The sequence below is a fragment of the Chromobacterium sp. ATCC 53434 genome (genome assembly GCF_002848345.1).
Classification (GTDB): domain Bacteria; phylum Pseudomonadota; class Gammaproteobacteria; order Burkholderiales; family Chromobacteriaceae; genus Chromobacterium.
Map to the genome: position 1 here is coordinate 2925459 of NZ_CP025429.1, position 55534 is coordinate 2980992.

Annotated in this window: 59 protein-coding genes and 1 tRNA gene (2 of these 60 only partly in view); 38 read left to right on the forward strand and 22 right to left on the reverse strand. The window is 66.5% G+C overall.

The features are described 5' to 3' along the window. Positions 1-287 carry the 5' end (the start) of a phosphonate metabolism transcriptional regulator PhnF gene (gene phnF, locus CXB49_RS13110; protein WP_101708815.1) on the reverse strand. It extends 436 nt beyond the left edge of the window, so the window shows 287 of its 723 coding nt (coding positions 1-287); its start codon is at positions 285-287; the stop codon falls past the left edge of the window. Positions 288-429: 142 nt separating this feature from the next. On the opposite strand from phnF, the gene phnG reads away from it, so the two are divergent. The 8 genes from phnG to CXB49_RS13150 are packed head-to-tail and all read left to right on the forward strand — an operon-like array spanning position 430 to position 6533. Further along, a complete protein-coding gene (gene phnG, locus CXB49_RS13115; protein WP_101708816.1) occupies positions 430-864 on the forward strand; it encodes a phosphonate C-P lyase system protein PhnG in 435 nt (144 codons plus the stop codon). Between the two features lie 2 nt (positions 865-866). Then, the gene (phnH, locus tag CXB49_RS13120) at positions 867-1439 is read left to right on the forward strand and encodes a phosphonate C-P lyase system protein PhnH (RefSeq protein WP_158300840.1); all 573 of its coding nucleotides are present in this window, start codon (positions 867-869) and stop codon (positions 1437-1439) included. 1 nt (position 1440) lies between these two features. Beyond that, on the forward strand, positions 1441-2523 hold the full coding sequence (locus tag CXB49_RS13125) for a carbon-phosphorus lyase complex subunit PhnI (protein WP_101708818.1): 1083 nt from the start codon (positions 1441-1443) through the stop codon (positions 2521-2523). Then, positions 2516-3358 (forward strand): alpha-D-ribose 1-methylphosphonate 5-phosphate C-P-lyase PhnJ, encoded by an 843-nt coding sequence (locus CXB49_RS13130; RefSeq protein WP_101708819.1) that lies wholly within the window; start codon positions 2516-2518, stop codon positions 3356-3358. The genes CXB49_RS13125 and CXB49_RS13130 overlap by 8 nt, the downstream gene beginning before the upstream one ends. Continuing rightward, positions 3355-4128: a phosphonate C-P lyase system protein PhnK gene (phnK, locus tag CXB49_RS13135; RefSeq protein ID WP_101708820.1), complete on the forward strand. Its 774-nt coding sequence runs from the start codon at positions 3355-3357 to the stop codon at positions 4126-4128. The genes CXB49_RS13130 and phnK overlap by 4 nt, the downstream gene beginning before the upstream one ends. Before the next feature lie 4 nt (positions 4129-4132). Continuing rightward, positions 4133-4840: a phosphonate C-P lyase system protein PhnL gene (gene phnL, locus CXB49_RS13140; protein WP_101708821.1), complete on the forward strand. Its 708-nt coding sequence runs from the start codon at positions 4133-4135 to the stop codon at positions 4838-4840. Further along, a complete protein-coding gene (locus tag CXB49_RS13145) occupies positions 4837-5973 on the forward strand; it encodes an alpha-D-ribose 1-methylphosphonate 5-triphosphate diphosphatase (RefSeq protein ID WP_101708822.1) in 1137 nt (378 codons plus the stop codon). The genes phnL and CXB49_RS13145 overlap by 4 nt, the downstream gene beginning before the upstream one ends. Next, positions 5973-6533 carry a phosphonate degradation HD-domain oxygenase gene (locus tag CXB49_RS13150; protein WP_158300841.1) on the forward strand — a complete coding sequence of 187 codons (561 nt, stop codon included), beginning with the start codon at positions 5973-5975 and terminating at the stop codon, positions 6531-6533. The genes CXB49_RS13145 and CXB49_RS13150 overlap by 1 nt, the downstream gene beginning before the upstream one ends. Before the next feature lie 5 nt (positions 6534-6538). Here CXB49_RS13150 and CXB49_RS13155 read toward each other — a convergent pair whose 3' ends face one another. Continuing rightward, positions 6539-7210 (reverse strand): DAPG hydrolase family protein, encoded by a 672-nt coding sequence (locus CXB49_RS13155; protein ID WP_101708824.1) that lies wholly within the window; start codon positions 7208-7210, stop codon positions 6539-6541. A 95-nt stretch (positions 7211-7305) separates the two neighbouring features. Between CXB49_RS13155 and CXB49_RS13160 the strand changes: the two genes are divergently transcribed. Beyond that, positions 7306-7965 (forward strand): TetR/AcrR family transcriptional regulator, encoded by a 660-nt coding sequence (locus CXB49_RS13160; protein ID WP_199406683.1) that lies wholly within the window; start codon positions 7306-7308, stop codon positions 7963-7965. Here the strand turns inward: CXB49_RS13160 and CXB49_RS13165 are convergent. Genes CXB49_RS13165 through CXB49_RS13180 form a run of 4 tightly spaced genes read right to left on the reverse strand, consistent with a single transcriptional unit; the run spans position 7962 to position 10610 of the window. Next, positions 7962-8459, reverse strand: coding sequence for an ATP-binding protein (locus CXB49_RS13165; protein ID WP_101708826.1), 498 nt, complete (start codon positions 8457-8459; stop codon positions 7962-7964). The genes CXB49_RS13160 and CXB49_RS13165 overlap by 4 nt on opposite strands. 44 nt (positions 8460-8503) lie before the next feature. Next, positions 8504-9481 (reverse strand): GNAT family N-acetyltransferase, encoded by a 978-nt coding sequence (locus tag CXB49_RS13170; protein WP_101708827.1) that lies wholly within the window; start codon positions 9479-9481, stop codon positions 8504-8506. Between the two features lies 1 nt (position 9482). Continuing rightward, entirely contained in the window at positions 9483-9683 is a 201-nt protein-coding gene (locus tag CXB49_RS13175) for a hypothetical protein (protein WP_158300842.1), read from the reverse strand. A gap of 51 nt (positions 9684-9734) precedes the next feature. Further along, the gene (locus CXB49_RS13180; RefSeq protein ID WP_158300843.1) at positions 9735-10610 is read right to left on the reverse strand and encodes an EAL domain-containing protein; all 876 of its coding nucleotides are present in this window, start codon (positions 10608-10610) and stop codon (positions 9735-9737) included. 202 nt (positions 10611-10812) lie between these two features. Between CXB49_RS13180 and CXB49_RS13185 the strand changes: the two genes are divergently transcribed. The 5 genes from CXB49_RS13185 (at position 10813) to CXB49_RS13205 (ending at position 16040) form a co-directional block, all read left to right on the forward strand. Then, positions 10813-11808, forward strand: coding sequence for a sulfate ABC transporter substrate-binding protein (locus tag CXB49_RS13185; protein ID WP_101708830.1), 996 nt, complete (start codon positions 10813-10815; stop codon positions 11806-11808). A gap of 491 nt (positions 11809-12299) precedes the next feature. After that, positions 12300-13160 (forward strand): sulfate ABC transporter permease subunit CysT, encoded by an 861-nt coding sequence (cysT, locus tag CXB49_RS13190; RefSeq protein ID WP_101708831.1) that lies wholly within the window; start codon positions 12300-12302, stop codon positions 13158-13160. Next, a complete protein-coding gene (cysW, locus tag CXB49_RS13195) occupies positions 13157-14041 on the forward strand; it encodes a sulfate ABC transporter permease subunit CysW (protein WP_101708832.1) in 885 nt (294 codons plus the stop codon). The genes cysT and cysW overlap by 4 nt, the downstream gene beginning before the upstream one ends. Then, a complete protein-coding gene (locus tag CXB49_RS13200; protein WP_101708833.1) occupies positions 14038-15114 on the forward strand; it encodes a sulfate/molybdate ABC transporter ATP-binding protein in 1077 nt (358 codons plus the stop codon). Before cysW ends, CXB49_RS13200 begins: the two co-directional genes overlap by 4 nt. Then, positions 15111-16040, forward strand: a complete 930-nt coding sequence (locus tag CXB49_RS13205; protein WP_101708834.1) for a CysB family HTH-type transcriptional regulator — start codon at positions 15111-15113, stop codon at positions 16038-16040. Before CXB49_RS13200 ends, CXB49_RS13205 begins: the two co-directional genes overlap by 4 nt. Here the strand turns inward: CXB49_RS13205 and CXB49_RS13210 are convergent. Then, positions 15967-17199 (reverse strand): NAD(P)/FAD-dependent oxidoreductase, encoded by a 1233-nt coding sequence (locus CXB49_RS13210; RefSeq protein WP_158300844.1) that lies wholly within the window; start codon positions 17197-17199, stop codon positions 15967-15969. The two genes, CXB49_RS13205 and CXB49_RS13210, sit on opposite strands and share 74 nt — an antisense overlap. A 125-nt stretch (positions 17200-17324) precedes the next feature. Between CXB49_RS13210 and CXB49_RS13215 the strand changes: the two genes are divergently transcribed. Further along, on the forward strand, positions 17325-18125 hold the full coding sequence (locus tag CXB49_RS13215; protein ID WP_233492803.1) for a helix-turn-helix domain-containing protein: 801 nt from the start codon (positions 17325-17327) through the stop codon (positions 18123-18125). A 66-nt stretch (positions 18126-18191) separates the two neighbouring features. On the opposite strand, the gene CXB49_RS13220 is transcribed toward CXB49_RS13215, so the two are convergent. From CXB49_RS13220 to CXB49_RS13230, 3 genes are all read right to left on the reverse strand, one after another. Further along, positions 18192-19484 (reverse strand): serine dehydratase subunit alpha family protein, encoded by a 1293-nt coding sequence (locus CXB49_RS13220; protein ID WP_101708837.1) that lies wholly within the window; start codon positions 19482-19484, stop codon positions 18192-18194. Positions 19485-19604: 120 nt separating this feature from the next. Beyond that, positions 19605-20816 carry an MFS transporter gene (locus tag CXB49_RS13225; RefSeq protein ID WP_101708838.1) on the reverse strand — a complete coding sequence of 404 codons (1212 nt, stop codon included), beginning with the start codon at positions 20814-20816 and terminating at the stop codon, positions 19605-19607. 44 nt (positions 20817-20860) lie between these two features. Then, on the reverse strand, positions 20861-21463 hold the full coding sequence (locus tag CXB49_RS13230; RefSeq protein ID WP_101708839.1) for a phosphatase PAP2 family protein: 603 nt from the start codon (positions 21461-21463) through the stop codon (positions 20861-20863). Positions 21464-21730: 267 nt separating this feature from the next. Between CXB49_RS13230 and CXB49_RS13235 the strand changes: the two genes are divergently transcribed. From CXB49_RS13235 to CXB49_RS13270, 8 genes are read left to right on the forward strand one after another with little or no spacing between them, the layout of a single operon-like run. Beyond that, a complete protein-coding gene (locus CXB49_RS13235; RefSeq protein ID WP_101708840.1) occupies positions 21731-23773 on the forward strand; it encodes a hypothetical protein in 2043 nt (680 codons plus the stop codon). A gap of 9 nt (positions 23774-23782) precedes the next feature. Further along, the gene (locus CXB49_RS13240) at positions 23783-24880 is read left to right on the forward strand and encodes a ferritin-like protein (RefSeq protein ID WP_101708841.1); all 1098 of its coding nucleotides are present in this window, start codon (positions 23783-23785) and stop codon (positions 24878-24880) included. Between the two features lie 21 nt (positions 24881-24901). Beyond that, a complete protein-coding gene (locus CXB49_RS13245; RefSeq protein ID WP_199406684.1) occupies positions 24902-26101 on the forward strand; it encodes a 3-dehydroquinate synthase in 1200 nt (399 codons plus the stop codon). Continuing rightward, positions 26098-27306: a metabolite traffic protein EboE gene (gene eboE / locus CXB49_RS13250; RefSeq protein ID WP_199406685.1), complete on the forward strand. Its 1209-nt coding sequence runs from the start codon at positions 26098-26100 to the stop codon at positions 27304-27306. The genes CXB49_RS13245 and eboE overlap by 4 nt, the downstream gene beginning before the upstream one ends. Beyond that, positions 27303-28151 carry a UbiA family prenyltransferase gene (locus CXB49_RS13255; RefSeq protein ID WP_101708842.1) on the forward strand — a complete coding sequence of 283 codons (849 nt, stop codon included), beginning with the start codon at positions 27303-27305 and terminating at the stop codon, positions 28149-28151. Before eboE ends, CXB49_RS13255 begins: the two co-directional genes overlap by 4 nt. A gap of 2 nt (positions 28152-28153) precedes the next feature. Then, on the forward strand, positions 28154-28837 hold the full coding sequence (locus CXB49_RS13260; RefSeq protein WP_101708843.1) for an EboA domain-containing protein: 684 nt from the start codon (positions 28154-28156) through the stop codon (positions 28835-28837). After that, positions 28824-29717: a TatD family hydrolase gene (locus tag CXB49_RS13265; protein ID WP_101708844.1), complete on the forward strand. Its 894-nt coding sequence runs from the start codon at positions 28824-28826 to the stop codon at positions 29715-29717. Before CXB49_RS13260 ends, CXB49_RS13265 begins: the two co-directional genes overlap by 14 nt. Before the next feature lie 2 nt (positions 29718-29719). Further along, a complete protein-coding gene (locus CXB49_RS13270) occupies positions 29720-31138 on the forward strand; it encodes an alkaline phosphatase family protein (RefSeq protein ID WP_101708845.1) in 1419 nt (472 codons plus the stop codon). 50 nt (positions 31139-31188) lie between these two features. Here CXB49_RS13270 and CXB49_RS13275 read toward each other — a convergent pair. Then, positions 31189-31264: transfer RNA gene (locus tag CXB49_RS13275), tRNA-Asn, on the reverse strand. 94 nt (positions 31265-31358) lie between these two features. Then, positions 31359-34337, reverse strand: a complete 2979-nt coding sequence (locus tag CXB49_RS13280; protein ID WP_101708846.1) for an Rne/Rng family ribonuclease — start codon at positions 34335-34337, stop codon at positions 31359-31361. Positions 34338-34864: 527 nt separating this feature from the next. Here CXB49_RS13280 and CXB49_RS13285 point away from each other — a divergent pair. The 7 genes from CXB49_RS13285 (at position 34865) to CXB49_RS13315 (ending at position 39935) form a co-directional block, all read left to right on the forward strand. Further along, complete coding sequence (locus tag CXB49_RS13285) at positions 34865-35803, forward strand: RluA family pseudouridine synthase (protein ID WP_101708847.1); 939 nt, start codon at positions 34865-34867, stop codon at positions 35801-35803. After that, a complete protein-coding gene (locus tag CXB49_RS13290; protein ID WP_101708848.1) occupies positions 35803-36459 on the forward strand; it encodes an HAD family hydrolase in 657 nt (218 codons plus the stop codon). Before CXB49_RS13285 ends, CXB49_RS13290 begins: the two co-directional genes overlap by 1 nt. Further along, complete coding sequence (locus tag CXB49_RS13295; RefSeq protein WP_101708849.1) at positions 36435-36803, forward strand: Rieske 2Fe-2S domain-containing protein; 369 nt, start codon at positions 36435-36437, stop codon at positions 36801-36803. Before CXB49_RS13290 ends, CXB49_RS13295 begins: the two co-directional genes overlap by 25 nt. Before the next feature lie 31 nt (positions 36804-36834). Beyond that, positions 36835-37773 (forward strand): S49 family peptidase, encoded by a 939-nt coding sequence (locus tag CXB49_RS13300; protein WP_101708850.1) that lies wholly within the window; start codon positions 36835-36837, stop codon positions 37771-37773. A 19-nt stretch (positions 37774-37792) separates the two neighbouring features. After that, complete coding sequence (gene motD, locus CXB49_RS13305) at positions 37793-38590, forward strand: flagellar motor protein MotD (RefSeq protein WP_101708851.1); 798 nt, start codon at positions 37793-37795, stop codon at positions 38588-38590. Beyond that, entirely contained in the window at positions 38587-39177 is a 591-nt protein-coding gene (locus tag CXB49_RS13310; protein WP_101708852.1) for a malonic semialdehyde reductase, read from the forward strand. The genes motD and CXB49_RS13310 overlap by 4 nt, the downstream gene beginning before the upstream one ends. Before the next feature lie 263 nt (positions 39178-39440). Further along, on the forward strand, positions 39441-39935 hold the full coding sequence (locus CXB49_RS13315) for an Lrp/AsnC family transcriptional regulator (RefSeq protein WP_101708853.1): 495 nt from the start codon (positions 39441-39443) through the stop codon (positions 39933-39935). Positions 39936-40106: 171 nt separating this feature from the next. Here CXB49_RS13315 and CXB49_RS13320 read toward each other — a convergent pair whose 3' ends face one another. The 7 genes from CXB49_RS13320 to CXB49_RS13350 form a co-directional block, all read right to left on the reverse strand. Further along, positions 40107-41360, reverse strand: a complete 1254-nt coding sequence (locus CXB49_RS13320) for an acetyl-CoA carboxylase biotin carboxylase subunit family protein (protein ID WP_158300845.1) — start codon at positions 41358-41360, stop codon at positions 40107-40109. Between the two features lie 100 nt (positions 41361-41460). Further along, complete coding sequence (locus tag CXB49_RS13325; RefSeq protein WP_101708855.1) at positions 41461-42693, reverse strand: ATP-grasp domain-containing protein; 1233 nt, start codon at positions 42691-42693, stop codon at positions 41461-41463. Positions 42694-42735: 42 nt separating this feature from the next. Then, positions 42736-43692, reverse strand: a complete 957-nt coding sequence (locus CXB49_RS13330; RefSeq protein ID WP_158300846.1) for an NAD(P)-dependent oxidoreductase — start codon at positions 43690-43692, stop codon at positions 42736-42738. A 4-nt stretch (positions 43693-43696) separates the two neighbouring features. Then, the gene (locus CXB49_RS13335; RefSeq protein WP_101708857.1) at positions 43697-44965 is read right to left on the reverse strand and encodes an MFS transporter; all 1269 of its coding nucleotides are present in this window, start codon (positions 44963-44965) and stop codon (positions 43697-43699) included. Between the two features lie 17 nt (positions 44966-44982). Next, positions 44983-46305, reverse strand: a complete 1323-nt coding sequence (locus CXB49_RS13340; protein WP_199406686.1) for an FAD-binding oxidoreductase — start codon at positions 46303-46305, stop codon at positions 44983-44985. Between the two features lie 131 nt (positions 46306-46436). Next, the gene (locus tag CXB49_RS13345; protein ID WP_101708859.1) at positions 46437-47111 is read right to left on the reverse strand and encodes a fumarylacetoacetate hydrolase family protein; all 675 of its coding nucleotides are present in this window, start codon (positions 47109-47111) and stop codon (positions 46437-46439) included. Positions 47112-47156: 45 nt separating this feature from the next. Then, positions 47157-47801: a 2OG-Fe dioxygenase family protein gene (locus CXB49_RS13350; RefSeq protein WP_158300847.1), complete on the reverse strand. Its 645-nt coding sequence runs from the start codon at positions 47799-47801 to the stop codon at positions 47157-47159. A 344-nt stretch (positions 47802-48145) separates the two neighbouring features. Between CXB49_RS13350 and CXB49_RS13355 the strand changes: the two genes are divergently transcribed. The 3 genes from CXB49_RS13355 (at position 48146) to CXB49_RS13365 (ending at position 50239) form a co-directional block, all read left to right on the forward strand. Beyond that, on the forward strand, positions 48146-49180 hold the full coding sequence (locus tag CXB49_RS13355) for a quinone-dependent dihydroorotate dehydrogenase (RefSeq protein ID WP_101708861.1): 1035 nt from the start codon (positions 48146-48148) through the stop codon (positions 49178-49180). 21 nt (positions 49181-49201) lie between these two features. Next, complete coding sequence (locus tag CXB49_RS13360; protein WP_101708862.1) at positions 49202-49663, forward strand: glycine zipper 2TM domain-containing protein; 462 nt, start codon at positions 49202-49204, stop codon at positions 49661-49663. 123 nt (positions 49664-49786) lie between these two features. Further along, the gene (locus CXB49_RS13365) at positions 49787-50239 is read left to right on the forward strand and encodes a MarR family winged helix-turn-helix transcriptional regulator (protein WP_101708863.1); all 453 of its coding nucleotides are present in this window, start codon (positions 49787-49789) and stop codon (positions 50237-50239) included. A gap of 30 nt (positions 50240-50269) precedes the next feature. Here CXB49_RS13365 and CXB49_RS13370 read toward each other — a convergent pair whose 3' ends face one another. The 3 genes from CXB49_RS13370 to fur are packed head-to-tail and all read right to left on the reverse strand — an operon-like array spanning position 50270 to position 52132. Beyond that, positions 50270-51016, reverse strand: a complete 747-nt coding sequence (locus CXB49_RS13370) for an arginyltransferase (RefSeq protein ID WP_101708864.1) — start codon at positions 51014-51016, stop codon at positions 50270-50272. Next, positions 51003-51653, reverse strand: a complete 651-nt coding sequence (aat, locus tag CXB49_RS13375; RefSeq protein ID WP_233492804.1) for a leucyl/phenylalanyl-tRNA--protein transferase — start codon at positions 51651-51653, stop codon at positions 51003-51005. The genes CXB49_RS13370 and aat overlap by 14 nt, the downstream gene beginning before the upstream one ends. A gap of 47 nt (positions 51654-51700) precedes the next feature. After that, entirely contained in the window at positions 51701-52132 is a 432-nt protein-coding gene (gene fur, locus CXB49_RS13380; RefSeq protein ID WP_101708866.1) for a ferric iron uptake transcriptional regulator, read from the reverse strand. A gap of 96 nt (positions 52133-52228) precedes the next feature. On the opposite strand from fur, the gene CXB49_RS13385 reads away from it, so the two are divergent. The 5 genes from CXB49_RS13385 to CXB49_RS13405 all read left to right on the forward strand — a co-directional run. Further along, positions 52229-52612 (forward strand): outer membrane protein assembly factor BamE, encoded by a 384-nt coding sequence (locus CXB49_RS13385; protein WP_101708867.1) that lies wholly within the window; start codon positions 52229-52231, stop codon positions 52610-52612. Next, complete coding sequence (dapB, locus tag CXB49_RS13390; protein ID WP_101708868.1) at positions 52609-53415, forward strand: 4-hydroxy-tetrahydrodipicolinate reductase; 807 nt, start codon at positions 52609-52611, stop codon at positions 53413-53415. The genes CXB49_RS13385 and dapB overlap by 4 nt, the downstream gene beginning before the upstream one ends. Before the next feature lie 39 nt (positions 53416-53454). Continuing rightward, complete coding sequence (locus CXB49_RS13395) at positions 53455-54420, forward strand: iron ABC transporter permease (RefSeq protein WP_101708869.1); 966 nt, start codon at positions 53455-53457, stop codon at positions 54418-54420. Then, positions 54413-55213, forward strand: a complete 801-nt coding sequence (locus tag CXB49_RS13400; RefSeq protein WP_101708870.1) for an ATP-binding cassette domain-containing protein — start codon at positions 54413-54415, stop codon at positions 55211-55213. Before CXB49_RS13395 ends, CXB49_RS13400 begins: the two co-directional genes overlap by 8 nt. A gap of 68 nt (positions 55214-55281) precedes the next feature. Next, positions 55282-55534, forward strand: partial view of a hypothetical protein gene (locus CXB49_RS13405; RefSeq protein ID WP_101708871.1) — the 5' portion only. It continues 215 nt past the right edge of the window; only the first 253 of its 468 coding nucleotides appear in the window; the start codon lies at positions 55282-55284; its stop codon lies beyond the right edge, outside the window.

Here is a 55534-nt window from a genome sequence, read left to right on the forward strand (position 1 = left end):
TTCTGCCGCGCCATATTTTGCGAGAAACGGGTGCGCTTGCTGATCGCGTAGTCGATCGCATTGTCCTGGACGAAGGTGCCGCGCCCCTGCTCCACCCGCAACAGGCCTCGCTCCACCAGCGTCGCCACCGCGCGCCGTATCGTGTGGCGGTTGACGGAGAATCGCGCCGCCAGCTGCAGTTCGGTCGGCAGTTGCTGTCCCGCCCGCAGCACGCCGCCGGCGATGTCGGCCGCCAAGCTGTCCTCTATCTGCCGCCACACGGCGACGCCGGAACCTCTCTCTATCATCCCATTTCCCCCAAGGTCTGTGCCCGCCTTGAAAACGTCACAAAAACTTCATCGCCGCATGCTGTTTGTCGGTGCCTGGTCGCCATTATCATGGATACGTCTATACGTTTATATGAATTTTTCTTGAACCATGAGGCACACGATGGACACCTCCACCCGACAGCGCTGCTTATCGGTGCTGGCCAACAGCCCGATTGAACGGCTGCTGGAACTGCTGCCGCCGGCCCTGCCCCCGGCCCCGCGCTGGCTGCGCCGCGCCGAAACCGGCCTGATGATGCTGCAGGGCCGCAGCGGCGGAACCGGCGCCCGCTTCAACCTGGGAGAGATCAGCGTCAGCCGGGCCAGCTGCCAGATCGGCGATCACATCGGCCACGGTTGGGTTCGCGGCGGCGACGGCCGCCATGCCGAGCTGATCGCCCAGGCCGACGCGTTGCTGCAGGACCCTGCGCGCCGCGACGTGCTGATCCGCGAATGGATCTCTCCGCTGGAAACCGAATTGGCCGAGCGCCGCGCGGCCCGTTCGCGGGAAGCCGCCGCCAGCAAGGTCGAGTTTTTCACCATGGTCCGGGGGGAATGAATATGCTGACAGGTCTCTCCCAACCGGTCGATGACGCCCAGCAAACGTTCCGCGCGGTCTTGGCCGCGATGGCGGAACCGCTGCTGCCGCGCGCGCTGCCGACTCTGCCGCCTGCCCTGCCCGGCCTGAAGGCCGCCACCGCCGCGCTGCTGTACACCTTGGCCGACCAGGACGTGCGCGTCTGGCTGCCGCCCCTGCCCGACGACACCGTCGCCAGCCTGCGCTTCCACACCGGCATGCGGCTGGCCGATCTGCCCGAGCACGCCGACTTCATCGTCATCGTCGCAGGCATGCCGCTGCCGAACCTGATCAGCCTGAAAGCCGGCAGCGCCGAATATCCGGATCGCTCGGCCACGCTGCTGATCGAGGCGGACGGCTTCGGCGCGGACCAGGTGGAAGGCCGCGGTCCCGGCTTCGCCGCGCCGCGCCGCTTCGGCGCCGCCGGCCTGCCGCAAGCTTTCTGGCGCGAATGGCAAGTCAACCACGCCCGCTTCCCGCTGGGCGTCGATGCCCTGCTGATTTCCGACACCCACATCGCCGGCCTGCCGCGCAGCGTCCGCATCCGGGAGGGTTGAGATGTATGTAGCCGTCAAAGGCGGGGAAACCGCCATCGCCCGCTCCTGGGACCTGCTGGCCGCCGCGCGCCGCGGCGACGAGGCGGTGCCGGAGCTGACGCTTGATCAAATCCGCCAGCAGTTGCGCCTGGCCGTGGCCCGCGTGATGCAGGAAGGCTCGCTGTACGACGAGGAGCTGGCCGCGCTGGCGCTGAAGCAGGCCGGCGGCGACAGCATGGAGGCGGTGTTCCTGCTGCGCGCCTTCCGCACCACCTTGCCGCGCTTTGGCCAGACGCTGCCGCTGGACACCGCCGCGATGCGGGTGCGCCGCCGCGTGTCCGGCACCTTCAAGGACGTGCCGGGCGGCCAGATACTCGGCCCGACCGCCGACTATACCCAGCGCCTGCTGGACTTCGGCCTGATGGGCGCCGCGGAAAGAGTCGAGCTCGAACAGGCCGCCGCGCCGCTGCCGGACGCGCTGCCCGGCGTATTGCAGCTGCTGGACCGCGAGGGCCTGATCGAGGCCGATCTGCCGCCGGCGGGCGACCCGGAACCGACGGACCTGACGCGCGAGCCGCTGATGTTCCCGGCCTCCCGCCCGGCGCGGCTGCAAAACCTGGCCCGCGGCGACGAGGGCTGGCTGTTGGGCCTCGCCTATTCCACCCAGCGCGGCTATGCCGAGAGCCACCCGTTCGCCGGTGAGATCCGCATGGGCGAAGTCGGCGTGATGGTCTGCCCGGAGGAACTGGGCTTCGAGATCGACATCGGCGAGATCACGCTGACCGAATGCCAGATGATCAACCAGTTCGCCGGCAGCAAGACCGCGCCGCCGCAATTCACCCGCGGCTACGGCCTGAGCTTCGGCGAGGCCGAGCGCAAGGCGATGGCGATGGCGCTGGTGGACCGCAGCCTGCGCGCCGAGGAATTGGGCGAAACCGCCCACGCGCCGGCGCAGCAGGCGGAATTCGTGCTCTACCACAGCGACAACGTCGAGGCCTCCGGCTTCGTCCAGCACCTGAAGCTGCCGCATTACGTGGACTTCCAGGCCGAGTTGGCGCTGATACGCCAGCTGCGCGCCGCCGACCAGGAGAAGGCCGATGACTGATCCCCGCAACGACCGCTACAACTTCGGCTTCCTCGACGAAAACACCAAACGCATGCTGCGCCGCGGCCTGCTGAAGGCGGTGGCGATTCCCGGCTACCAGGTGCCGTTCGGCAGCCGCGAAATGCCGCTGCCCTACGGCTGGGGCACCGGCGGCATCCAGGTAACGGCCAGCGTCATCGGCCGCGACGATGTGTTGAAGGTCATCGACCAGGGCGCCGACGACACCACCAACGCGGTCAACATCCGCCGCTTCTTCGGCCGCGTGACCGGCGTCGCCACCACGACGGCCACCGGCGACGCCACGCTGATCCAGACCCGCCACCGCATTCCTGAAACACCGCTGAAACCCGGACAGATCATGATCTTCCAGGTGCCGGAACCGGAACCGCTGCGGACGCTGGAGGCCAGCGAGGTGGAGACCCGCAAGCTGCACGCCCACCAGGAGTACGGCCTGATGCACGTCAAGCTATACGAGGACATCGCCCGCTTCGGCCACATCGCCACCAGCTACGACTACCCGGTGATGGTGAACGACAGGTATCTGACCTCGCCGTCGCCGATTCCAAAATTCGACAATCCCAAGCTGGACATGAACCCAGCGCTGCTATTGTTCGGCGCCGGCCGCGAAAAGCGGCTGTACGCGATCCCGCCGTACACCAGGGTGGAAAGCCTGGCCTTCGACGATCATCCGTTCGAGGCCCAGAGCTGGCAGCAAGGCTGCGCCATCTGCGGCTCGCATGACAGCTATCTGGACGAGATCGTCACCGACGACGCCGGCAGCCGGCTCTTCGTCTGCTCGGACACCGATTATTGCCAGCGGGAGAAACAAGCATGATGGCGCCCATCCTTACCGTGAACGGGCTTTGCAAGGACTACGGCAACGGCCAGGGCTGCTTCGACGTCAATTTCGAGCTGTATCCGGGCGAAGTGCTGTGCATCGTCGGCGAATCCGGCTCCGGCAAATCGACGCTGCTGTCCACCTTGGCCGGCCGCCTGGCCGCCGACGCCGGCAGCGTGCGCTTCGCCGACCGCGACGGCGCGACGCACGAGCTGACCTGCCTGCCGGAGGCCGAGCGGCGCCGGCTGGCGCGCAGCGAATGGGGCTTCGTCACCCAGCACGCCCGCGACGGCCTGCGCATGGGCGTGTCCGCCGGCGCCAACGTCAGCGAGCGGCTGATGGCGCTGGGCCAACACCACTACGGCCGGCTGCGGCAGACCGCCGGCGACTGGCTGGAAAAGGTCGAGATAGACCGCGAGCGGCTGGACGACAGGCCGACCGCCTTCTCCGGCGGCATGCAGCAGCGGCTGCAGATCGCCCGCAATCTGGTGACGCAGCCGCGGCTGGTCTTCATGGACGAGCCCACCGGCGGCCTGGACGTGTCGGTGCAGGCGCGCTTCCTCGACCTGACCCGCCGTCTGGTGCGCGACGCCGGCATCGCCGTCATCATGGTGACGCACGATCTGGGCGTCGCGCGGCTGCTGGCGCAGCGCACGCTGGTGATGCAGAAGGGCCGCGTGGTCGAAGCCGGCCTGACCGACCAGATACTCGACGACCCGCAACACCCGTACAGCCAGTTGCTGGTGTCCTCCATCCTGCAGGCCTGAAATCATGAATCTACTGATCAACGCGGAAAACCTGAGCAAGACCTTCACCCTGCACCAGCAGGGCGGGCTGCGGCTGCCGGTGCTGACCGACGTCTCGCTGCAAGCGGCCGCCGGCGAATGCGTGGCGCTGGCCGGCCCGTCCGGCGCCGGCAAGAGCACGCTGCTGAAGGCGCTGTACGCCAACTATCTGGTGGAAAGCGGCCGCATCGGCGTGTTCCACCAGGGCGCATGGCTGGACATGGCCCGCGCGCTGCCGCACGAGATCGCCGCCGTGCGCCGCCACACGCTGGGCTATGTCAGCCAGTTCCTGCGGGTGATCCCGCGGGTGTCGGCGCTGGACATCGTCGCCGAGCCGCTGCGCGAATGGGGCTCGACCGACGCCGAGGCGCGGCTGGCCGCCGGCGAGTGGCTGGCGCGGCTGAACATCGCCGAGCGGCTGTGGAGCCTGCCGCCGGCCACCTTCTCCGGCGGCGAGCAGCAACGCGTCAACATCGCGCGCGGCATGATCGCGCCGCGGCCGATACTGCTGCTGGACGAGCCGACCGCGTCGCTGGACGCGGCCAACCGCGACGTGGTGGTCCAGCTGATGCGCGAGGCGCTGGCCCGCGGCGCGGCGCTGATCGGCATCTTCCACGACGCGCCCACCCGCGACGCCATCGCCACCCGCGTCTTCCAGGTCCCGCTGGCGCAACAAACGGAAATCGCAGCATGAAACAGATTCTGAACCACGCCCGCATCGTGCTGGCCGACCGCGTGATCGAAAACGGCGCGCTGGAAATCAACGATGGCCTGATCGCCGCGATACACCAGCAGCCGCTGCCCGAGGGCGAGGACCTGGCCGGCGCGCTCTTGCTGCCCGGCCTGGTAGAGATCCATACCGACAATCTGGAAAAACACCTGATGCCGCGCAACGGCGTGCTGTGGCCCGCGCTGCCGGCGGTGATCACCCACGACGCCCAATGCGTGGCCGCCGGCATCACCACGGTGCTGGACGCGCTGGCGGTCGGCGACCTGGAGGGCGACAGCGTGCGGCTGGACACGCTGCACAGCGCCTTCGACGCGATCAACCAGGGCATGCGCGAGGACGCGCTGCGCGCCGACCACTTCTTCCACCTGCGCTGCGAGCTGGCCTATCCGGGCCTGCTGGACGAATTGGCGCCGCTGATCTCCCACCCGGCTGTCAGGCTGCTGTCGGTGATGGATCATACGCCGGGCCAGCGCCAGTACCGCGATCTGGAGCAGTACAAGAAGTACTACGGCAAGAAGAAGGTGGGCTGGAACGAGGACACCTTCCTCGCCGCCGTCGAAGAACGCAAGGCCAGGCAGGCGGAGTTCGCCGGCCGCCACAAGCAGGCGGCGGTGGAAATGGCCCGGGCGCGCGGCATCGCGCTGGCCAGCCACGACGACACCGACGAGGCGCACATAGCGGAAGCGCTGCGCGACGGCGTGGCGATCTCGGAATTCCCGACGACGCGGGAGGCGGCGGCGGCGGCCAGGCGGCACGGCCTCGCCACCGTGATGGGCGCGCCCAATGTGGTGCGCGGCGGCTCCCACTCCGGCAATGTGGCGGCGCTGGAGCTGGCGCGGCACGATCTGCTGGACATCCTGTCGTCCGACTACGTGCCGGCCAGCCTGCTGCACGGCGCCTGGCTGCTGCACACGCAAGGGGGCTGGGCATTGCCGCGCGCCGTCGCCGCCGTCAGCCTGAATCCGGCGCGCGCGGTGGGTCTGGCCGACCGCGGCGACATCGCCGTCGGCCAGCGCGCCGACCTGGTGGCGATGACGGCGCGCGGCGACGTGCCGCTGGTGCGAAACGTATGGAACCAGGGCAGGAGGGTATTCTGATGTTCGACGCCATCGCCGCGCTGCGGCAGCTGTACCGCGAACACGGCGCGCGCCATTACGGCGAGGCGGTCAGCCAGTTCGACCACGCGATCCAGGCCGCCACGCTGGCGCGCGACGCCGGCTGCGACGACGAGCTGACGCTGGCGGCCTTCCTGCACGACGTCGGCCACCTGCTGGAGCACGACGGCGCGGAAACGATGGGCGACTACGGCGTGATGGCCCACGACAAGCTGGCCCGCGACTATCTGCTGCAGCTGGGCTTCTCCTCCCGGCTCGCGCGGCTGGTCGGCATGCATGTCGAGGCCAAGCGTTATCTGTGCGCCGTCGATCCGGCCTACCTGGCGGCGCTGTCGCCGGCCAGCGCCGCCACGCTGGCCTACCAGGGCGGACCGATGGGCGCCGGCGAGGCCGAGGCCTTCGCCAGCCTGCCGGAGCTGGCCGACATCCTGGCGCTCAGACGGCTGGACGAAGCGGCCAAGGACGGCGGCTGGAGCCCTGACGCGGCCGACTGGGTGTGGCCGCTGTTGGCCGCCCACCTGGCCGGCCAGACCGGCGGCTGAGCGCGTCACCACGCCAGCGGCCCCTTCTCGCCGTTGGCGTGCTCGCCGTAATACAGCGAAGGCAGGAAGCGCGCCAGACTGCTGAACTCGTCGTAGCAGTGCTGCATCAGGCCCAGGCCCAATTCGTCCGGCACCGGCGACTCGCCGCCCAGCACGAAACGGCTGCGCAGCACCGCGCCTTGCGGCTTGTCGCGCGCCAGGTGAATCATCTCGCCGTCCAGCGGATCGCCGTCGGCCGCCAGCCTGGGTTCGTCGCCGAAGGCGATGCGCGCGCACACCAGCCCGGACACCGCCAGCTCCCGCCTCGCCTGCGCCAGCGCGTCGGCCGAGAAGAAATCCGCCGGCTCGTGAAACTTCAGCACCGCCGCCACCGGCGGGAAATCGCCCAGCGACTCCTCGGCGCGCACGCAGGCGCCGACATAGCGCTCGCCCCGCCGCCAGTTCCGGTCCCAGCCGTGCATCCGGTGATGGTCGTGCGGGTGCCACCAGCGGATGTGCTGAGTGGTCTCGAAAAACTTGAACCACCACTCCAGCATCCGGCCGGCGCAGCCCGGCAACTCGGTCCTGACCGCCACCAGCAAGCGGCCGTCGTCCAGCCGGCGGATGCCGGTTTCCAGCGTCAAGGGACGCGGCGACAGCAGTTCGTCATGGTTCGATATCCGATTCTGAGCATTCACAGTACACTCCTTGTCGTTTGGCCGTCCGGGCCTGCCCGATGCGCCAACATTTAAGAAACGGTTTACGTTTCCATATTCAAACAAGTCGAGAAACCATGTCAAGCGCAATGGATATTTCATCGTCCCCCGCTCCCCGGCCGCGAGGCCGCCCGGCCTCGCCGGAGGAGGCGCTGCGCAGCCAGGTGCTGCGGGCCGCGACCGAGCTGCTGCTTGGCGATGGCTACCGGGCCTTGAGCATAGAAGCGGTGGCCAAGCGCGCCGGCGTGGCCAAGAAGACGGTGTATCGTTTCGCCGACAACCGGGAACAGCTGCTGGCGGCCATCGTCGACGACTGGACCGCCGGACTCGCCCGCGCGGTCGAAGCGCCGCTGGATCAGGAGAGCGATGTGGCGCAGGCGCTGGAGGCGCTGCTGCTGTCGCTCGCCGAACGGGTGCTGTCGGCGGAAGCCGTGGGAATGTTCAAGCTGCTGATCAACGATTTTCCCGGCCGCGAGCAGGCGCTGGCGGCGTATACCGGGCACGGCATCCGCCACAGCGCGTCGCTGCTGGCGGACTGGCTGGCCGAACGCCGGCGCCGCGGTCTGCTGAGAATGGACGACCCGGCGAGCTGCGCCGAGCTGCTGCTGGCGATGGCCATCGCCGAACCGCTGCGGCGGATGGCGCTGGGCCTGGCCGCGCCCGGCGTCGACGCGGCGCTGCGCGAACGGGTGCGGGCCGCCGCGCGCCTGTGTTACGAGGGAATGCGGCCAGGCTAGCCGGTGGCGATCACCGCCGAGCGGGCCAGCTCCTCGTCCGTGGCCGGCTCGAACTGCGTCTCCATCGCGTCGAACATCGCCGGCGTCACTTCGAAGGAGAAGGTATCGCCGCGCGCGGCGTTCCGCTGCTGCACGCGCTGACGGCGCACATCGGGCGCCGCCGTCACGTAATGCAGCTTGGCGCTCAAACCGTGCTCATCCGCCAGCGCAAGAAAACGGCTGCGGCTGGCCGCCTTCATGAAGCCGAGGTCCAGCACCGCGCGGCCGCCGCCGCGGACGATGGCCAGCGCCGTCAGCCAGATTCGCCGCTCGCAACGCGCCGCCCTTTCCATCACCCAGCCGAAATCCAGCGGCTGCGGCAGATCCGGACCGTACAGCTGCCCCATCCAGTCGTCTATCGCCAGGTGCACCGCCCGCTCCGCTTCGGCCAGCTTGCGCGCGTGGGTGGATTTGCCGGCCCCTTGCGGGCCGAACACCAGATGCAATTGAGTCATCGAAGCTGCCTTTGCAAAAACAATGCCGCCCGCAGGCGGCTGGATCAGCGCTTGAACAGCGCCATGCCCACCGAGCGCGGCGCGGTCGGCTCGAAGCCGAACTGGGCGTACAGATGCCTGGCGTCGCCGTCGGCGATCAGGCTGATGTAGGCGCTGACCGGCAATTCGCGGTCGATATGGCCGCGTATCGCCGCCATGATGCGCTTGCCCAGCCCGCGTCCCTGGTGCGCCGGCAACACCGCGATGTCGACCACCTGGTAGAAGCCGCCGCCGTCGCCTATCAGCCGCCCCATGCCGACGGTTTCGCCGCCGTGGCGCAGCAGCACCGCGAACAGCGTGCCGGCCAGGCCGCGGCGGGCGGCCTCCTCGGTCTTCGGGCTGAGGCCGGATTCGGCGCGCAGGCGGCGATAGGTGTCGACATCCGGCGTCGCCTCGACCAAGGCGTAATCGTCGTCGCCCGGCACGCCGGCCGGCGCGGCGGCGGCTGATGAGAAGACCAGCGGACGCTGCATCTGCACCTCGTCCAGACAGCGGCCGTCCAACATCACCGCGCCGGGAATCAGGCCGACGCGACGAAAACCGAAAGCCTGGTAAAGCGCCTTGGCCGGCGCGTTTTCGGCATGGACGGCCAGCTCCAGCGACGCCAGCCCCGGCAGCTTGGCAGCCTCGTCCAGCACCGCCTGCATCAGGCCGCGCGCCACGCCCCTGCCGCGGCATTCCGGCCGGGTGAACACGCCCTGCACCGTCGCGCGATGGCGGGTTCTGGCCAGGACGTTGCGTCGCAGCGCGGCGACGCCGACCAGTTCACCGGCGATGAAGGCGCCCAATACCCGTTGCGCGTCGCCGGGTGAGATCTGCCGCTGGATGGCCTCGCTGTCCAGCGCGGCGATTTCGGCGGCGTCGGCGTGGATGGACGCCGGATCGTGGATGGCGGCCGCCACGCGGATCGCCTGGTAGGCGTCGGCGTCGGCGGCGTCCAGCAGGCGGATGGTCCATTCGCCGTTCGCGTCGAAAGTCGTCATGCTACTTCGCCGCCGTCGCGTCGGCGGTCGCGCAGGTAAAGCTGCCGTAGCTGACCGACTTGACCTTGCCCTGGCCGCAGGTCTTCACCGCCTGCTCGGTCATTCTCTGCAATTGCGCCGCGTCGCGGTAACCGTCGGTATTGCCGATCACGCAGGCGGACAAGCCCCACGCGCACACCATTGCCAATGCCAGCTGTTTCATTTCGCCTCTTCCGGACATGCATTCGACCGCATGGTCAAAAATGCAAATATCCTAACAGGCGATTTTGGACAAATCCAGCTCGCGCGCCGCCCGCTGCCGCTTCAGTCGCTCCGACAACAGCGGCCCGGAACAGTGCTCGGCCCCCATTCGCAGCGCCAGCTCCAGCATGTTGTCGCAGACGATGTCCTCGACCGCCAGCGCGAAGCCCTGCTCCACCAATTGCGGCACCAGCGCCAGCAGTTGCTCGCGCACCGTCGGGTACATGATGGCGCGGCCCATGAAGCTGGGCGCCAGCGCCAGCCCGTCCGGCTCCAGCCGCCACAGCCGCAGCAGATCCTGATGGCCGGCGCCGAAATCGCCCAGCCCCACGCCATGCCCGTTCTGACGATAGCGTCGCAGCAGCGACAGGCCGAGCTCGCCGGTGCGCGAATCCAGCAACAGCAGCATCGGCGCCTGGGCGGCCGGAAATTCCAGCACGTCCAGCAGGCGGGCGGTGAAATCGACGATGCGGTCGCTGTAGGCGTGGCAGATGCGCGGATCGACGTCTATCCGCAACGGCAGGTGGCGGCCGTTGCGGCCCAGATGGTTCAGCACGTGCAGCACGCGGATCAGCTTCAGCAGCGCCACCGCCTTGGCCTCGCCGTAATTCATCGCGAACAGCCAGTTGGCCGGCAGCGTCTGGCCGAACTGGCCGAAAATGCGCAGCCGCGCCGCGTATTGCAATAGCTGGCACTGGCCGTCGCGCACGCGGGCCTGGGCGATGAAGCCGCTGCTCAGCCACCAGCCGTCGAAGCTGGCGAACACCTCCTGCTCGTTCCATTGCAGCCGCGCGGCCACGCCCTCCCGCTGCAGAAACTGCTGGCAGGCGGCCAGCATCGCGGGGGTGAAACCGGCGGGCAGCGCCTTGGCGGGCTTGAATCGTTTCATGACCGGGACCGGAAAAGTGGAATTGGCGCCAATATAGTCCCGGACGTGACACTGGAATATATTATTTCCCGATAAGGCTAGCTGTTTTTCGGCAATGCCGTCTTTTGCACGATTTTGCATTTCTATTGCAGATTTTCTTGCTTCCGGCGCCGAGGCCGGGCCGCCTACAGTGCTGAAATCATCCGAAAAGACAGGAAGCACCATGCGCCCGCTGCACCGCCTCGCCATCGCCCTGCTGTTCGCCGGCAGCGCCTCGGCCTTCGCCGACGTCACGCTGCTGAACGTGTCCTACGACCCGACGCGCGAACTCTACCAGGACTACAACGCCGCCTTCGCCAAGTACTGGAAGGCCAAGACCGGCGAGGCCGTCACCGTCCGGCAGTCGCACGGCGGCTCCGGCAAGCAGGCGCGCTCGGTGATAGACGGCCTGGACGCCGACGTGGTGACGCTGGCGCTGGCCTACGATATCGACGAAATCTCCAGCCAGGCCAAATCGATCGCGCCGAACTGGCAGCAACGGCTGCCGAACAACGCCTCACCGTACTCGTCCACCATCGTCTTCCTGGTGCGCAAGGGCAATCCCAAGCACATCAAGGACTGGAACGATCTGGTCAAGTCCGGCGTCGAGGTGGTGACGCCGAATCCCAAGACCGGCGGCGGCGCGCGCTGGAACTATCTGGCAGCCTGGGGCTACGCCTTGAAGCAGCCCGGCGGCAACGACGCCAAGGCCAAGGATTTCGTCAAGAAGCTGTACGGCAACGTCAAGGTGCTGGACTCCGGCGCGCGCGGTTCCTTGATCACCTTCACCCAGCGCGGCATAGGCGACGTGCTGCTGTCGTGGGAAAACGAGGCCTTCCTCGCCACCAAGGAGCTGGGACCGGACAAGTTCGACATCGTCACGCCATCGATCTCCATCCTGGCCGAGCCGCCGGTCAGCGTCGTCGACAAAGTCGCCGACAAGCGCGGCACCCGCAAGGTCGCCGAGGCCTACCTGAAGTACCTGTACAGTCCCGAGGGCCAGGCGCTGGCCGCCAAGCACTACTACCGGCCGCGCGATCCGCAAGTGGCGGCCAAGTACGCCGGCCAGTTCAGCAAGGTGAAGCTGTTCACCATCGACCAGACCTTCGGCGGCTGGCAGAAGGCGCAGAAGACTCATTTCGCCGACGGCGGCGTGTTCGACCAGATCGTGGCGCGCTGAGATATGACGGTAACTTCTGGGCTTACGATAAGCAGCCACGTATTCGATGCGCCCGAGGCCCTTCCAGCCTGCCGACGGGTGGCAGGCCCGAGGTTTTAAGCGGCTGCTTGTTCGAGCCCCGCGACGTTAGCGCGGGGCGAGTTCAGCCGCGCCTCGGGCCTGACGGGGCCCGGCGGGAAGCCGAAGGCCAGGCTTGAGGGTGGCCTTTAGGGGTGGAGGGGATATTTGGCCAAGCAAATATCCCCTCCCTGCCCGCCGGGCAGCCCCGGCAATCAAAATCATCATCCGCGCAGCGGATTCAAAACCAGCCAGATCGTGAACAAACATCTGGACGTCTAACACTCTCCAACCGCCCGCCCCCTCTGCCGGGCGGGTTTATTTCGCCCACCGCCCGCTTTGCATAATATCGAATAAGCATTGAAGAAATACTTATTTTCAGAATAACAATCGCACAGATATCGTTTATTCGGTTATATGAATTGGAATCCACGATGTCAGCGACACTCGCCCCGCCACCCCGCCCTCCCCGCGTCCTGCCCGGCTTCGGCCTGTCGCTGGGCTTCACCATCAGCTATCTGTCGCTGTTGGTGCTGATTCCGCTGGCCTCGGTGGCGCTGCGCGCCGCCGGCCAGCCGCTGGAAAGCTTCTGGCAGGCCGCCGCCTCGCCGCGGGTGCTGGCGTCCTACCGGCTCAGCTTCGGCATGGCGCTGGCCGCCGCCGCCGTCAACACCGTCTTCGGCCTGCTGCTGGCCTGGTCGCTGGCGCGCTACCGCTTCCCCGGCAAGCGGCTGGTCGACGCGCTGGTGGACCTGCCGTTCGCGCTGCCGACGGCGGTGGCCGGCATCGCGCTGACGGCGCTGTACGCCGGCAACGGCTGGCTGGGACAGTACCTGGAGCCCTTGGGCCTCAAGGTGGCCTTCGGCCCGCTGGGCGTGCTGGTGGCGCTGATCTTCATCGGCCTGCCCTTCGTCGTGCGCACCGTGCAGCCGGTGCTGCAGGACCTGGAGACCGAGCTGGAGGAAGCCGCCGCCAGTCTCGGCGCCCGTCGCTGGCAGACCTTCCGCCACGTGATCCTGCCGGCGCTGCAGCCGGCGCTGCTGACCGGCTTCGCGCTGGCCTTCGCCCGCGCCGTCGGCGAATACGGCTCGGTGATCTTCATCGCCGGCAATGTGCCGATGGTGTCGGAAATCACGCCGCTGATGATCATCAGCAAGCTGGAACAGTTCGACTACGCCGGCGCCACCGCCATCGCCTCGGTGATGCTGGGCGCGTCCTTCCTACTGCTGTTGGCGATCAACGGCCTGCAATTCTGGAGCGCGCGCCGCCACGGCCGCGCCGGGAGCGCCCGATGAGCGCCGCCGCCGTCCGCCTGCCCGTCTCCGGCGACAAGGCCGCGTTGCTGGAGGTCCGCGCCGCCACCCGCGAATCGCGCGCCGTCAAATGGACGATACTGGCGCTGGCGCTGGGTTTCTTCGCCGTCTTCCTGCTGCTGCCGCTAACCGTCGTGTTCGTCGAGGCCTTGGCCAAGGGCTGGGACACCTATCTGACGGCGCTGGCCGAACCGGACGCGCTGGCGGCGGTGAAGCTGACGCTGCTGGCCGCCGCGGTGTCGGTGCCGCTGAATCTGGCCTTCGGCGTCGCCGCCGCCTGGGCAGTCACCCGTTTCGATTTCCGCGGCAAGGGCCTGCTGGTCACGCTGATAGACCTGCCGTTCTCGGTATCGCCGGTCGTCGCCGGCCTGATCTTCGTGCTGGTCTTCGGCAGCCACGGCTGGTTCGGCCCCTGGCTGGCCGAACACGGCCTGAGAGTGATCTTCTCGGTGCCCGGCATCGTGCTGGCCACTTTGTTCGTCACCGTGCCCTTCGTCGCCCGCGAGCTGATTCCGCTGCTGGAGGCGCAGGGGCGCGAGGAGGAGGAAGCGGCGGTGGTGCTGGGCGCGCGCGGCTGGCAGGTGCTGTGGCATGTGACGCTGCCCAATGTGCGCTGGGCGCTGCTCTACGGCGTGATCCTCAGCAACGCGCGGGCGATGGGCGAATTCGGCGCGGTGTCGGTGGTGTCCGGCCACATCCGCGGCGAGACCAATACCCTGCCTTTGCACGTGGAAATCCTCTACAACGAGTACAATTTCGCGGCGGCCTTCGCCGTGGCCTCGCTGCTGGCGATGCTGGCGCTGCTGACGCTGGCGCTGAAGAGCTGGGTGGAATGGCGCGGCATCAAGGAAAACCGATCATGAGCATACAAGTAGCAAACATCCGCAAGGCCTTCGGCGGCTTCGTCGCGCTGGACGACGTCAGCCTCAACTTCCCCGGCGGCGAGCTGGTGGCGCTGCTGGGCCCGTCCGGCTGCGGCAAGACCACGCTGCTGCGCATCATCGCCGGCCTGGAGCAGGCCGACGCCGGCCGCGTGCTGCTGGACGGCGCCGACGCCTCCGCCACCGATGTGCGCGAGCGTCAGGTGGGCTTCGTCTTCCAGCACTACGCCCTGTTCCGCCACATGAGCGTGTTCGACAACGTCGCCTTCGGCCTCAGAATGAAGCCGCGCCGCCAGCGGCCGTCGGAGGCCGAGATCGCCCGCAAGGTTCACGAATTGCTGGACCTGGTGCAGTTGGACTGGCTGGCCGACCGCTTCCCGGCCCAGCTGTCCGGTGGCCAGCGCCAGCGCATCGCGCTGGCCCGCGCGCTGGCGGTGGAGCCGCGCGTGCTGCTGCTGGACGAGCCGTTCGGCGCGCTGGACGCCAAGGTGCGCAAGGAATTGCGCCGCTGGCTGCGCAAGCTGCACGACGAACTGCACATCACCTCCATCTTCGTCACCCACGACCAGGAGGAAGCGCTGGAAGTGGCCGACCGGGTGGTGCTGATGAACCACGGCCGCGTCGAACAGATCGGCGCGCCGGACGAGGTCTACCGCTCGCCGGCCAGCGCCTTCGTCTACGGCTTCCTCGGCAGCGCCAACCGCATCCGCGGCCTCAGCGCGGCCGGCGCCGTCGCCGTCGGCGGCCAGACGCTGGCGGCCGATCACCCGCTGCCTGCCGGCCAGCCGGTCGAGGCCTTCGTCCGCCCGCACGAGCTGGCCATCGTGCCCGCCCACGGCGACGGCCTGCCGGCGCGGGTGCAACGGGTGCTGACGCTGGGCGGCCTGTCCCGCATCGAGCTGGAGGGCATGGACGAGCTGGCCGGCCAGCTGTTCGACGCCGAGTTGCCGGCCGGCGACCCGCTGCTGGCGGGGCTGGCGGCCGGTCAGCCGGTGCGGCTGCAAGCGCGCGCCGCGCGCGTGTTCGCGGCGGATGCCCAGGGAGGCGGCGCATGAACTTCCAGCAACTGCGCATCATCCGCGAAACCGTCCGCCAGGGCTTCAACCTGACCGAGGTGGCCAATGCGCTGTTCACCTCGCAATCGGGCGTCAGCAAGCATATCAAGGACCTGGAGGACGAGCTGGGCGTCGAGCTCTTCGTCCGCAAGGGCAAGCGCTTCCTCGGCCTGACCGATCCGGGCAAGGAGTTGCTGACCATCGTCGAACGGATGCTGCTGGACGCCGGCAACATCAAACGGCTGGCCGAGCAGTTCAGCCTGCGCGACGAGGGCCAGCTGACCATCGCCACCACCCACACCCAGGCGCGCTACGCGCTGCCGCCGGTGGTGACGGCGTTCAAGCGCGCCTTTCCGCGCGTGCACCTGGTGCTGCACCAGGCCAGCCCCGACGAGCTGGCGCGGCTGCTGCTGGCCGGCGAGGCCGACATCGGCATCGCCACCGAGGCGGTGGCCGAGGTGCCGGAACTGGTGTCCTTCCCTTACTACAGCTGGCACCACTGCGTGATCGCGCCGCCCGAACACCCGCTGCACGATCAGCCGCTGTCGCTGGAGACGCTGGCCGAGCATCCCATCGTCACCTACCACCGCGGCTTCACCGGCCGGGCCAGGATAGACAACACCTTCGCCGAGGCCGGCCTGGCGCCCGACATCGTGATGGCGGCGCTGGACGCCGACGTGATCAAGACCTATGTCGAGCTGGAGCTGGGCGTCGGCATCGTCGCCTCGATGGCGGTGGACCCGCAGCGCGACGCCGGCCTCAAGGTGGTGGCCGGACCGCCGCTGTTCGGCCAGCAGACCAGCCGCATCGCGATACGCCGCGGCCACTACCTGCGCAGCTACGCCTACCGCTTCATCGAGTTGTGCGCGCCGGCGCTGGACGAGACCCGCGTGCGCCAGGCGCTGAGCCCGGCGACGCAGGAATAGCGTCCGGCTGCCGCCGCAGCAGGCGTTCGGCGCCGGCCCGCGTCTGCGCCAGCGCCCGCTCGGCCCGGACGCGCATATCGGCCTCGTAGCGGGCCACCGCCCGGTCGATGTCGCCGTCGGCCAGGCAGACCGCCAGCATCGCCGCGTCGGCCAGCGCGGTGTTGGCGCCGACGCCGCCGGCCGGACTCATCGCGTGAATCGCGTCCCCCAGCAGCGTCAGCCGCCCGGACGGCCACGCCGGCACGCCGCCGGCCATCCTGACCGAACGTCCCTTGATCGCGTCCACGTCGGTTCCCGCCAGCAAGGCCGCCAGGCTGGCATGCAGGCCGCGCGACGCGTCGGCCACTCTCCGGCGCAAGCCATCGGCCGGCTCGTCGCCGGACAGCGGGCCGCCCAGGCAGGCCTCCCGGCCGAACAAGGCCCAGTAGACATAATCGTCGACCGGGCTCAGGCGGCCGCCCGGGGCGGGTCCGCCCCCCTGCACTGTCGTCGCCGCGGCAAAGCGCATAGGCTCGACCACCAGCGTGAAGCCGTCGGCGAACACCACGGTCGGTCCGTTCAATAGGGCCGGATCGACGCCCGCCAGCGCCGCCTTGCCGTAAAGATTCAGCGCGCCTATCGCTTCCGGCTCCGCCCGCGGCAGCCATTGCCGGCGCAACGGCGAATGCAGGCCGTCGGCAGCCACGAGCAGATCCGCCCGATGTTCAGCGCCATCGGCGCAATGGACGACGATGCCATCGCCGTCGCGCTCGAAGCGCTGCGCCCGCCGCCCCCAGCGGATGCGCGGCCCCAGGCCGTGGCTCAGGATGTCCCGCAATACCTGCCGGTCGGCGCTCAGATCGCCGTCGGCCCGGCCCGCGCCGGCGTTCTCCCGCCAGTTTTCCGGTCGCCGCTCCGGCAGCGGATTCAGCCCCGGATCGACAAAGCGCGCCGGTCCGCTGAGCGCGCAACTGGCGCGGAAGCGCTCGAACAGCGCCGGCGGCAGGCACTGGCTCAGCGCCCGCTGTCCCATCGCGTCTATCCGCAGGCGATAGCCCTGGTTTCGGATCAGCGGACCGGCGTCCGCCTCCAGCACCTCGAATTCGATGCCGGCCCGCGCCAGCCCCTGCGCCAGACACAGGCCGCCGATGCCGGCGCCGACGATGATCACTCGACTCATGATGACTCTCCGTTTCAAATGAAGGCCGCGGCCGGCCACCGCTGACCGCGCGCAAACCATTGTCGGGCGACACGGCCTCGTCGCTATAACGCTGTTTGGACGGAAAATAGTGAATAATGGCCATCATGGAATCGACACCCGCACCCACCGACTTCAGCGAATGGCTGGCAGGCCCGGATCTGATCGCGCTCGGCGGCGGCGACGAGGCCGGCCGCGAGTACCGGTTGGGCACCCGCGAATACGACTGGCACCGGCATGCGCGCGCCCAGCTGTTCTGCGTGAACAACGGGCTGATCCACGTCCAAACGCCGCACGGCGCCTGGCTGTTGCCGCCGCATCGCGCCGGCTACCTGCCGCCGGAGACGCCGCACCGGGTGCGCGTCAGCGGCGCGCTCGACGGCTGGAGCGTCTTTCTGCTGCCGACCCGCTGCGGCCTGCTGCCTGCCCGGCCCTGCGTGCTGGCCATCACGCCGCTGCTGCAGGCGCTGGTGCGACGGGCGGCCTCATGGCGGCCCGACGCGCCGCATCAGCCGGAGCAGCGGCGCGTCGTCGCCGTCATCATCGACGAAATCCGGCTGGCGCCGCGCGAGGCGCTGCACCTGCCGATGCCGGCCGATCCGCGGCTGCGACGCATCGCCGACGCGATGCTGGCCGACCCGGCGGCGGACCGCTCGGCCGACGAATGGGCCGCGCTGGGCGCGCTGTCCGGCCGCAATCTGCGCCGGCTGATCCAGGCGGACACCGGCATGAGCTTCTCGCGTTGGCGGCAGCAGGCGCAGCTGGTCTGGGCGATGGAGCGGCTGGCCTCCGGCCTGGCCGTCGCCCAGGTGTCCGACGCGCTGGGCTACGCGTCGCCCAGCAACTTCATCGCCATGTTCCGGCGCGCGCTGGGCGCGCCGCCGGCGCAATATCTGGCTTCCCGCTGAAACGCGCGGCCCGGCAAGAAAAAAGCCCGGCATGGCCGGGCTTTCCGTATCGTCGACGGACCGCGCTCAGCGCTTGTCCATCATGATCTGCAGGATCTGGGTGTCGGTCTGCGCCATGCCCTGGGTGGCCAGCTTGCCCAGATTGGCGATGGACACGTCGACATCATGGGCGACGATGCCCTCGTTGCCGGTGACGCGGGTGCCGTCCAGCGCCATCAGCACCGCCTTGTAGCCGGAGCCGGCCGATGTCGACACCTTCATCGCGCAGCTGTTGGACGCGCCGTCGCAGATCATGCCGGCCAGGTCGCCTATCATGCTGGAGATCGCCATGCTGACCGCCGGGTAGCCGCCGTTCAACAGCTGCGCCATGCCGGCCGCCGCGCCCATCGACGCGGTGGTGACGGCGCACAGCGCCGACAGCTTCGGCAAACGGGTATGGATGTATACGGCGATCAGGTGCGACAGCGCCAGCGCGCGGATCAGCGTTTCCCGGTCCGCCTTGACGTGCTCGGCCACCGCCACCACCGGCATCGTCGCGGCGATGCCCTGGTTGCCGGAGCCGGAATTGCTCATCGCCGGCAGCGTGGCGCCGCCCATCCGCGCGTCGGACGCCGCGGTGGTGCGGGTCAGGATATTGGACAGCAGGCCTTCGGACAGCAGGCCGGCCTCGATCTGCCGCTGCAGCGTCGCGCCGATGTGCAGGCCGTACTTGCCGCTCATGCCCTCGTCGGCCAGCGCGCTGTTCAGCACCGCCGCCTCGTGGATGAAGGCGATGCTGTCCAGCGGCGCGCGCATCGCGAACTCGTAGACGTCGCGCGCGGTGGCGTCGCCCAGCTCATAGCTTTCCAGCGGCTTGGCGTCGGCGGCCTCGCGCTTCAGCTTCACCTCGCCGTTGCGCTCTATCCTGATCACATTGGTGTGGGCATCGGCGATGGCGACGCGCGCGCACTCGTCGCCATGCCAGACACAGGCCTCGGCGTACAGGATGTTGGGCACGGCGGCCACGCCCAGCTTGACCTTGCCGTCGGCCAGCATCTGCTTGCCGGCGGCGACCTGCTCGACGGTCAGATTCTTCAGCACTTCCAGCCGGGCGTCCGGGTCGCCGCCCAGCGCGCCGACGGCGGCCGCGATCGGCAGGCCGACGGTGCCGGTGCCCGGCACGGTCACGCCCATGCCGTTCTTCATCAGGTTGGCCGACACCAGCGCGTCGATGCGCTCCGGCGTCTTGCCCAGCTCGCGCGTCGCCAGCGCCGCCGCCAACGCCAGCGAGATCGGCTCGGTACAGCCCAGCGCCGGCACCACTTCCTGTTTCAGAGCCTTGACGAACTCCGGCCACAAGCTAACTTCACGTTCAGACATGCTCACTCCGCCCACACATAACAAATGAATATAAGCAAATAACTTTTATACACTTTACCACCATCCGACCGCCGCGCGCTTAAAAAACAGGCAACCGAGTCGCGATAAGGACAGTATCGATCACAAACGACTCTTCCACCGCAGGCGCGCGCTCAACAGCAGCGCCGCCGCCGCGAACAGCGCGCCGCCATGGAAGGTGGCGGCCGCCCCCCAGCGCTGCCACAAGGCGCCGGCGGCCACGCTGGCCAGCAAGGCGGCCGCGCCGCAGATCAAATTGAACAGGCCGAAGGCCGAACCGCTCAGTCCCGGCGGCGCGCGCTCGGCCACCCAGGCCGAAAGCAAGCCCTGGCTGCATCCCAGATGCAGGCCCCACAACAGCGCCCCGACCAGCAACAGCGGCGCGCCGCGCGCCCAGCCCAGCGCCAGATCGGCCGCGATCAACAAGAGCAGCGAGCACTGCAGCAGGCTCGCTCGGCTGACGCGGTCGGACAGGCGGCCGAGCGGATAGGCGCTCAGCGCGTAGCTGGCCGACATCGCCGCCATCGTCAGCGGCGCCCAGGCCGGCGACGGCCCGAGCTGCGCGCCGCGCAGCACCAGGAAGGCCTCGCTGAAGCGCGCCAGCGTGAACAGCCCGCCCAGCGCGGCCACAGCCCAGAAGCCGGCGGAGAATCGGCAAAGAATGGCCCGGTTGAACAAGGACGGGCGCGGCGCCTCCCGCGCCGGCGCGGCCGGCTCCCGCACCCACAGCCAGATCGCCGCCACCGCCAGCAGCGCCGGCGGCACCGACCACCACAACGCGCCGCGGATGTCGTCGCGGTAGACCAGCATCAGTCCCATGGCCAGCAGCGGCCCGAGCACCGCGCCGACCGTGTCCATGCTCTGGCGCAGGCCGAAGGCGGCGCCGCGGATCTCGGCCGGCGTAATGTCGGCGATCAGGGCGTCGCGCGGCGCGCCGCGCACGCCCTTGCCGACGCGATCGACAAAGCGCGCCAGCAAGACGGTGGAGACGGAATGCGCGAGCGGAAACAGCGGCTTGGACGCGGCGGCCAGGCCATAGCCCAGCAACAGCAGCGGCTTGCGCCGGCCCAGCCAGTCGCTGAGCGGGCCGGAAAACACCTTGCAGATCAGCGCGGTGGCCTCGGCAACGCCTTCGATCAGGCCGATCACCAGCGCCGGCGCGCCCAGCGTGCCGGCGAGAAACAGCGGCAACAGGCTGTGGGCCAGTTCGGACGAGACGTCCATCAGCAGGCTGACGACGCCGAGCGCCCAGACGCCGCGCGGCATCGCCGGGCGGCCGGGGGAAGAGGACGGCGGTGCGGACGGTGGCGGCATCAGGACTCCCGGCAAGGCGAGACGCCGGCCGGGAGCCCGAAAGCTCAGTGCCTGATCAGCCCGGCGGCGATGGGTTTGGCCAGCAGGCGGCGGTACAGCGATTCCAGGCCGGCGGTCAACGCCGTCCCCTGCCGCGCCCACAACGGCGACAGGCTAGCGTACCAGAAGACGGACACCAGCAAGGCGCCCAGCATGTCCAGCGGGAAATGCACGCCGAGAAACACCCGGGACCAGGCGACGGCCAGGCCGGCGATCGCCAGCAGCCAGCCCCAGCCGCGCGCCGGGCTGAAACACCAGCACAGCGCCATCACCGCGAAGATGGTGCCATGGTTGCTGGGGAAGGACGGCGTCGCGTCGTGCAGCAGGAAGGTATGGCCCAGCGGCATCGCGAACGGGCGCGGATGCGGCCAGGCGAGACCGATCAGCCAGTTGCCCAGCAAGGCGACGCCGGTCAGCAGCGCCGACTTCAGCACGGTATCGCGCAGGGCCGGCCGGCCCCACAGCCATAGCGAGGCCAGCAGCAGCGGCAACAGCATCAGCACATCCTTGGCGATGAAGGTGGCCAGCTTGATGGAGAACGGGGAGGTTTCGGGCGTGGCATTGATCAGCAGGAACAGCGTTTGATTCAGGGATTCGAGTGCGTGCATCGTCGTGGCGTCTGGCGCCGGCCGCGGCCGGCAAAATCCGGAAGTCGAAACTGGCAATCTTAGGACGATTTGCCCTCCGCTGGCTGCCCTTTCGCAAAAAAATACCGTAGGCATGCCCGGCCGGGCGGCGGCGCTTACAAGCGCCAGGCCCTTATTACACCTGATATAAAGGACAGCCATAGAGATTTGCCTGTCATTAATCGCCCTTCCTATGCTGGCTAAGGCCCCTCCCGCAATGAATGCCACACGCCCTCCGGAGAGACAGGCATGAGCTATCTCGACACGCCCCGCATCAACTTCACCGGCGTCTTCCAGGCCGACCCCTCCACCGTCAACAACGACGTCCGCTATTACGACAACGCCGCCTTCCGCCCCGAATACCAACGCCAGCGCTACCCCGGCAACGGCCCCGAGGGCGCCGAAGGCTACTGGAATCCGGAAGGCACCGGCATCTTCCGCTTCATCGAATGCAAGATCACCGGCGGCCAACTCGGCGACCAGATACTGGACTCGCCGAAACAAGACCCGGTCATAGGCCTGAGGCTGGAAAACGCCGACCGGCGCCCGCCGGGCAAGATCGTCGACCTCGATCCGCAGATGCAGTACGTGTCGCAGCTGTGGGGCGTGCAGCTGCGGCTGGCCGCCCCTGGCCATAGCGCGCTGTTCTGCGGCGACTTGCTGCCGGTGGCGCTGATGAATCTGTGGCAGCGACAAATCAATGCGCAGACTGCGGAGCAGCCGATGGCCGCCAACTATCAGTCGATACTGCACAACGTCGACTGGCACGGCGGCATAGACTCGCCGCTGCTCGACGCCTTGCGCCAGGCTACCGCCGAGGGCCTGCTGGCCGTCAATTTCAATCTGTACGGCTACACCCGCAACAACCAGAGCAACCGCTTCACGATGGGCCTGGTCAGCGGCAGCATAGCTCCCTACCACGTCCGCGAGCCCAAGCACTTCGTCATGGGCCGCCACCTGACGACGCCGCTGCAGCCGACAGGCCCCAACGGCGCGCCCTTCCCCACCCAGCCGCTCGGCGGCGTCTACGGCTTCCAGTGCCTGAACCGGCCGAAGCAGCAGACGCTGTACGCCGACTTCGGCCTGGCGCTGCCCATCGTCGACTCCACCGGCGAACTGCACAATATCGGCACGCTGACGCTGGCCCTACTGAAGGACAGCACCGATCTGATACCGACCAGCGTCGATGTCGAGCAGTTCGCCGCACTGGGTACCGTCGACTATCAGCAGCGCGGCTGGTACGCCAGCACGGCCGGCATCCAGGGCTTTAACTACGCCGTCGGCGACGCCGAGCTGCCGGCCGCCGGCGACAGCCCGGAACAACTGCAACGCAAGCTGAAGACGCGCGAGCACAAGGACTTCGTCGCCACCCATCTGGAACAGCGGCCGCTGCTGCTGCTGGGACCGCAGAAGATAGACGGCAGCTACCCGGTGCTGAGCTACGAGGCCGCCGACGGCCGCTACGTCCGCGCCGACGGCCATGTGTTCCGGCTGAACCCGGACAAGCCGCAGCCGGTGGACTTCTACGCCAGCCACTTCGGCCTGCCGCTGTCGACCCGGCTCTACGCCTGGCAGCTGCCGCCCGGCAATCCCAACAGCAATCCGATGGGCGGCACCGGCATGGGCGACAATGCGCTGACGCCGCCGGTGCCGACGCCCGAGGTCGGCTTCCCAGAAACCAGCCTGGGCCTGCCGCCCTGTCTGGACACCAACGCCGACGGCAAGGGAACGCTGGCCGTCGCCGCCCATCCGCCGCTGGGCGACGCGCCGCGCGGCTATATCGACGGCCAGCTGTACGCGCTGAGCTATGGCTTCCAGCCGCCACCGGACACCCGCGCCGGCCGAATGGCCACCGCGCCCGGCGGCCCCTACTGCGAATACTGGAACTTCGTCAGCCTGCTGGCCTTCAACCGGGTCGCCGTTCCGCTGCAACCGACCTGGGAACGCGACATCCAGCCGATCCTGAAGCAGTACGGCAATCTGTATCCGATCATGAGCCGCCACCTGGTCGATCTGGGCGACTACGCCTCGGTCAGCGCGCACCGCCGCGCGCTGCGACTGGCCTTTTCCTTGCCGCCCAGCGATCCGAACTACATGCCGGTATCGCGCGACCTGTCCGACGCCAAGCGCGAAATGCTGCTGGAGTGGCTGGACGCGCTGCCGCCGGACAATCAGCCGCAGGCCCAGCCGGCGGAACCGGAAATCATCGAGATCGAACTCAGCCCGGACGAGGCGCTGCGCAAGAAGCCCGCCCGCGTCGCCAAACCGTCGCGCCAGCAAACGATCAAGTAAGGAGCCGCCATGCTCAAGATCGATCCGAAATTCGTCCGCGAGCTGCTCGCGGCCACCACGCCGGAACAGCTGCATTTCTTCCTGCAGAAGGCGGTGGAACTGGAGCACAGCACCATCCCGCCGTATCTGACGGCACAACTGTCGCTGAAGCCGGGCCAGAACCGCGAAATCGGCGCGCTGATACACGGCATCGTGATGGAGGAGATGCTGCACATGACCATCGCCGCCAACATCCTGATCGCCATCGGCGGCCATCCGCGCATCAACACCCCGGACTTCATTCCGCGCTATCCCGGGCCGCTGCCGATGGGCATAGGCGGCGATCTGATCGTCGGCATAGAAGCGTTCAGCCTGGAGTTGACGCGCGACGTCTTCATGGAGATAGAGGAGCCGGCCGATCCGGTGCCGATACACCAGCTCAAGCAGCTGTACGCCGCCAATCAGCCGGCGCCGACCTTCCACACCATCGGCGAGTTCTACGACAGCATCAAGCTTAAGCTGACCGAGCTGTCCGGCCAGATCCGCTTCGGCCACCGCGACAAGCAGGTGCTGCACTATTTCCCCGAGGCGGTGCTATTTCCCATCGTCGACCTGGACAGCGCCCTCGCCGCCATCGACGTCATCATCACCCAGGGCGAGGGCGTTCGCGGTTCGCCATACCAGGATCCCGACGCGCCGGAAAAGCTGCAGGACCTCGCCCACTACTACAAATTCGACTCCATCTACCACCAGCGCGAGATCACCCCCTGTCCGGACGGCGACGGCTTTTGTTTCGATGGCCGTCCGATACCGTTCGACCCCCAGGGGGTCTGGCCGATGCCGCCGACGCCCAAACCCGAGGACTATCCGCAAAACACCCAGGAGCGGACGCTGATCGAGCGCTTCGCCTACAGCTACAGCAGCCTGCTGAACGCGCTGCACCGCGCCTTCAACGGCGAGCCGGCCCAGATGGACACCGCCATCGGCCTGATGTTCGACCTGAAGGTGCTGGCCGCCAGCCTGATGGACCCGGCCATGCTGCTCGGCTACAAGGAGAGTCCGGCCAGGCGGCCGATAGGCCTGAGCTTCGTCTACCGCGATGTGCAGAACGGCATGAGCTACGACTGACGCGCCCCCATGGAGACAGCGATGTCCGAATCCGATCCGATGCCGCCTTTCGAAACCGTCATGCAGCGCTTCAGCGTGTCTTTCGCGTATCCGGTGCTGTTCACCCGGGCGCTGCTGCAGGCGGACAACGCGACGCTGCGCCACGCCATCGCCCGCGACGACGCCGGCGTCCGCCACCGCTTCGTCGCCGTGATAGACCAGGGCGTGGCCCAGCACAGGCCGGGCCTGGCCGCCCAGCTGGAACGCTACGCCGAACACCACGCCAACGCCCTGCTGCTGGCCGCCGCGCCGCGGCTGCTGCCGGGCGGCGAGGCGGTGAAGAACGATCCGGCGATGCTGGAGGCGCTGCAGCAATGGCTGCACGAACAGCACATAGACCGGCATAGCGCCGTCGTCGTCATCGGCGGCGGCGCGCTGCTGGACATGGCCGGCTTCGCCGCCGCCACCGTCCATCGCGGCGTCCGCGTCGTCCGCGTGCCGACGACGGTGCTGGCGCAAAACGACTCCGGCGTCGGCGTCAAAACCGCCGTCAACGCCTTCGGCAGCAAGAACTTGCTCGGCAGCTTCGCCCCGCCGTACGCGGTGGTCAACGACTACGACTTCATCGCCACGCTGCCGACCCGCGCCCGCATCGCCGGCATGGCCGAAGCGGTCAAGGTGGCCGCGATACGCGACCTCGATTTCTTCTGCTGGCTGGAAGAACACGCCTCGCGGCTGGGCCGCGGCGACGACGAGGCCTGCCGCTACCTGATCCGGCGCTGCGCCGAACTGCATCTGCGCCACATCGGCACCGCCGGCGACCCGTTCGAGTTCGGCAGCGCCCGCCCGCTGGACTTCGGCCACTGGGCGGCGCACAAGCTGGAGGCGATGAGCGGCTACCAGCTCAGCCACGGCGAGGCGGTGGCGATAGGCATGGCGCTGGACACCTGCTACGCGGTGCTCAGCGGCCTCTTGCACGTCGACGCCGCCAGCCGGCTGTGCCGGCTGCTGGAAAAACTGGGCTTCACGCTGTGGACCCCGCTGCTGGAATGGCGCGACGGCAGCGGCCGGCATCAGGTGCTGGCCGGCCTGGACGAATTCCGCGAACACCTGGGCGGCGAGCTGACCGTCACGCTGCTGCAGGCGCTGGGGCAAGGCGTCGAAGTCCACAAAATGGACCGGGCCATGCTGGAGGACAGCATAGGCTGGCTGCGCCACGGCATCCCCGAGGCCTGCTCGTGAGGCTGGACGGCGGCGATGCCGCCCTCGGCCATCTATGCTATTGCAGCAACATCCATCCGGGCGAAAGCTGGGACCAGACCCGGTCGGCGCTCGGGCGCTATCTGCCGGCGGTCAAGGCCAGGGTGTCGCCGGACGCGCCGTTCGGCGTCGGCCTGCGGCTGTCGGCGCTGGCCGCCCAGCAGCTGGAGCGGCAGGCCGATCTGCTGGCCGAGTTCCGCCAGTTCCTGACCCGCCATGGCCTGTATGTCTTCACCATCAACGGTTTTCCCTACGGCCGCTTCCACGGCGCCGGCGTCAAGCAGCAGGTCTATCAGCCGGACTGGCGCCGGACCGAGCGGCTGGAATACAGCAACCGGCTAGCCGTCCTGCTGGCCGGGCTGATGCCGCCCGAGCTGTCCTGGGGCAGCGTCAGCACCGTGCCCGGCGCCTTCGCCGCCGACGCCCGCGCCGACGCCGACTCGGCCCGGGCGATACTCGACAATCTGCTGCACCACGTCGCCTTTCTACAGCGGCTGCACCTGGAAAGCGGGCGCTGCATCCGCCTGGCGCTGGAGCCGGAACCGGCCTGCCTGCTGGAAACCAGCGCCGACGCCGTCGCCTTCTTCGAAGACCGGTTGCTGTCGCCGGTGGCGATGGAGCAGCTGGGACGGCTGTGCCGTTGCCCGCCGCGCCACGCCGAGACGCTGCTGCGCCGCCATCTGGGCCTGTGCCTGGACTGTTGCCACGCCGCGGTGGAATTCGAAGACCCCGACGACAGCCTGAACCGGCTGGAGGCCGCCGGCATAGACATCGTCAAACTGCAACTGAGCGCCGGCCTCAGGCTGCCGGCCGTCGGCCCGGAGCACCGCGCGCTGCTGCGGGACTTCGCCGAGGACAGCTATCTGCACCAGGTGGTGCAGCGCGGCGCCGGCGGCCTGCGCCGTTTCGACGATCTGCCGGCGGCGCTCGACTGCCTGGACGAGGCGGCCGGCGCCGAATGGCGCATCCATTTCCATGTGCCGCTGTGGGCCGGGCAACTGGGCGCGATGGCCGGCACCGGCGATTTCGTCGCCGCCGTGCTGGCGCGGCATCGCAGCCGGCCGATCAGCGATCACCTGGAGGTGGAAACCTATAGCTGGAGCGTGCTGCCGGCGGCCTACCGCGAGGCCGAGCTCGCCGACGCCATCGCCCGCGAACTGGACTGGGTCAAGGAGCGACTACGATGATGAACTGGCGCGCCGCGCTACAACTGGGACGGGTGTCCAATCTGCCGACGGTATGGAGCAATGTGGCCGCCGGCGCCGCGCTGTCCGGCCTGCCGCCCGGCCTGCCGGTGCTGGCCCGGCTGCTGCTGGCGCTGTCGCTGATCTATATCGCCGGCATGTTCCTCAACGACGCCCACGACCGCCGCGTCGACGCCATCGAACGGCCGGAGCGCCCCATCCCGTCCGGCCGCGCCGGCGTCGCCGAGGTCTTCGTCTGCGGCTACGCGATGCTGGCCGGCGGCGTGCTGCTGCTGGCCGGCCTCGGCGTCCCCGCGCTGCTGGCCGGCCTGCTGCTAGCCGGCTGCGTTGTCGGCTACGACCTGCACCACAAGCAGAACCGCTTCAGTCCGCTGATCATGGGCCTGTGCCGCGCCCTGGTCTACGTCACCTCGGCGCTGGCGGTCACCGGCGGCCGGCTGCCGCCGCCGGTCTGGCTGGGCGCGATGCTGCTGCTGGCCTATCTGGTCGGCCTCAGCTACGCCGCCAAGCACGAGAACCAGGGCCGCATAGGCAAGCTGCTGCCGTTGTGCGGGCTGGCCGCGCCGCTGCTCTACCTGTTCACCCAGCCGCCGGGCTGGATCGCCCTGCTGTGCCTGGCGCTGTTCGCGCTATGGGTGGTCCGCTGCGTCTGGCTGGCCTTCCGCCGCCAGCCGGACATCCGCGCCGCCGTCGGCGGGCTGATCGCCGGCATCTCGCTGAACGACGCCTTCCTGATGGCGATGCACGGCCTCCCGCTGTGGGCGCTGGGCGGCGCGCTGGCCTTCGTGCTGACCCACCGCTTCCAGCAACGCGTCGCGGGGACCTGAACATGCTGGCCACCCTGTTGCAGGCCGAGCTCGACCAGGCCGCCCAAACCCACCCCGACGCCCAGGCCTGGCTGCGACAGCTGCCGGCCGCCGTCGCCCGGCCCGACGCCGAAGCGCTGCAGCGGCTCTACGCCGCCGCCGCCCGCAAGCTGAGACCGCTGCCGCCGCCGACGCCGGCGCTGCGGGACGCCCTTCGCGAAGCCGGCGCCGTCGCGCCGGCCGACTGGTCGCCCGGCGACATCGGCCGCCTGCTGCTCCTGCTGCTGGCGCGGCCGCCCGAAGGCGGCCCCCAGACGGAAACCCTGCCGTGGCGGCTGTTCCGCGGCGGCGACGCCGGCGAGCAGCAAAGCCTGCTGCGCGCCTTGCCGCTGTTGCCGCGGCCGGAGGCCTGGCTGGAATTGGCCGTCGACGCCTGCCGCAGCCACATCCAGGGCAATTTCGAGGCTATCGCCTGCGAAAACAGCTACCCGGCGCGCTTCTTTCCGGAGGCCAACTTCAACCAGCTGGTGCTGAAGGCGCTGTTCACCGGCGCCTCGCTGCTGCGCGTCGACGGCCTGCGGCGGCGGCTGACGCCCGAATTGCTTCGCATGGTCGCCGATATGGCCAGCGAACGGCGCGCCGCCGACCGCGCCGTTCCCGCCGACATCCAACTCGTCCTGAAAGGAAGCCGCTATGAAAATGTTTGACCCCCATATCCACATGAGCTCGCGCACCACCGACGACTACCAGGCGATGCACCGCGAAGGGATTCGAGCCATCGTCGAGCCGGCCTTCTGGATGGGCCAGCCGCGCACCCACGTCGGCACCTTCGAGGACTACTTCCTGTCGCTGCTGGGCTGGGAGCGCTTTCGCGCCGGCCAGTTCGGCATCCGCCATTTCTGCACGCTGGGCCTTAACCCCAAGGAAACCAACAATCCGGTCGTCGCCGACGGCGTGATCGCGCTGCTGGACCGCTACCTGGACAAGGACGGCGTGGTGGCCGTCGGCGAAATAGGCTTCGACGACGAGACCGCCGCCGAGGAGCGCTATTTCCAGCTGCAACTGGAGCTGGCGATCAAGCACGAGCTGCCGGTGCTGGTGCACACCCCGCACCGCGACAAGAAGGCCGGCACGATACGCAGCCTGGCCCTGGTCCGCGACAGCGGCATAGACGAATGCATGGTGCTGATAGACCACAACACCGAGGAGACGCTGCCGCTGGTGCTGGACAGCGGCTGCTGGGCCGGCCATTCCATCTATCCGGACACCAAGATGAGCGAACCGAGGATGGTGGCGCTGGTGCAGCAGTACGGCAGCGAGCGCATCATCGTCAACAGCGCCGCCGACTGGGGCATCAGCGATCCGTTGAAAGTGCCCAAGACCGCCCGGGCCTTCCGCGAAGCCGGCATCGACGAGCAGCAGATCGAGACCATAGTCTGGATCAACCCGATACGCTTCTTCGCCCAGAGCGGCAAGCTGGACATCGCCGAGGCCGAAACCGCGGTCGGCGTCGACCAGCGCCGGCAATGGCAGGGCAACTCGGTGCTGCGGGGCCAGCAGCCGCAAGTCGACGCGCTGGACGGCTGAGCATGCCGCGCCTGCTGGTTCTGAACGTCGTCGGCCTGACGCCCAGGCTGCTAAGGCACGCGCCGGCGCTGCGGCGACTGGCCGAACAAGGCTGCGCGCGGCCGCTGGCCGCGGTGACCCCGGCCCTGACCTGCCCGGCCCAGGCCACCTATCTGACCGGCCAGCCGCCGTCGCGCCACGGCTGCGTCGGCAACGGCTGGTATTCGCGCGAGCTGGCCGAGCCATTGTTCTGGAAACAGAACAACGGCCTGATCGACGGCGAGAAGCTGTGGCACGAGGCGCGGCGCCGACACGCCGACTTCAGCTGCGCCCAGCTGTTCTGGTGGTACAACATGTACGCCGACGTCGAATGGAGCGTGACGCCGCGCCCGATCTACAAGGCCGACGGCCGCAAGATACCGGACTTCTACAGCGCGCCGGCCGAGCTGCACGCCGAACTGCGGCAAAAGCTCGGTGATTTTCCGCTGTTCCAGTTCTGGGGCCCGGCCAGCGGCATCGCCTCCAGCCGCTGGATAGCCGATTGCGCGCTGCACCTGTACCGCAGCCGCCAGCCTATGCTAAGCCTGGTCTATCTGCCCCACCTCGATTACTGCCTGCAAAAGTTCGGGCCCGACCATCCGTCCATCGCCGCCGAAGTCGCGGCGGTCGACGCCCTGTGCGAGGAATTGATCGCCGAGGTCCGCGCCGACGGCGGCCGCGTGCTGGCGCTGTCCGAATACGGCGTCACCGCCGTCAGCGGCGACGTGGCGATCAACCGGGCGCTGCGGCGCGCCGGGTTGTTGCGGGTGCGGCAGGAGCAGGGGGAGGACAAGCTGGACTGCGGCGCCTCGGACGCCTTCGCGCTGGCCGACCACCAAGTGGCCCACGTCTACGTCAGGCGGCCGGAGCGGGTGGCCGAGGTGAAGGCGCTGCTGGAGCGGCTGGACGGCGTCGAGCTGGTGCTGGACCGGGACGGCAAGCGGCTGTACAGCCTCGACCATCCGCGCGCCGGCGAGCTGGTGGCGATCAGCCGGCCGGACCGCTGGTTCAGCTACTACTACTGGCTGGACGACGCGCAAGCGCCGGACTTCGCCCGCACCGTCGACATCCACCGCAAGCCGGGCTACGACCCGGTCGAGCTCTTTCTCGATCCGCGGCTGCCGCTGCCCAGGCTCAAGATCGCCTGGACGCTGCTTAAGCGCAAGCTCGGCCAACGCAGCCTGCTGGATGTGATACCGCTGGACGCCTCGCTGGTGAAAGGCTCGCACGGCCGGCCCACCGACGACGCGGACGCCGGGCCGCTGCTGATCAGTTCGGAGCCGGACAGCCTGATCGGCGACAGCGTGCCGGCCACCGCGGTGCGCGACGTCATTCTGGCCCACCTGCAAGCCAATCCGCTGTCCATGCGGCACGACAGCGTCACGGCCACCGTGGCCCGGTGATCGGCTAAATGAAAAAAGCCCGCACATTTCTGTGCGGGCTTTTCGAATGCTGGCTCCCCGAGCAGGGCTCGAACCTGCGACCTGCGGATTAACAGTCCGTCGCTCTACCAACTGAGCTATCAGGGAACGTATAGAGAAAGCGATTTTAAGCTAGCTACAACCTTCTGTCAACACCTCCGGCAACGGAGAAGGCCGCCGGCCTTCCCCGTTCCGAGCGCGATCAGTTGTTGCGGGTCTCCACCTGGACCAGCGGCGCCGACTGCTGCGCGTCGGCGTCGGTCGCGCCGGCCACGTCGCGGCGGCGCGGACCTTGCGGCAGATCCGGCTCGGCCAAGGCCTCGGCTTGCGCCGGCTTGGTCGACACCATCACCAGACCGCCCAGATCCATCGGCTTGGCCTCGACCTGCGGGGCCGCGACCGGCTGCGCCGCCTTCGGCGCCACGACGGCTTCCGCCACCGGCAGCGCTTCGGCTTCGACTTGGGTCTCGGCTACCGGCTCGGCCTGCTCGACGACGACCGGAGCGACTTCCGCCACCTGGATCGTCGGCTCGGCTTCGACCGCTGCCTCTTGCTGCGGAGCCTCGGACTTCAACGCCTGCTCATCGGCCACCTCGACCGCCACCGGGGTCACCACCACCACCTCGGGTTCGGACTCCAGCACGACTACCGGGGCAACGGCCACCGGGGCTTCGACGACGGCTTCCACCGGCGCGGCAAGCTCGGCTTCGACAACCGCTTCGGCAGTCGCCACCACCGGGGCCGGCGCGGCTTGCGCCTGCTCGGCGACCGGCGTTTCGGCCGGTTTGGCTTCGGCGGCGTCGGCCACCGCTTCGGCGGCCACGGCCGTCACGGCGATGGCGATGCCTGCGGTTTCGGCCAAGGAGGCGTCGCCAGTCTCGGCGGCGGCGCCGTCAAGCTGGGCTTCCGGCGTGTCGCGGCGACGGTCGCGGCGACGACGACGACGACGTTCGCTGCGCTCCTGCTCGGTCTGCTCGCCTTCGGCATCCAGGTGCAGCTCTTCCTGCACCGGCTTCTCGACGGCCTCCGCCGGGGCGGCGGCCGGCGCCTGACGGCGACGCGGCTCCTGCTGCGGCTTGTCCTGCTTCTCGGCCTTCTCGCTCACGCGCTCCTCGCGCGGCGCCTGCTCGCGGACTTCCTTGGCTTCGCGCGGCTCGCGGCTCTCGCGTTCGCGGCGACGGTTGCCGCGCGGCTCGCGCGGCTGCTCGTTGCGCTCTTCGCGCTCGCGGCTCGGCGCCTCTTTGCGTTCGGTTCGCTCGCTTCGTTCGGCGCGTTCGCCGTCCTTGCGCTCGGCGCGGTCTTCAGCCTGGCGGCGCGGCGGCTTGCCGTCGTCCTGGCCCTGGCGGCGCTGTTCGTGCTCGCGGCGGGCCTGGCCGCCGGTGCGACGCTCCTGCTGACGCCCGCGGTTACCGCGCTGCTCGTTGTTGCGGGCGGCCGCCGGCTTCTTGCGGGCTTCCGGCTCCGGCGCCTTCTCGGGCTCGGCGAACAAGCCCTTGAACCAGGCCGTGATGCCTGCCAGCAGGCCAACGGACTCAACCGGCTTGGCGGCGGCTGCGGCCGGCGCGACGGTCGGCGCCGGCTGCTGCGGCGTGATGCCCTTGACGGCGGCTTCCTGGCGCTCGACCTTCGGCTTTTCCTGGCCGAAGTTGGTGATCACATCTTCTTCCTGCACTTCCACGCGGCTGTAGCTCGGCGCCTCGCCCAATTCGGCCAGGTCGTCGTGACGCACGCGCACGATCTTGTAATGCGGGGTTTCCAGATGGATGTTCGGGATCAGCACCACGTCGACGTCGAGGCGTTCCTCGATCGAATGGATCTCGGCGCGCTTCTCGTTCAACAGGAAGGTGGCCACGTCCACCGGCACCTGCGCGTGCACCGCGCCGGTGTTTTCCTTCATCGCCTCTTCCTGGATGATGCGCAGGATGTGCAGCGCCGACGATTCGGTGCCGCGGATGAAGCCGATGCCGTGGCAACGCGGACATGGCTCGTGGCTGGTCTCGCCCAAGGACGGCTGCAGACGCTGACGGGACAGCTCCAGCAGGCCGAAGCGGGACAGCTTGCCCATTTGCACGCGGGCGCGGTCATGCTTCAGAACGTCGCGCAGGCGGTTTTCCACGTCGCGCTGGTTCTTCGGGTTTTCCATGTCGATGAAGTCGATCACCACCAGGCCGCCCAGGTCGCGCAGGCGCAGCTGGCGGGCGATCTCTTCCGCCGCTTCCAGGTTGGTCTTGACCGCGGTTTCCTCGATGTCGGCGCCCTTGGTGGCGCGAGCCGAGTTCACGTCGATGGAGACCAGCGCTTCGGTATGGTCGATCACGATGGCGCCGCCGGACGGCAGCTGCACGCTGCGCGAGAAGGCGGTTTCGATCTGGTGTTCGATCTGGAAGCGGGAGAACAGCGGCACATGATCCTTGTACACCTTCACACGCGACAGCATGTTCGGCATCACATGGCTCATGAACTGGCGGGCCTGATCGTGAATTTCATCGGTATCGATCAGCACTTCGCCGATGTCCGGATGGAAATAGTCACGGATCGCGCGGATCACCAGGCTGCCTTCCTGCAGAATCAGGAACGGCGCGGACTGGGCACCGGCGGCGCCCTCGATGGCGCGCCACAGCTGCATCAGATAGCCAAGGTCCCACTGCAGCTCTTCCAGATTGCGGCCGATGCCGGCGGTGCGCGCGATCAGGCTCATGCCATGCGACACTTCCAGCTGCGACAGCAGATCCTTCAGCTCCTGTCGCTCTTCGCCCTCGATGCGGCGAGACACGCCGCCGCCGCGCGGATTGTTCGGCATCAGCACCAGATAACGGCCGGCCAGGCTGATGTAGGTGGTCAAGGCCGCGCCCTTGTTGCCGCGCTCGTCCTTCTCCACCTGCACCACGACTTCCATGCCTTCGCGCAGCACGTCCTGAATACGCGGACGACCGCCCTCATAGCCCTGGAAATAGGAGCGGGACACTTCCTTGAACGGCAGGAAGCCGTGACGCTCGGTGCCGTAATCGACGAAGCAGGCTTCCAGCGAAGGCTCGATCCGGGTGATGATACCCTTGTAGATATTGCCTTTGCGCTGTTCCTTGCCTACGGTCTCGATATCGAGATCGACGAGCTTCTGCCCGTCGACAATCGCGACGCGAAGCTCTTCGGCTTGCGTCGCATTGAACAACATACGTTTCATTTACATTCCTTGCGCAGCACTCACGCAAGGATGCAGCCAGTATTTGACGGCCCAGTGACTATCGATGGGCGCTTTCCGAAAGAAGTGTCGATGTAAAGATCGAGAAAAACAGGTTTGATAACAAGCCGACTTCCTGATTTGGGTCACATGCGGTCCCGCAATTCTGTGCGCAAGCGGCGCATCGGCGGTATCGCCGATCCTGCCCTCAGGGCAGGACAAACATTGACGGAACGACGGCATGCCGGGTCAAACTTCGCTGCAAAATCTCCTGACTGGCTTTGCATCAGGAAATGGAATACTCGTGAGTGCGTTATGCGTATAAATGCATTACCATCGCTACTTTTCGGTGAGCGAGTTAACCTTGGCTGCGGCTATGTCAGACGGCGTCGGGTCAGGGTCTCACCCTGCCGGCCACCTCGGATTTCCGCAGCAGCGTCACGCGATACGAGCCGTGACCTTGGCTTTCCGTTCAGAGCTGCCCGCGCAGGCGCTTGGCACCAGCAGACAGCGCCATAAGTATAAGCAATATGACAGACATTCGCAAAGATTCCGTAACCTTCCTTGAAGTGACCGCAGAAGATGCCGGACAACGACTGGACAACTACCTGCAGCGCCTGCTGAAGGGGGTGCCCAAGAGCCACGTCTACCGCATCCTGCGCTCCGGCGAGGTCCGGGTGAACAAGGGCCGCAGCGACGCCAGCTACCGCGTCGCCGCCGGCGACGTGCTGCGCATCCCGCCCATCCGCATCGCCGAGCGCGCCGAAAAAACGGTGCCGGCCGCCACCTTCCCGGTGGTGTACGAAGACGACGCGCTGCTGGTGATAGACAAACCCGCCGGCGTCGCGGTGCACGGCGGCAGCGGCGTGTCCTTCGGCGTCATCGAGCAATTGCGCCGCGCCCACCCCGACTGGCGCTACCTGGAGCTGGTGCACCGGCTGGACCGCGAGACCTCCGGCCTGTTGATGCTGGCCAAGAAACGCTCCGCGCTGGTCAAGCTGCACGACATGATGCGCGACAACGTGCCGGACAAGCGCTATCTGGCGCTGGGCGGCGGCCAGTGGCCGGAGAACGTCCGCCAGGTGAAGCTGCCGCTGTACAAGTTCCACACGCCGGACGGCGAACGCCGCGTCAAGGTGGCCGACGGCGACGACGGCCAGTACGCCCACACCAACTTCGCCGTCCAGCAGCGCTACACTGAATTCACGCTGGTGGAAGCCCACCTGCGCACAGGCCGCACCCACCAGATCCGCGTCCACATGCAGGCCAATGGCTGCGCGATCGCCGGCGACGAGAAATACGGCGACTTCGCGCTGAACAAGGAACTGGCCCGGCGCGGCCTGAAACGGATGTTCCTGCACGCCAGGAGCTTGTCCCTGCCGCATCCGCTGACCGGCGCGCCGCTGAAGCTGGAGGCGCCGCTGCCGCCGGAGCTGCAGAAATTCCTGAAAACACTGGAGCCGCGCTGATGCGAGAATTCGATCTGGTAGTGTTCGACTGGGACGGCACGCTGATGGACTCCACCGGCCACATCGTCCACGCGATACAACAGGCCTGCCGCGAGCTGGCGCTGCCGGTTCCGTCGCGCGAGGCCGCCAGCCACGTGATCGGCCTCCGGCTGGCCGAGGCGATGCAGCAGTTCTGCCCGCCGGACCGGGCGGCGCAGATGCCGGAACTGGTCGACGCCTTCCGTCGCCACTACCAGACCAATCTCGATCGGGTCACGCTGTTCGACGCCGCCCGCGAAACGCTGCAGGCGATACGCGACACCGACGCCTTCGTCGCCATCGCCACCGGCAGCAGCCGCGCCGGCCTCGATCGGGCGCTGGCCGCCTCCGATATCGCCGCGCTGTTCGACGCCACCCGCACCGTCGACGAATGCCACTCGAAACCGCATCCGGACATGCTGCTGCAGCTGGCCGGCCATTTCGGCGTGACGCTCGACCGCACCGTCATGATCGGCGACACCAGCCATGACCTGCTGATGGCGAATAACGCCGGCGGCCACGGCGTCGGCATCAGCCACGGCGCCCACGACGACGCCGAGCTGGAACGCTGCGAGCCGCGCGTCATCGTCCATTCGCTGCCCGAACTGTCGACATGGTTGCTGCCGCGCCTGCGCTGATCTGCGCCTCGGCCGAACTGGAGAACGGCGGCGACGCCCGCCGCTTCGAGATCGAGCGCGCCGACGGCCGCCGCCAGGCCGCCTTCGTCGTCCGCTACCAGGGCCGGATACACGGCTACCTGAACCGCTGCTGCCACATACCGGTCGAGCTCGACCTGCAGGACGGCAAGCTGTTCGACCTCACCGGCCACTATCTGATCTGCAGCATGCACGGCGCGCGCTATCGGCCGGACACCGGCTACTGCACCTGGGGCCCGTGCCGCGGACAGTCGCTGACGGCGCTGGACGTCGGCGAAAAAGACGACAAGGTCTGGCTGAATGTCATGCCCGATGAATTTTGTTAGACTCTGAGCACCATCCTGGAGCGAACCCGCCATGAACAACGACCCGAACTGGGAACGGCAGCTGCTGGAAAGACTGGCCAGCGCCGCACTGATAGAACAGCGCCGCAGCCGGCAATGGAAAATCTTCTTCCGCCTCGCCTGGCTGGCCGTCATCGGCTTCATCGCCGTCAGCCTGTTCATGCGCGGCGAGGACAAGACCGGCGCCAGCCTGACCGGCGGCGGCCACAGCGCGGTGATCGAGCTGGACGGCGCGATCAGCAGCGAGAACGACAGCGGCAAGAAGATGGTGGAGGCGCTGGAGTCGGCCTTCCGCGACAAGGGCACCAAGGGCGTGATCATAGACGCCAACAGCCCCGGCGGCAGCCCGGTGCTGTCCGGCATGGTCTACGATGAAATCCGGCGCCAGAAGCAGCGCCACGCCGACATTCCGGTCTACGTGGTGGTCAGCGAGGTCTGCGCGTCCGGCTGCTATTACATCGCCTCCGCCGCCGACAAGATCTTCGTCGACAAGGCCAGCATCGTCGGCTCGATAGGCGTGCTGTCCGACGGATTCGGCTTCACCGGCGCGATGGAGAAGCTCGGCATCGAACGCCGGCTGAAAACCGCCGGCGAAAACAAGGCGATGGGCGATCCGTTCTCGCCGCAGAACCCTAAGCACGAGGCGATACGCCAGCAGTTGCTGGACGACATCCACCAGCAATTCATAGCGGCGGTGCGCGCCGGCCGCGGCAAGCGGCTGAAGGATGATCCGCAGATGTTCAGCGGCATGGTTTGGCTCGGCGAGAAGGCCATCCCGCTGGGGCTGGCCGACGGCTACGGCACCGTCGCCTCGGTGGCCCGCGACGTGGTCAAGGCCGACAAGACCGTGGACTTCACCCGCCAGGACGACTTCTCCAGCCGCGTCGCGCGCCGCATCGGCGTCGAATTCGCCGGCGGCGTCAAATCGCTGTTCAACACCGAATTGTTCTGACCCGACGACGGAGGCTGACATGGCGTCGCGACGCAAACGGCACGAGGAAGAGCACGAGAACCACGAGCGCTGGCTGGTTTCCTACGCCGACTTCATCACGCTGCTGTTCGCCTTCTTCGTGGTGATGTACGCGATCTCGTCGCTGAACGAGGGCAAGTACCGGGTGATGTCTTCGGCCATCATGGACGCCTTCCGCAGCGGCTCGCTGGTCACCGTGCAGACCACGCCGCCGACCGGCGGCGCCAACACCATGATAGAGATCCCGCAGACCAAGCCGATCTCCAAGGCGGTCAAGTCCGACCACCACATCGAGGAAACGGCCAAGCTCGGCGAGTTGACGCAGAACCTCGCCAAGGTGCTGAGCCCGCTGGTGCAGAGCGGCGAAGTCACCATCACCCAGAGCGACCAGGGCATCAATATCGACATCCGCGACAGCGCGCTGTTTCCGATCGGCCAGGCCGAGCCGAATCAGCAATCGATGCCGCTGATGTCCAATATGGCCAAGCTGCTGGCCGGCGTCGACAACCCGATCAAGGTGGAAGGCTTCACCGACGACGCGCCGATACGCACGCCGGCCTTCCCGTCCAACTGGGAACTGTCGGCGGCCCGCGCCGGCGGCGTGGTCAGACTGTTCCAGGAAAACGGCATCGCGGCGCAGCGGATGATGGCGGTCGGCCACGGCGCCAACCTGCCGGTCGCCGACAACGCCACCAGCGAAGGCCGGGCCCGCAACCGCCGCGTCACCATTTCGGTGCAGGCCGACGACGCCGTCGCCGCGCCGGCAACACCCCCCACCCCAATCGAGGTAAAACCATGAGCACCCCCGTTTCTCATGCCACGCTGGAACAGCTGTTCCTCAATGCCCGAACCCACAGCCACTGGCAGCCGCGTCCGGTCGGCGACGAGGTGCTGCACCAGCTGTACGAGCTGCTGAAGCAGGCGCCGACCAGCGCCAACTGCTCGCCGGCCCGTTTCGTCTTCGTCAAGAGCGACGAGGCCAAGGCCAAGCTGAAGCCCTGCCTGGCCGCCGGCAACGTCGACAAGACCGTGGCGGCGCCGGTGTGCGTGATCGTCGCCCACGACACCCGCTTCTACGAACACCTGCCCCAGCTGTTCCCGCACGCAGACGCCAAGAGCTGGTTCGAGGGCAATCAGCCGCTGATCGACATCTCCGCCTTCCGCAACGGCACGCTGCAGGGCGCCTACCTGATCCTGGCCGCCCGCTCGTTGGGCCTGGATTGCGGCCCGATGTCCGGCTTCGACAACGCCGCCGTCGACGCCGCCTTCTTCCCGGACGGCCGCTTCAAGTCCAACTTCCTGATCAATCTGGGCTACGGCGAGGCGGATAAACTGTTCCCGCGCTCGCCGCGCTTCGATTTCGCCGAGGCCTGCAGCATCCTGTAAGCCAAACGCCGGGAAAAAGCGCGCGAACCGGATCCGGTTTCGCGCGCCCCGGCAAGACCGTCCCCGACGCATCCGTCAAACCCGCACGCTCCTCGCCAATACACAGCCAGTCCGAATACCGGGCGCGGCGCAATTCCATGCCCAGTAAGCGCAGAAACTAGCCATAAAAATCCATTTTGTTCGATGGAATACTATCGTCATGCAAACGTATTCTCATCTATAATCACGCCTGCCTTAAAAGTAGAGCAGATTACCCCTACCTTATGAATGATTTCTCTTTCGCGCTCGACAAACACGATATTAAATTGCTGGCTATTTTACAGCGCGACGCACGACAAACCCAATATGACCTGGCCAAAACCGTAGCGCTCTCGCCGTCGTCCTGCTACAGAAGAGTCCAACGATTGCGGGAAATCGGCGCGATCCAGGCTGAAGTCGCCCTGGTCAATCCAGCGGCATTTGGCCAGAGCCTGAAAATGATCATTCACGTGACGCTGGAGAAGGAACAACAACATTTGAAGGACGCATTTCGCAACCGAATCTGCGAAGCGGACGAAGTTCTGGAGTGCTACAACATCACCGGCGACAGCGATTTTCTGATGATAGTTTCCGTCGGAAGCATGAGCGCATTCAATGCCTTTACCAAACAATATCTGCTATCCGATGCCAATCTGAAGGAATTCAAGACCATGGTGGTGCTGGACACTTTCAAGCACACCACCGCCCTGCCCATCCCGCAAACCGCGCAAGACAATTAAGCAAAGCGGACCCGGCCCGCAGCGCCGAATCCCACAGCGCGGCCGGACGCCAGGTCTGCCGCTTGAACCCTCGCCAAACGACGGAGCCGGCCGGCATCGGCATCATGCAGCCCCTCCCGCTCGCCGGGGCCGCGGCATGGCCGGAGCCGACCGCCCCCGGCACGCGCAAGCTCACTCGAAGCAGTCGCCCATCTCCCTGACGGTTTCAATGTCGCGCCACAGCTGATCGCGCGACTCCGCCTGCAGCTCGAGAACGAAGCAGGAGTAAAAGCCCTCTCTGGCCGGCCCGATGGCCTCGCCACCCCTCACCCGGAACTGATGCGTCTTGTAACTGGACAAGCTCTTCAACGCCTGAAGGTTTTTCAGGCCTGAAAATGTCTTCTTCGTCCTGGGGAATGGCGTCAGAATGGCGAAATGCCGATCCGCCCGCATCGCGCAGTCGATAGCCTGTCGTTTCTGCAGATTGTAGTACTGGACGTTCAGAGAGATCCCATGCGTGATTTCAAGCAAATGGTTGCGATGCGCGCCGGGCCTGGCTGCGATTTCCAGCAGCTTCGGCCCCTTCTCCGTATAGATGAACTCGACGTGGGCCACGCAAGATGTCAGCCTTAGCGCCGTCACGCCGGCCTTGGCCAGCGCATTCGCCTGCTCGCTCTCCTCCTTGCCCAGCCGGGAAGGACAGCCGCGGTAGAAATGATGGAAGTCGTTTAACCCCAGGTCCTTACCCGTTATCACATCGACAATCGGCGTCGAGTAAATCCCACCCTCTTCGTCGACGATCAGGTCCTGGGAGTGCAGCGAGCCGCTCAGGAACTCTTCCAGCTGAATTTCCGGAGCCGCGGCGTCATCCTTACCCAGCTTCCCGTAATGCTTCCTCAATGAATCCAGCATCGCGGGAAAGCCGGCATTCAGCTGATCCCAATCGTCGCACTTCTGGACAAACAGACTGGCGGCCAGATTGGTCGGCTTCAGTATCAAGGGGAAGCCGATCTTCTCGACAATCGCCGGCACTTCCTGCAGCGATTTGGCGCGGGCGAACATCGCCGTCGAATGTTCGCCTATGCAATCGACGAAGGCTTTGTGCATTGCCGTTTTATTGGTGACGAACTGCAAGGCCTCATCGCCGATGCTTGGCAGGCCGAGCATTTTTGTCACGGCCTGGTGATGAGCGACATAGGCCTCTCGCGTGTTCAATACCGCCTCGATGCTCCAGCTGCCGGCGATCTTCTCAATCAAGGCAAGCAAATCGGACGGCGATTGATGGAAGTCGAACGCTTCCACCAGCGCGAACGGGTAATGTTCCGGAAGCGCTCCCGCCGAGTTCGAATCGGCAATCAGGCCTATCGTCACACCCTGCGAAAAAAGCGTTTCAAACTCGCCGCCGCGCGCCCCGCCCAACACCAGGCATATTTTATCTTGATGCATACATCCCACCGTTGAAACCAATAGAAAGAGAAAGTCCGCCGCTTGAAAAGCGGCACGGCAAGCCGCCGCCGCCATTCACCACGATGGCCGGTCCCGTCAATCACACAATAGAAGGCTTGAGCAAACCGACCGCATGCTCGACCCGGGCCAGGGTTTCATCAGCCCGCTCGCCCTGCGCGATCACCGCGGCCAGGCGGAACTCGCCGTATTTCTTCGGCGGCAGGGTGACGGACGCGCCCTCGCCTCGCTCGATGAACAGCTCCCGAACCCCGGGCGCCGCCAAGGCTTCCTCGCGGCCGGACCACGTCTCCAGCACGCCCTCGGTTTCGGCGATCAGGAATTTGACGGAAGCATGCTTGTCGAACCGCTTGCTCAGGTCGACCTGCTCGCCGATAGCGGCCCGGAAAGCGAAAGCGCTGATATCGATGCCCAGCCCCAGCGGCACCAGATGGGTGGTGATGAAGTCGCCGCCCAGACGGCCGTTGATCTCGACGATCTTCGGTCCCTCCGCGGTATTCATCAGCTCGACATGAAAAGCGCCCTGCCTGAATCCGATGGCCTCCAGGGCCCGAGTGGACACATCCAGCATCGCCGCGCGCGACGCATCGCTCAGGCGAGCGGGGAACAAATGCTGCGTCTCGGTAAAGTTGTCCGTCGTCGTCCACTTCTCGGTAATGCCCGCGATATGCAGCTGGCCAAAGCTGGCCACGCCCTCCACGCTGAACTCATGGCCCTGCATATACTCCTCGGCCAAGAATTCTCCGGCATAGAACTGGAACATCTTGTCATTGGGATCGCTACTGACCGCCACCATCTGCTGATAGACCGAGGGCAGATCCTGCTTGCGCTCGACCTTGAAGATGCCCCTGCTGGAGCACGCGCCCACCGGCTTGAATATGAACGGATAGCCGACATGCTCTGCCGCCTGGATCAGGTCGGCCAGGGTTTTGACCATCCGAAAGCGCGGCTGCGGCACCTGCTTTTCATCCAGCGCCAGGCGCGTCAAGAACTTGCTGCGAGTCTTGGCCGCGGTGGCAGGCGTATTTCCCGGCAGATCGAGGCGCTCCGCGATCAAGGCGCAAGGCTCCACATACCGGTCCCACAGCGTGATGACGCCATCGAACTTCTGCCGCCGATGCTCCCGCTCCAGCACCGCCAGCAAGGCATCGGTATCCTCGGGATCCACTTCGATGAAACGGTCGACATAATCGGCGATCTCATCCGACAGCGATTTGGCGGCCAGGGCGATGGACAGGCCCATTTCCTTTGCCGTCAGCAGCGTGTTCTTTCTTTTCGGCGTGACAAAATCAATAACCAGGATCTGCTTCTTCACAACATTGACCTCTTTGAATGCAAACAGCTTGATAACGGGAATTCAGCGATTGACAATAAAGTCCGGCCGCAAGCCATCCAGCACGCGCTTGGCATTCAGCGCCGCCGCCTGCCTCATTTCCACAGCGGATTCGCTGGAGAAATAGGACTTATGGGGGTTTATCAAAATCCGCCCTTTCAGCCAATCCGGCGGCATGCGCCAGATGTCGATGAAGTCGCATGGGCGCGGAGGCTCCTCGGGCAGGACATCGAGCATCAAATGATTCAAGTGATTGCTTTGGAGGAATTCCAGAAAAACGTCGGGATGCACCATCGTCGACCCACGCGAGGTGTTGACGAGCGAGGCGCCCGGCTTCATCTTCTTCAAGAAGTTCGCGTCGACCAGCTCCATCGTCTCGGGCGTCGCGGGAACATGCAGGCTGATGATGTCCGCGCCGCGAACCAGCTCGTCCAGGCTATCGCGCCGGCGGGCTCCGATCTGCTCCAGCCTGGCCACTTGCTCGGCGCTCAGGAACGGATCGTAATACTCGACCCGGTAGCCTAGCGCGCTCGCGTATCCGCATACTCGGGAACCGATGCGGCCAGCGCCGATGATGCCGACCGTCGTGCACGAAACGCGCTTTGCCGGCGGTGTAACCGCTTGCTGCCATTTTTCGATATTGCTCTTGGCAAAGAAATCCAAGTACGTGATGCGCCTGGAGCAGTTCAGAATGAAAGCGATAGCCGTCTGTGCCACTTCCTCCGTGCAATATGCAGGATTATTCGACACATCGATTCCCTTTGCTTTCGCATATGCCAGATCCAGACGATCATAGCCGACACCATAGCGCTGAACGGCTTTCAGATTTGGAAATTGATCAATAAAGTCCTGATCCACCAACTGACGCCACACCATCAATACTTCAGCATTCCTGTCGAATTCCAAACTCACATCATCGCCAAGAATGCTGCGTTCGATGTCAGGATTGGTGATTCTATCCGTTATATATACTCTTGCCATGGTATTAGATACTTTGTTGAATGGTGGTGGAAGCAGCAAGCTGCTCGCCATATAGAGCCACGATCGCCGAAGCAATAGCAGTCATCGAAATGAAAACAAAGAGAGGAATCGGACCGTAATGCGTCAGAACATATCCACCGACAACAGGTCCGATTGCCAAGCCGAGATTACGAAATGTGGAGGCGCCGAAGTACGAGCCGCGCAATGAATCCGGCGCCAAACGCTCAATCAACTCCGTGGCAACCGGAAATACGAATGCCTCGCCTATGCTTATCAGGAATATGGCCGCAAAGAGGAAAAAAACAGACCATGTCTGCAAAGTCATCAGCATCATGCCCAAGGCAAAAATCACGCTGCCGGCAAGCAAGCTCATATTGAGCCCGACTCTGCGCCCGATCGCGTAAACCGGCGCATGGAACACGATGACGGTCAGCCCATTCGCGGTCAACATATAGGAAAAGTACTTGACGCCATCGGCAAACTGGCTGACCAGCACTTGCGAGATCGTGCTTTCCAGCTGGCTATAGCAAAGATTGAACAGGAGGCCGCTCAGTATCAGGTATTGCAAACGCCTATCCCCGGCCAGGACACGACAAGACGCCTTAAAGCTGCTTCTTTTCACTGCGGTCGCCGGCTCCATCCGGCTCTTACGGATGAAAATGGCAGTCAAGATCAATGCATAGCAAAGATAAAAATAGCTGGTATGCAGAAAATTCGTCCGGGAGGCATTGGCGCCCAGCCACCCCCCGATCACCGGCCCCAGCGCGGCGCCCACATTGATGGAGAAATATCTCAATTGATATATCTTCCCTTTCAGCCTTGCAGGACTCAAATCCCCCATCAATGCCGCGCTGACCGGATGAAACAAGCTGGAAAACAAGCCACAGCATGCATTCAGCAAAGAAAAAAGCATCAGCTTCATACCGATGTCCGTCTGCCCTGCCGCCAGATAGAATCCAAAAAAGATCAATGACAGCATGAAAAGGGAAGAGAACAACATCACCTTCCGGCCGATGATGTCCGATAGCTGCCCCCCAAAAAAACCGCCCAATAAGGAGGCCAATGGGGACAAGGCGACTATCATGCCGACCTGCAATGAGTTCAGCTGACTGTTCTTTATCAGAAATACGGCGATGAAAGGAATGGTCATGAAATTGGCGGCCTTGATTGCGGCAGCGCCAAATAACAGCACCCAAATCTCTTTCCTGATTTTCTCGACGGGACCCGTTACAATCATAAATTTACTCGCATAATGTGTGGCTCCCAAAATCATCGATCAAGGTTCATCGATCAGAACGCCTCGTCACCATCGGTATCAAATGGCCGTTGCCCGACAATTTTCCCCGGATTGAACAAGCCTTCCGGATCCAGGCTGCTTTTGATGACGGACATCAGATTCAGCTCAACGGCGGAACGATAACGCGCCAAGTCGTCCACCTTGGTCTGCCCAATGCCATGCTCCGCGCTGAAACTGCCTTGTCTCTCGGCCACATGGTCATATATCAGCCGCTCGATTTCCGGCTGCCAGGCTTGCAATGTGTCGGCAGCGACGCCCGGGGCCGCATTCAAGTTGTAATGCAGGTTCCCATCGCCCATATGACCGAAATTCACGATTCGCAGCCCGGGGAATCGCGAGCGCAGCGTCGCATCCATCTGTTCGACGAATTCAGGGATATCGGCAATCGGCAGCGAAATATCATGCTTGAGATGCGGTCCCGCCCTCAGCTGCGCCTCGGTGATGGACTCGCGCCAGAACCACAGCGCGGCGGCCTGCGCATCCGACTTGGCGACCACCGCGTCCACCACCCCGCACGCCCCCCAGACCCGTTCCAGGCATTGCTCGAACGCGTCCGCGCGACAAGGCCCGGTCCAGCCGGCCTCAACAAGCACATAGGCCGGATGGCCGGGCTCCAGCGGAAAGGACTTGTCGGGAAATTGCTCGCCAACCAGCCGGACGCTCTCCGCGCTGATCAGCTCGAACGCCGTCAGCGGCACATCCTCCCGCGTCTGCAAGGCCTTCAGCAGGCTCAAAGCCGCCTCGCAGGAAGGCAGGGCCAGCAATGCCGTATCCACCTGGCGCAACGGCGGAAACAGCTTCAGCGCCGCGGCGGTGATGATGCCCAGCGTGCCCTCGGAGCCGATGAACAGCTGCTTCAGGTCATAGCCGGCGTTGTCCTTGCGCAGCGAGCGCAGGCCATGCCAGATCTCTCCGGACGGCAGCACGACCTCCAGGCCGAGCACCAGATCGCGCATATTGCCGTAGCGCAGCACCGCGTTTCCGCCGGCATTCGTCGCGATGTTCCCGCCTATGGTGCACGACCCCTCCGCCCCCAGGCTGAGCGGAAACAGTCTGTCCGCGCCATCGGCCGCCTGCTGGACTTCCTGAAGCAAAACGCCGGCCTCGACGATCAGCGAGTCCGTCAACGGGTCTATCCGGCGAATCCGGTTCATGCGGCGCAATGAAAGAATCAGCTGCCTGTCGCGGCCATCGCCTGTCGGCACCGCGCCCCCGCACAAACCGGTGTTGCCGCCCTGGGCGACGATGGCGATGCGATGCCGGCCGCAATATCCGACCAGGCGGCTGACTTCCTCCACCGTCGCCGGCAGCGCCACGCCCAGGGCCCGGCCGAAACGGCGGCCTCGCCAGTCAAGCTCATAGCCCTGCCTGTCGTCGGCCTGGTCCAGGCAGTGGCAAATGGCCCGCACGCCCTCGAGCAGCGCGGCGTCGCTTTGAGGCCGCGCCATCAAGCGCCGCTCCCCGCTTCGCCGCCCACCTCGAACTCTGCCTGCAGCCTGTCCTCCAGCCGAAGCGACAGGCGGTCGCCCGGATACAGCTTGCCCACGCCTTCCGGCGTGCCGGTGAAAATCAGATCGCCGGGACTCAAGGTAAACCTCTCGCTCAGATAGACGATCAACTCGGCCAGATCGAACAGCATCAATTCGGTCCGGCCCGACTGGCGCAGCTGCCCATTGACGCTCAGGCTGAAGCGGCAACGATTCGGCTCGGGCAACGCCTCCGCGGCGATGAAGCGGGACAGGCAGGCCGCCTGATCGAAACCCTTGCTCAGCGTCCAGGGCAGTCCGCGCGCCTTGGCCTCGCTCTGGCGGTCCCTGGCGGTCAGATCTAGTCCCAGACCGTAGCCCGTCACATGGCTCAGCGCGTCCTCCCTGGCAATGCGCTTCCCGCCCCGGCCGATCAACACCACCAGCTCGGTCTCGTAATGCACATCGTCCGTCCATTCCGGCAGATGGATCGGCCGGCCTTCCAGACTCAGCGCGGAACCGGGCTTCAGAAACACGACGGGCTCGAGCTCCTCCCGGTTGCCAAGCTCCTTGACATGGGCGGCGTAGTTTCGCCCTATGCAGAAAATATTGGCCACGCTTATCGCCGTGCCGTCCAACATGTGAATCTTATTCATCCCGCTTCCTTGCAGCACAGGCCATTCATTCGAGCGATTCGCGAATCAATCGTTGAGGAAGTTGTAATCGATCACCAGCAGGTCCCGATAAGCGGGCTTGCCCGGATCGATGGCGTGGATCGGCGTCACGCCGTGCTTCAGCAGGTAGTCGGCGACGAACAGGCTGTCCAGCGGCTGCTCCAGCGTCAGTTCCGCCAGCTTCTCGCCGTCGTCGGCGTAGACGCTGGACACGCCGCCGCCGATGTTTTCCCGGCCGACGAGGTGCATGCTGATGAATTGGTGGCCGTCCCGATGTATGCCCTCCGGTGTCGGCAGGCCCACGGCGTCGCCACTGGCGCTGATGCGGAACTGATGCAGGGTGATGTCCCAGCAATCGTTGCGCACGCCGAAAGCGGCGCAGAAATGCTCGAGCGAATTGGCGATGATGTAGTGCAGCAGCTTGTTGTGATAGGTCAGGTCGTGCAGCGGCGCGAAATTGCGCTCAAAACCGCCCGCATAGCCGTTGATGCTCTTGCTTTGAAAGAACTGCGTGCTGCTCGTCGGATCGATATGGCCGTTGATGTCCCGATAGATGAAGCGGCCGATGCGCCGCTGGCGGAAGGTCGCGCCATCCTTCAGATACGGATCGTGGGGCAGATCGCTCCAGCTGCGCGCGAACGCTCCCCAGCACCGGGCGATCGACGCCGGCACCGGCCAGTCGCTTCCCGGCAGAAACTGGTAACCCTTTTCCCCGAGCTCTTGGACATCCAGCCCTAAGTTGAATATTTTTGACTTTAATGTGGAGTGGCTCATCACTAGGTTTCTATGAGTTCGGACTATCAAGGACAGGCTATGCTAGTACATCGGCATAGCTTTTTCATGCAACAAAGCAAGACCGTTTGCATATTTAATGCAGATGGCACCAGAATCGCGCAATTCGGATGAACTCGCCCCCACGATGCGGGCAAAAGCGCCGCCCGGCATCGAAGCCGCGCCGACACAGGCGACGATCCCCCGGCTATAATCGCGGACGGTCTGTCGTATGGAGTTTGCCCATGTTCTACCCCTTGTTGCGCCCACTGCTGTTCAAGTTCAACGCGGAAACCGCCCACGAACACACATTGAAAATGCTGGATCGCGCGCACCGGCTGCATCTGACTCCGCTGGCCGCCGGCCCCGCCGTCCGCCACCCGCTGCAGGTGATGGGCCTGAGCTTCCCCAATCCGGTCGGCCTGGCCGCCGGCCTGGACAAGAACGGCGCCCACATCGACGCGCTGGCGGCGCTGGGCTTCGGCTTCATCGAGATCGGCACCGTCACGCCGCTGCCGCAGGACGGCAATCCGAAGCCGCGGCTGTTCCGCCTGCCCGAGCACGAGGCCATCATCAACCGGATGGGCTTCAACAACCGAGGCGTGAAGACGCTGCTGGAAAACGTGGCCCGCAGCCGCTTCGACGGCGTGCTGGGCATCAATATCGGCAAGAACGCGATCACCCCGCTTGACCGGGCCGTCGACGACTACCTGGCCTGCCTGAACCAGGTCTACGCCGCCGCCAGCTACGTCGCCGTCAACATCTCCTCGCCCAACACCAAGAATCTGCGCCAGCTTCAGCAGGGCGACGAGCTGGGCCGGCTGCTGGCCGCGCTGAAACAGCGCCAGCAGGCGCTGGCCGACCTGCACGGCCGCTATGTGCCGCTGACGGTGAAGATCGCGCCCGACCTGGACGACGAGCAGATCGCCGAAATCGCCAGGCTGCTGACCGAACACGCCATCGACGGCGTCATCGCCACCAACACCACGCTGTCGCGCCACGAAATCGCCGGCCACCCGCTGGCCGACGAGGCCGGCGGCCTGTCCGGCGCCCCGGTCCGCAGCCGCTCCACCGCGCTGATAGGCAAGCTGGCCAAGGAACTTGACGGGGCGCTGCCTGTCATAGGGGTTGGCGGCATCCTTTCCGGTCACGACGCCATCGAAAAACTGAATGCCGGTGCCAGCCTGGTGCAGCTGTACAGCGGCCTGATCTATCGCGGGCCGGAGCTGGTCGGCGAATGCGCCCGGGCTGTGGCACAACACTTAAAAGCTCGCAACTAAGTCAAGAATGGAGCAGGAAAAATGATTTCTTCCACCATCCGCATCGCCGCAATCGGCCTGCTGAGCGTCGGCGTGCTCGCCGGTTGCTCGACCTCGGATTCCGCCGCCGTCTACTCCAAGGGACAGATGCGCCAGGCGCAGACCGTCAAGCTCGGCACCGTGCTGTCGGTGCAGAACGTCAAGATGGAAGGCCAGAACAATGAACTGCTGACGCTGGGCGGCGCCGCGCTGGGCGGACTGGCCGGCAGCAATATCGGCGGCGGCAAGGGCCAGATCGCCGGTGGCATCGTCGGCGCGCTGGCCGGCGGCTTCGGCACCCAGGCCGCGCAACGCGCGATGAGCAAGAACGCGCTGGAAATCACCGTCAAGCTCGATGGCGGCCGCACGGTCTCCATCGTGCAGGAAGCCGACATTCCCTTCGTCGTCAACCAGCGCGTCAAGGTGCTGAGCGGCGGCGGCAACGACCGCGTCGTACCGTACTAAAAGAAAGCGCCGATGATCTTTCGCCGACCATTGTCGACTTCCGAAAGATCGTGAATCGGCCCTGAATCCCTTCCGGGCGCGCCGCCTTGTCGCGGCGCCGCCACCGCCGAACGGGAGAAAGCCTTGTCAAGCCACCCGCTTTCCGTCTCCACCGACAGTTTCTGCCTGCGATTGCAGCGCGCCGCCCGCCTATGGCGCCAGGTGGCCGACGAGGAATTGAAGAAATACGGCCTGTCCGAAGCCACTACCACGCCGTTGTGGCTGATCGGCCGCCTGGGAGAAGGATTGCGCCAGTGCGCGCTGGCGGAACACCTCGGCATCGAGGGCCAGTCGCTGGTCAGGCTGATAGATCACCTGGAGCAGTCCGGGCTGGTGGTCCGCCGCGACGACCCGAGCGACCGGCGCGCCAAGATGCTGATGCTGACCGAGGCCGGCAAGACGATGGCGACCCGGGTCGACCAGGTGGTGCGCGACATACGCGACCAGCTGCTGCGCGATGTCGGCGCCGAGGAGCTGCGCGCCGCCGACACGGCGCTGGACGCGATCATCCGCGCCGCCGACAAGATCAGGGAATGAAACGCCCGCTGGACGCGGGACGGAACGCGGTCAGTCCGACTGCGGCGCCGGACCGTCGGGCAGGGTCTGCCATCGGCCGCCGTGCAGCATCTGCAGCGGCCGGTAGCCGGACTTGTAGGCCATCTTGCGGCAGTCCGCTATCCAGTAGCCCAGATAGACGTAGCCCAGGCCCATGCGCCGCGCCTGCTCCACCTGCCACAGCACGTTGTAGACCCCCAGGCTCATCTGCGCGTCCGCCGGATCGTAGAAGGTGTAGACCGCCGACAGGCCGTCGGCCAGCCTGTCCACCAGACTGACCATCTTCAATTCGCCGTCGAGGCGGAATTCGGCCAGATGGCTGTCCACGCCGCTTTTCAGGATGAACTCGGAATACTGCTGCGCGTCGTCGTCGGACATGCCGCCGCCGGCGTGCCGCGTCTGCTGGTACAAGCGGTACAGCGCGTAATGCTCGGCATCGAAGGCCAGCGGCAGCCAGCGCGCCTCCAGCGCCGCGCCGCGCCGCCACACCTTGCGCTGCGTGCGGCTGGGCTGGAACTGCTCCACCGGCAGGCGCACCGGAATGCAGGCCTGACAGGCGTCGCAATACGGACGATAGGTATAAAGGCCGCTGCGGCGGAAACCCAGCCTCACCAGCTGGCTGTATACGCCGCTGTCTATCGCCTCGGCAGGGATGGCCACCTGGGAGCGCGCCTGCCGCCCCGTCAGATAACTGCACGGATACGGCGCCGTGGCGTAGAAATGGATGGCGGCCGTCTGGCCGGCTTCACGGTGACTCATGGCGGTAATGATAATCCCACATCTGGCTGGGCTGAGGTTGCCGGATATTTTTCTTCAGAGTAGCAAGAAAAAGCTCGCGCGGCACCAGCCTGGCGCCAAGACTGGCCAGATGCGAGGTGTGCATCTGGCAATCGATCATCTCGACGCCCTGCTCCGCCAGATGGCGCACCATGTGGACGAAGGCCAGCTTGGAGGCGTCGCGGCGCAGCGAAAACATCGATTCGCCGTAGAACATCCGGCCAATGGCCACGCCGTACAAGCCGCCGACCAGCTCGCCGTCGACCCAGGTCTCGAAACTGTGCGCGTGGCCCTGCGCGTGCAGCCGGCAATAAGCGGCCACCATCTCCGGCACGATCCAGGTGCCCTCCTGGTCCGGCCGCGGCTCGGAGCAGGCGCGCATCACCTCGGCGAAGGCGCTGTCGACGCGGATCTGATAGTCGAAATTGCGCAGCGTCTTGGTCAGCGAGCGGCTGACCTTCAGCTCCGCGGGGTACAGCACCATCCGCGGTGCCGGCGACCACCACAATATCGGCTCGCCGGCGGAAAACCAGGGGAAGATGCCTTCCGAATAGGCGGCCAGGATGCGCCGCGGCGACAAATCGCCGCCGGCGGCCAGCAGGCCGTTGGGATGACTCAACGCCTGCGCCACCGGGGGGAAGACAGGCTCGGAACCGAGCCAGGGAATCATCCGCGTCGGCCGCTCTTGCCCAGGCAGTCCGAACACTCGCCGTACATGTACAAGGCGTGTTCGGTGATGCGGAAGCCGTGCTGCTCGGCGATGCGGTCCTGCAACGCCTCGATCTCGGCGTCGAAGAACTCCACCACCTTGCCGCAGCTGACGCACACCATGTGGTCGTGGTGGCCGCCCTGGTTCAGCTCGTACACCGCCTTGCCGGTCTCGAAATGGTGGCGCACCAGAATGCCGGCCTGTTCGAACTGGGTCAGCACGCGATAGATGGTGGCGAGCCCGATATCGATGTTCTCGGCAAGCAGCTTGCGGTAAACGTCCTCCGCCGACATGTGGCCGGAGTCGGCCTCCTCGAAAAGATCGAGGATTTTCAGGCGGGGACCGGTGGCTTTCAGGCCGATATCTTTGAGGTGACTGGCTTTGCTCATCGTGATATAAAGTGTGTCGATTTTCGAATCATGATAAAGCCTTTTGACGGCTTTGCCTAATTACAGCCTCATAAACACTGAGTCAATCGGAGTATCATGCGCGCCCTGATTTTCGCCGCCGTCATCGCCGTCTCCGGCTGCAGTTCCTACAACCCGCTGGACTGGAGCCACAAGGTGGAAGTCCAACAGGGTAATTACGTCACCCAGGACACCGTCGCCAAGCTGAAACCGGGCATGACCCGCGCCCAGGTACGCTTCCTGCTGGGCACCCCGCTGTTGACCGACGCCTTCCATGCCGACCGCTGGGACTACAAGTATAGCGATATCAAGCAAGGAAAGTCCGATCCTGCCAGCAACAAGCTGCTGACCGTCTACTTCAGCGGCGACACGCTGGACCGCGTCGAAGGCAACGCCCAGCCGGCGCCCGCGCCGAAGCAGCTAGACGCCTCCGCGCCGGCCCAGGAAACCAAGAAGCCATGAAGCCGCAGAATATCGTCATCGTGGGCGCCTCCGGCCGCATGGGCCGCGTGCTGATCGAATCGGTGCTGAATGCGCCGGGCGTCCGCCTGCATGCCGCGATCGACCACGCCGACTCCGGCTTCATCGGCCAGGACGCCGGCCTGTTCTGCGGCCGCAGCAGCGGCGTCGCCATCGCCACCGACTTCATCTCGGCGCTGGACGGCGCCGACGTCGTCATCGACTTCACCCGCCCCGAAGGCACGCTGGAACACATGCTGGCCTGCGTCGAGCGCAAGGTGAAGATGGTGATCGGCACCACCGGTTTCGACGACGCCGGCAAGGCGGCCATCGCCGCCGCCGCCGGACAGATCGGCATCGTGTTCGCCTCCAACTTCAGCGTAGGCGTCAACCTGACCTTCAAGCTGCTGGACATCGCCGCCCGCGTGCTGAACGAGGACTACGACATCGAGATCGTCGAGGCCCACCACCGCTTCAAGGTCGACGCGCCGTCCGGCACCGCGCTGCGCATGGGCGAGGTGATCGCCGACGCGCTCGGCCGCGACCTGAAGCAATGCGCCGTCTACGGCCGCGAAGGCGTAACCGGCGAACGCGACCCCAAGACCATAGGCTTCGCCACCGTGCGCGGCGGCGACGTCGTCGGCGACCACACCGCGCTGTTCGCCACGCTCGGCGAACGGGTGGAAATCAGCCACAAGGCCTCCAGCCGCGCCACCTTCGCCAACGGCGCGGTGCGCGCCGCGCGCTGGCTGTCCGACCAACCGCACGGCCTGTTCGACATGCAGGATGTGCTCGGTCTGCACTGATCCCGCCGGAGGAGCCCGCCCGGCTCCGCCGCCGCCGCCATGCGCGCGCTCACGCTGATTCCCGTCCTGCTGTTGCTGCTCGGCGCCACCGCCGTCGCCTCGCTGTCGCATCATAGCGGCCTGCAGGCCGTCAGCCTGCTGCGCCTGGATCCTCAGCCGCCGCTGGAGTGGCGGCTGCTGCTGCAACTGCGCCTGCCCAGGCTGCTGGCCGCCGCCAGCGCCGGCGCCCTGCTGTCCAGCGCCGGCGCCGCGGTGCAGGCGCGCTTTCGCAACGCGCTGGCCGAACCGGGCCTGATAGGCATCAACAGCGGCGCGGCGCTGGCCGCCGCGCTGGCGCTGAGTCTGGGCGCCGGCCTGTACGGCGTCGCCGCCGCCGGCTTCTGCGGCGGCCTGGCCGCCTTGCTGCTGGTGAGGCTGCTCGGCAACGACGCCGACGGCAACCGGCTGATTCTCAGCGGCCTCGCGGTCAGCACCCTGCTCGGCAGCCTGCTGACGCTATTGATCACCACGCTGCCCGACGGCTCCTTGCGCGTGGTGACCTTCTGGTTGATGGGCAGCTTCGCCAGCGTCGAATGGCCGCAGGCGCTGATCCTGCTGCTGGCCTGCCCGCTGATCTGGCTGGCGCTGTTCCGCCAATGGCGCTTCCTCAACGCGCTGCAGCTCGGCGAAAGCACCGCCTTCCACCTCGGTTTCGACGTGCGCCGCCGCGAATGGCTGATCGTGCTGCTGGCGGCGCTGGCGGCCGGCCTGGTGGTATCCGGCTGCGGCATGATAGGTTTCGTCGGCCTGATGGCGCCGCATCTGGCGCGCCAGCTAGTGGGCAGCGACTCGCGCCGGCTGCTGGCCGTCGCGCCGCTGCTGGGCGCCTGGCTGACCGTGGTCGCCGACTGGCTGGCCGGCGGCCTGCTGGCGCCGGCGGAGCTGCCGGTCGGCGTGATCACCAGCCTGCTCGGCGCGCCATTCTTCCTGTGGCTGCTGCGCCGCCAGGAGCCAGGCCGTGCTTGAGGCCCGCGGACTCGGCCTCAGCCGCGGCGGCCGCCGCCTGCTGGACGGCATCGACCTGGAACTGCGGACCGGCGAACTACTGGCCGTGCTCGGCCCCAACGGCGCCGGCAAGAGCAGCCTGTTGCAGCTGCTGTCCGGCCTGTGGCGGCCGGACAGCGGCGAAATCCTGCTGGCCGGCGCGCCGCTGGCGCGGATGGACAGCCGGGAGCTGGCCGCCTGGCGCGCAGTGGTGGAGCAGCAACCGGTCACTCCGGCTGGCTGGACCGGCGAGGAACTGGTTGCCGCCGGCGCCTATCTGCACGCCTCGGCCGGCCCGGAACGGATACGCTCGGCCGTCCGCCGCGCGCTGGAACAGGTCGGCGCCGCCGGGCTCGCCCGCCGCCGGCTGACCGAGCTGTCCGGCGGCGAACGGCAGCGGCTGCAACTGGCGCGCGCGCTGTGCCAGCTGCTGCTGTCGGAGCGGCCGGAACGTTATCTGCTGCTGGACGAGCCGACGGCCGCGCTGGACTTCGCGATGGCCGACGCGTTGATGGCCGGGGCGCGGACGCTGGCCCGCGAACTGGGCATCGGCGTGCTGGCGGTGGTGCACGACCTCAATCTGGCGCTGCGCCACGCCGACCGGGTCCTGCTGATGAACGACGGCCGTTCGGCCGGCTGCGGCAGCAATGCGGAAATGATGCGGCGCGAACGGCTGGAGGCGGTGTACGGCGTGCGGCTGGCCGAGCTCGTCCATCCCGAGCAGCCGTGGCGCGCCTTCATCCCGCTGCCGAACGACGCGCCGCCAAGCCCCTGATCCATATTGCATTCGACCGGCAAACCTGCCATTCTGACCTCCTCGTCCCTGCGACCGGAAGCTCGAACATGCCGCTGCTTGCCGCCCTGCAATCCCTCCCCAGCCAATTCTGTGGCGAAGGCATCAACCACGAGGATCAGACCTTCACCGGCTGCCTGCACTGGCAGGCCCTGCCCGGCCAGCGCGCGCTGATGCTGCATTACACCGCCAGCGGCACCGACGGCGAGATCCTGCACCGCGAGGCGACGCTGCTGGGCTATCTGCCGGACGGCACGCTGTGCCTGTGGCCGGTGATGGACGAACTGCCCTTCGTGCTGGCGC

Coding starts and splice junctions, on each gene's coding strand:
- CXB49_RS13205 (WP_101708834.1), top strand. CDS start 15,111: ATGAACTTCCAGCAACTGCGCATCATCCGCGAAACCGTCCGCCAGGGC.
- CXB49_RS13265 (WP_101708844.1), top strand. CDS start 28,824: ATGAAAATGTTTGACCCCCATATCCACATGAGCTCGCGCACCACCGAC.
- CXB49_RS13125 (WP_101708818.1), top strand. CDS start 1,441: ATGTATGTAGCCGTCAAAGGCGGGGAAACCGCCATCGCCCGCTCCTGG.
- CXB49_RS13315 (WP_101708853.1), top strand. CDS start 39,441: ATGAATGATTTCTCTTTCGCGCTCGACAAACACGATATTAAATTGCTG.
- CXB49_RS13385 (WP_101708867.1), top strand. CDS start 52,229: ATGCGCGCCCTGATTTTCGCCGCCGTCATCGCCGTCTCCGGCTGCAGT.
- CXB49_RS13370 (WP_101708864.1), bottom strand. CDS start 51,016: ATGAGTCACCGTGAAGCCGGCCAGACGGCCGCCATCCATTTCTACGCC.
- CXB49_RS13240 (WP_101708841.1), top strand. CDS start 23,783: ATGCTCAAGATCGATCCGAAATTCGTCCGCGAGCTGCTCGCGGCCACC.
- CXB49_RS13215 (WP_233492803.1), top strand. CDS start 17,325: ATGGAATCGACACCCGCACCCACCGACTTCAGCGAATGGCTGGCAGGC.
- CXB49_RS13280 (WP_101708846.1), bottom strand. CDS start 34,337: ATGAAACGTATGTTGTTCAATGCGACGCAAGCCGAAGAGCTTCGCGTC.
- dapB (WP_101708868.1), top strand. CDS start 52,609: ATGAAGCCGCAGAATATCGTCATCGTGGGCGCCTCCGGCCGCATGGGC.
- fur (WP_101708866.1), bottom strand. CDS start 52,132: ATGAGCAAAGCCAGTCACCTCAAAGATATCGGCCTGAAAGCCACCGGT.
- CXB49_RS13310 (WP_101708852.1), top strand. CDS start 38,587: ATGAGCACCCCCGTTTCTCATGCCACGCTGGAACAGCTGTTCCTCAAT.
- CXB49_RS13150 (WP_158300841.1), top strand. CDS start 5,973: ATGTTCGACGCCATCGCCGCGCTGCGGCAGCTGTACCGCGAACACGGC.
- CXB49_RS13210 (WP_158300844.1), bottom strand. CDS start 17,199: ATGAGTCGAGTGATCATCGTCGGCGCCGGCATCGGCGGCCTGTGTCTG.
- phnG (WP_101708816.1), top strand. CDS start 430: ATGGACACCTCCACCCGACAGCGCTGCTTATCGGTGCTGGCCAACAGC.
- CXB49_RS13200 (WP_101708833.1), top strand. CDS start 14,038: ATGAGCATACAAGTAGCAAACATCCGCAAGGCCTTCGGCGGCTTCGTC.
- CXB49_RS13295 (WP_101708849.1), top strand. CDS start 36,435: ATGGTTGCTGCCGCGCCTGCGCTGATCTGCGCCTCGGCCGAACTGGAG.
- CXB49_RS13260 (WP_101708843.1), top strand. CDS start 28,154: ATGCTGGCCACCCTGTTGCAGGCCGAGCTCGACCAGGCCGCCCAAACC.
- CXB49_RS13290 (WP_101708848.1), top strand. CDS start 35,803: ATGCGAGAATTCGATCTGGTAGTGTTCGACTGGGACGGCACGCTGATG.
- CXB49_RS13300 (WP_101708850.1), top strand. CDS start 36,835: ATGAACAACGACCCGAACTGGGAACGGCAGCTGCTGGAAAGACTGGCC.
- CXB49_RS13145 (WP_101708822.1), top strand. CDS start 4,837: ATGAAACAGATTCTGAACCACGCCCGCATCGTGCTGGCCGACCGCGTG.
- CXB49_RS13225 (WP_101708838.1), bottom strand. CDS start 20,816: ATGCCGCCACCGTCCGCACCGCCGTCCTCTTCCCCCGGCCGCCCGGCG.
- CXB49_RS13235 (WP_101708840.1), top strand. CDS start 21,731: ATGAGCTATCTCGACACGCCCCGCATCAACTTCACCGGCGTCTTCCAG.
- CXB49_RS13185 (WP_101708830.1), top strand. CDS start 10,813: ATGCGCCCGCTGCACCGCCTCGCCATCGCCCTGCTGTTCGCCGGCAGC.
- CXB49_RS13285 (WP_101708847.1), top strand. CDS start 34,865: ATGACAGACATTCGCAAAGATTCCGTAACCTTCCTTGAAGTGACCGCA.
- CXB49_RS13255 (WP_101708842.1), top strand. CDS start 27,303: ATGATGAACTGGCGCGCCGCGCTACAACTGGGACGGGTGTCCAATCTG.
- CXB49_RS13355 (WP_101708861.1), top strand. CDS start 48,146: ATGTTCTACCCCTTGTTGCGCCCACTGCTGTTCAAGTTCAACGCGGAA.
- CXB49_RS13335 (WP_101708857.1), bottom strand. CDS start 44,965: ATGATTTTGGGAGCCACACATTATGCGAGTAAATTTATGATTGTAACG.
- CXB49_RS13170 (WP_101708827.1), bottom strand. CDS start 9,481: ATGACGACTTTCGACGCGAACGGCGAATGGACCATCCGCCTGCTGGAC.
- motD (WP_101708851.1), top strand. CDS start 37,793: ATGGCGTCGCGACGCAAACGGCACGAGGAAGAGCACGAGAACCACGAG.
- CXB49_RS13330 (WP_158300846.1), bottom strand. CDS start 43,692: ATGGCAAGAGTATATATAACGGATAGAATCACCAATCCTGACATCGAA.
- CXB49_RS13175 (WP_158300842.1), bottom strand. CDS start 9,683: ATGAAACAGCTGGCATTGGCAATGGTGTGCGCGTGGGGCTTGTCCGCC.
- CXB49_RS13395 (WP_101708869.1), top strand. CDS start 53,455: ATGCGCGCGCTCACGCTGATTCCCGTCCTGCTGTTGCTGCTCGGCGCC.
- CXB49_RS13220 (WP_101708837.1), bottom strand. CDS start 19,484: ATGTCTGAACGTGAAGTTAGCTTGTGGCCGGAGTTCGTCAAGGCTCTG.
- CXB49_RS13230 (WP_101708839.1), bottom strand. CDS start 21,463: ATGCACGCACTCGAATCCCTGAATCAAACGCTGTTCCTGCTGATCAAT.
- CXB49_RS13320 (WP_158300845.1), bottom strand. CDS start 41,360: ATGCATCAAGATAAAATATGCCTGGTGTTGGGCGGGGCGCGCGGCGGC.
- cysT (WP_101708831.1), top strand. CDS start 12,300: ATGTCAGCGACACTCGCCCCGCCACCCCGCCCTCCCCGCGTCCTGCCC.
- CXB49_RS13270 (WP_101708845.1), top strand. CDS start 29,720: ATGCCGCGCCTGCTGGTTCTGAACGTCGTCGGCCTGACGCCCAGGCTG.
- phnH (WP_158300840.1), top strand. CDS start 867: ATGCTGACAGGTCTCTCCCAACCGGTCGATGACGCCCAGCAAACGTTC.
- CXB49_RS13130 (WP_101708819.1), top strand. CDS start 2,516: ATGACTGATCCCCGCAACGACCGCTACAACTTCGGCTTCCTCGACGAA.
- phnL (WP_101708821.1), top strand. CDS start 4,133: ATGAATCTACTGATCAACGCGGAAAACCTGAGCAAGACCTTCACCCTG.
- phnK (WP_101708820.1), top strand. CDS start 3,355: ATGATGGCGCCCATCCTTACCGTGAACGGGCTTTGCAAGGACTACGGC.
- CXB49_RS13345 (WP_101708859.1), bottom strand. CDS start 47,111: ATGAATAAGATTCACATGTTGGACGGCACGGCGATAAGCGTGGCCAAT.
- CXB49_RS13160 (WP_199406683.1), top strand. CDS start 7,306: ATGTCAAGCGCAATGGATATTTCATCGTCCCCCGCTCCCCGGCCGCGA.
- CXB49_RS13360 (WP_101708862.1), top strand. CDS start 49,202: ATGATTTCTTCCACCATCCGCATCGCCGCAATCGGCCTGCTGAGCGTC.
- CXB49_RS13245 (WP_199406684.1), top strand. CDS start 24,902: ATGTCCGAATCCGATCCGATGCCGCCTTTCGAAACCGTCATGCAGCGC.
- CXB49_RS13165 (WP_101708826.1), bottom strand. CDS start 8,459: ATGACTCAATTGCATCTGGTGTTCGGCCCGCAAGGGGCCGGCAAATCC.
- CXB49_RS13180 (WP_158300843.1), bottom strand. CDS start 10,610: ATGAAACGATTCAAGCCCGCCAAGGCGCTGCCCGCCGGTTTCACCCCC.
- cysW (WP_101708832.1), top strand. CDS start 13,157: ATGAGCGCCGCCGCCGTCCGCCTGCCCGTCTCCGGCGACAAGGCCGCG.